Annotated in this window: 54 protein-coding genes and 1 pseudogene (2 of these 55 running past the window's edge); 18 read left to right on the top strand and 37 right to left on the bottom strand. The window is 63.3% G+C overall.

All coding sequences use genetic code 11. The annotated features are described in order from the left end of the window. The 24 genes from JJB74_RS13875 to JJB74_RS13760 form a co-directional block, all read right to left on the bottom strand. Positions 1-302: the 5' portion of a FliM/FliN family flagellar motor switch protein gene (locus JJB74_RS13875; protein ID WP_200592480.1), read on the bottom strand. The gene continues 67 nt to the left of window position 1, outside the view; only the first 302 of its 369 coding nucleotides appear in the window; its start codon is at positions 300-302; the stop codon falls past the left edge of the window. Between the two features lie 26 nt (positions 303-328). Then, the gene (locus JJB74_RS13870) at positions 329-1,117 is read right to left on the bottom strand and encodes a FliM/FliN family flagellar motor switch protein (RefSeq protein WP_200592479.1); all 789 of its coding nucleotides are present in this window, start codon (positions 1,115-1,117) and stop codon (positions 329-331) included. Further along, complete coding sequence (locus tag JJB74_RS13865; protein WP_200592478.1) at positions 1,114-2,319, bottom strand: flagellar hook-basal body complex protein; 1,206 nt, start codon at positions 2,317-2,319, stop codon at positions 1,114-1,116. The genes JJB74_RS13870 and JJB74_RS13865 overlap by 4 nt, the downstream gene beginning before the upstream one ends. A 12-nt stretch (positions 2,320-2,331) precedes the next feature. After that, on the bottom strand, positions 2,332-2,751 hold the full coding sequence (locus JJB74_RS13860) for a flagellar hook capping FlgD N-terminal domain-containing protein (protein ID WP_200592477.1): 420 nt from the start codon (positions 2,749-2,751) through the stop codon (positions 2,332-2,334). A 72-nt stretch (positions 2,752-2,823) separates the two neighbouring features. Further along, entirely contained in the window at positions 2,824-3,474 is a 651-nt protein-coding gene (locus tag JJB74_RS13855) for a hypothetical protein (protein WP_200592476.1), read from the bottom strand. Continuing rightward, positions 3,471-3,941, bottom strand: a complete 471-nt coding sequence (locus tag JJB74_RS13850) for a hypothetical protein (protein WP_200592475.1) — start codon at positions 3,939-3,941, stop codon at positions 3,471-3,473. The genes JJB74_RS13855 and JJB74_RS13850 overlap by 4 nt, the downstream gene beginning before the upstream one ends. After that, entirely contained in the window at positions 3,938-5,257 is a 1,320-nt protein-coding gene (locus JJB74_RS13845; protein WP_200592474.1) for a FliI/YscN family ATPase, read from the bottom strand. The genes JJB74_RS13850 and JJB74_RS13845 overlap by 4 nt, the downstream gene beginning before the upstream one ends. Continuing rightward, the gene (locus tag JJB74_RS13840) at positions 5,254-6,135 is read right to left on the bottom strand and encodes a FliH/SctL family protein (protein ID WP_200592473.1); all 882 of its coding nucleotides are present in this window, start codon (positions 6,133-6,135) and stop codon (positions 5,254-5,256) included. The genes JJB74_RS13845 and JJB74_RS13840 overlap by 4 nt, the downstream gene beginning before the upstream one ends. Beyond that, a complete protein-coding gene (locus tag JJB74_RS13835; protein ID WP_200592472.1) occupies positions 6,132-6,632 on the bottom strand; it encodes a hypothetical protein in 501 nt (166 codons plus the stop codon). Before JJB74_RS13835 ends, JJB74_RS13840 begins: the two co-directional genes overlap by 4 nt. Continuing rightward, a complete protein-coding gene (gene fliF / locus JJB74_RS13830; RefSeq protein WP_200592471.1) occupies positions 6,629-8,164 on the bottom strand; it encodes a flagellar basal-body MS-ring/collar protein FliF in 1,536 nt (511 codons plus the stop codon). The genes JJB74_RS13835 and fliF overlap by 4 nt, the downstream gene beginning before the upstream one ends. A gap of 26 nt (positions 8,165-8,190) precedes the next feature. After that, positions 8,191-8,496, bottom strand: coding sequence for a flagellar hook-basal body complex protein FliE (locus JJB74_RS13825; RefSeq protein ID WP_200592470.1), 306 nt, complete (start codon positions 8,494-8,496; stop codon positions 8,191-8,193). After that, complete coding sequence (flgC, locus tag JJB74_RS13820; RefSeq protein WP_200592469.1) at positions 8,493-8,930, bottom strand: flagellar basal body rod protein FlgC; 438 nt, start codon at positions 8,928-8,930, stop codon at positions 8,493-8,495. Before flgC ends, JJB74_RS13825 begins: the two co-directional genes overlap by 4 nt. Positions 8,931-8,932: 2 nt before the next feature. Next, the gene (locus JJB74_RS13815; protein WP_200592468.1) at positions 8,933-9,292 is read right to left on the bottom strand and encodes a flagellar basal body protein; all 360 of its coding nucleotides are present in this window, start codon (positions 9,290-9,292) and stop codon (positions 8,933-8,935) included. Between the two features lie 64 nt (positions 9,293-9,356). Then, a complete protein-coding gene (locus JJB74_RS13810; RefSeq protein WP_200592467.1) occupies positions 9,357-10,487 on the bottom strand; it encodes a flagellar basal body P-ring protein FlgI in 1,131 nt (376 codons plus the stop codon). Continuing rightward, on the bottom strand, positions 10,487-11,017 hold the full coding sequence (locus JJB74_RS13805) for a flagellar basal body L-ring protein FlgH (protein ID WP_200592466.1): 531 nt from the start codon (positions 11,015-11,017) through the stop codon (positions 10,487-10,489). The genes JJB74_RS13810 and JJB74_RS13805 overlap by 1 nt, the downstream gene beginning before the upstream one ends. A 173-nt stretch (positions 11,018-11,190) precedes the next feature. Next, entirely contained in the window at positions 11,191-12,165 is a 975-nt protein-coding gene (flgA, locus tag JJB74_RS13800; RefSeq protein ID WP_200592465.1) for a flagellar basal body P-ring formation chaperone FlgA, read from the bottom strand. An 11-nt stretch (positions 12,166-12,176) separates the two neighbouring features. Then, positions 12,177-12,953 (bottom strand): flagellar hook-basal body protein, encoded by a 777-nt coding sequence (locus JJB74_RS13795; RefSeq protein WP_200592464.1) that lies wholly within the window; start codon positions 12,951-12,953, stop codon positions 12,177-12,179. A 67-nt stretch (positions 12,954-13,020) separates the two neighbouring features. Next, on the bottom strand, positions 13,021-13,767 hold the full coding sequence (locus tag JJB74_RS13790; protein WP_200592463.1) for a flagellar hook-basal body protein: 747 nt from the start codon (positions 13,765-13,767) through the stop codon (positions 13,021-13,023). Between the two features lie 221 nt (positions 13,768-13,988). Then, positions 13,989-14,279, bottom strand: a complete 291-nt coding sequence (locus JJB74_RS13785) for a hypothetical protein (RefSeq protein ID WP_200592462.1) — start codon at positions 14,277-14,279, stop codon at positions 13,989-13,991. Between the two features lies 1 nt (position 14,280). Beyond that, entirely contained in the window at positions 14,281-15,492 is a 1,212-nt protein-coding gene (locus tag JJB74_RS13780; RefSeq protein ID WP_200592461.1) for a flagellar hook-length control protein FliK, read from the bottom strand. Next, positions 15,489-17,537, bottom strand: a complete 2,049-nt coding sequence (flhA, locus tag JJB74_RS13775; protein ID WP_234484171.1) for a flagellar biosynthesis protein FlhA — start codon at positions 17,535-17,537, stop codon at positions 15,489-15,491. Before flhA ends, JJB74_RS13780 begins: the two co-directional genes overlap by 4 nt. After that, on the bottom strand, positions 17,534-18,625 hold the full coding sequence (locus JJB74_RS13770; RefSeq protein ID WP_200592460.1) for an EscU/YscU/HrcU family type III secretion system export apparatus switch protein: 1,092 nt from the start codon (positions 18,623-18,625) through the stop codon (positions 17,534-17,536). The genes flhA and JJB74_RS13770 overlap by 4 nt, the downstream gene beginning before the upstream one ends. Position 18,626: 1 nt before the next feature. Then, positions 18,627-19,397: a flagellar biosynthetic protein FliR gene (locus JJB74_RS13765; RefSeq protein ID WP_200592459.1), complete on the bottom strand. Its 771-nt coding sequence runs from the start codon at positions 19,395-19,397 to the stop codon at positions 18,627-18,629. Continuing rightward, the gene (locus JJB74_RS13760) at positions 19,394-19,639 is read right to left on the bottom strand and encodes a flagellar biosynthetic protein FliQ (RefSeq protein ID WP_234484170.1); all 246 of its coding nucleotides are present in this window, start codon (positions 19,637-19,639) and stop codon (positions 19,394-19,396) included. Before JJB74_RS13760 ends, JJB74_RS13765 begins: the two co-directional genes overlap by 4 nt. A gap of 463 nt (positions 19,640-20,102) precedes the next feature. Here JJB74_RS13760 and JJB74_RS13755 point away from each other — a divergent pair, with 463 nt between their 5' ends. The 5 genes from JJB74_RS13755 (at position 20,103) to JJB74_RS13735 (ending at position 23,425) form a co-directional block, all read left to right on the top strand. After that, positions 20,103-21,287 (top strand): tetratricopeptide repeat protein, encoded by a 1,185-nt coding sequence (locus JJB74_RS13755; protein ID WP_200592457.1) that lies wholly within the window; start codon positions 20,103-20,105, stop codon positions 21,285-21,287. Then, on the top strand, positions 21,284-21,826 hold the full coding sequence (locus tag JJB74_RS13750) for a tetratricopeptide repeat protein (RefSeq protein WP_200592456.1): 543 nt from the start codon (positions 21,284-21,286) through the stop codon (positions 21,824-21,826). The genes JJB74_RS13755 and JJB74_RS13750 overlap by 4 nt, the downstream gene beginning before the upstream one ends. A 26-nt stretch (positions 21,827-21,852) precedes the next feature. Beyond that, positions 21,853-22,251: a hypothetical protein gene (locus tag JJB74_RS13745; RefSeq protein WP_200592455.1), complete on the top strand. Its 399-nt coding sequence runs from the start codon at positions 21,853-21,855 to the stop codon at positions 22,249-22,251. A 3-nt stretch (positions 22,252-22,254) separates the two neighbouring features. Continuing rightward, positions 22,255-22,797 (top strand): zinc-binding metallopeptidase, encoded by a 543-nt coding sequence (locus JJB74_RS13740; RefSeq protein WP_200592454.1) that lies wholly within the window; start codon positions 22,255-22,257, stop codon positions 22,795-22,797. Positions 22,798-22,912: 115 nt separating this feature from the next. Next, positions 22,913-23,425 carry a tetratricopeptide repeat protein gene (locus JJB74_RS13735; RefSeq protein WP_200592453.1) on the top strand — a complete coding sequence of 171 codons (513 nt, stop codon included), beginning with the start codon at positions 22,913-22,915 and terminating at the stop codon, positions 23,423-23,425. Positions 23,426-23,507: 82 nt separating this feature from the next. Here the strand turns inward: JJB74_RS13735 and JJB74_RS13730 are convergent, their stop codons facing one another. Then, positions 23,508-25,013: an ABC transporter permease/substrate-binding protein gene (locus JJB74_RS13730; protein ID WP_200592452.1), complete on the bottom strand. Its 1,506-nt coding sequence runs from the start codon at positions 25,011-25,013 to the stop codon at positions 23,508-23,510. Positions 25,014-25,111: 98 nt separating this feature from the next. Between JJB74_RS13730 and JJB74_RS13725 the strand changes: the two genes are divergently transcribed. Together JJB74_RS13725 and JJB74_RS13720 are read left to right on the top strand one after the other, a co-directional pair. Next, positions 25,112-25,837 (top strand): pseudouridine synthase, encoded by a 726-nt coding sequence (locus JJB74_RS13725; protein ID WP_200592451.1) that lies wholly within the window; start codon positions 25,112-25,114, stop codon positions 25,835-25,837. Continuing rightward, the gene (locus JJB74_RS13720) at positions 25,834-26,547 is read left to right on the top strand and encodes an RNA pseudouridine synthase (protein ID WP_200592450.1); all 714 of its coding nucleotides are present in this window, start codon (positions 25,834-25,836) and stop codon (positions 26,545-26,547) included. The genes JJB74_RS13725 and JJB74_RS13720 overlap by 4 nt, the downstream gene beginning before the upstream one ends. Positions 26,548-26,565: 18 nt before the next feature. Here the strand turns inward: JJB74_RS13720 and JJB74_RS13715 are convergent, their stop codons facing one another. Together JJB74_RS13715 and JJB74_RS13710 are read right to left on the bottom strand one after the other, a co-directional pair. Then, the gene (locus JJB74_RS13715) at positions 26,566-26,880 is read right to left on the bottom strand and encodes a hypothetical protein (RefSeq protein WP_200592449.1); all 315 of its coding nucleotides are present in this window, start codon (positions 26,878-26,880) and stop codon (positions 26,566-26,568) included. Positions 26,881-26,985: 105 nt separating this feature from the next. Further along, on the bottom strand, positions 26,986-28,698 hold the full coding sequence (locus JJB74_RS13710; RefSeq protein ID WP_200592448.1) for an AMP-binding protein: 1,713 nt from the start codon (positions 28,696-28,698) through the stop codon (positions 26,986-26,988). A 159-nt stretch (positions 28,699-28,857) separates the two neighbouring features. On the opposite strand from JJB74_RS13710, the gene JJB74_RS13705 reads away from it, so the two are divergent. Then, on the top strand, positions 28,858-29,577 hold the full coding sequence (locus JJB74_RS13705; RefSeq protein WP_200592447.1) for a glutathione S-transferase: 720 nt from the start codon (positions 28,858-28,860) through the stop codon (positions 29,575-29,577). Here the strand turns inward: JJB74_RS13705 and ppnN are convergent. Continuing rightward, positions 29,570-30,940 (bottom strand): nucleotide 5'-monophosphate nucleosidase PpnN, encoded by a 1,371-nt coding sequence (gene ppnN / locus JJB74_RS13700; protein ID WP_200592446.1) that lies wholly within the window; start codon positions 30,938-30,940, stop codon positions 29,570-29,572. The two genes, JJB74_RS13705 and ppnN, sit on opposite strands and share 8 nt — an antisense overlap. A 218-nt stretch (positions 30,941-31,158) precedes the next feature. On the opposite strand from ppnN, the gene JJB74_RS13695 reads away from it, so the two are divergent. The 3 genes from JJB74_RS13695 to JJB74_RS13685 all read left to right on the top strand — a co-directional run bounded on the left by JJB74_RS13695 (position 31,159) and on the right by JJB74_RS13685 (position 34,940). Then, positions 31,159-32,025 (top strand): acyl-CoA thioesterase, encoded by an 867-nt coding sequence (locus tag JJB74_RS13695; protein WP_200592445.1) that lies wholly within the window; start codon positions 31,159-31,161, stop codon positions 32,023-32,025. Between the two features lie 50 nt (positions 32,026-32,075). Beyond that, positions 32,076-32,972, top strand: coding sequence for a pirin family protein (locus tag JJB74_RS13690; RefSeq protein WP_234484169.1), 897 nt, complete (start codon positions 32,076-32,078; stop codon positions 32,970-32,972). 189 nt (positions 32,973-33,161) lie between these two features. Then, entirely contained in the window at positions 33,162-34,940 is a 1,779-nt protein-coding gene (locus tag JJB74_RS13685; protein WP_200592444.1) for a hybrid sensor histidine kinase/response regulator, read from the top strand. Between the two features lie 16 nt (positions 34,941-34,956). On the opposite strand, the gene JJB74_RS13680 is transcribed toward JJB74_RS13685, so the two are convergent. Genes JJB74_RS13680 through JJB74_RS13670 form a run of 3 tightly spaced genes read right to left on the bottom strand, consistent with a single transcriptional unit; the run spans position 34,957 to position 40,068 of the window. Then, positions 34,957-36,096 carry a hybrid sensor histidine kinase/response regulator gene (locus JJB74_RS13680; RefSeq protein WP_234484168.1) on the bottom strand — a complete coding sequence of 380 codons (1,140 nt, stop codon included), beginning with the start codon at positions 36,094-36,096 and terminating at the stop codon, positions 34,957-34,959. Continuing rightward, positions 36,093-36,914 carry a CheR family methyltransferase gene (locus JJB74_RS13675; protein ID WP_200592443.1) on the bottom strand — a complete coding sequence of 274 codons (822 nt, stop codon included), beginning with the start codon at positions 36,912-36,914 and terminating at the stop codon, positions 36,093-36,095. The genes JJB74_RS13680 and JJB74_RS13675 overlap by 4 nt, the downstream gene beginning before the upstream one ends. A gap of 13 nt (positions 36,915-36,927) precedes the next feature. Then, positions 36,928-40,068, bottom strand: a complete 3,141-nt coding sequence (locus JJB74_RS13670; protein ID WP_200592442.1) for a response regulator — start codon at positions 40,066-40,068, stop codon at positions 36,928-36,930. A 262-nt stretch (positions 40,069-40,330) separates the two neighbouring features. On the opposite strand from JJB74_RS13670, the gene JJB74_RS13665 reads away from it, so the two are divergent. The 3 genes from JJB74_RS13665 (at position 40,331) to JJB74_RS13655 (ending at position 44,364) form a co-directional block, all read left to right on the top strand. Beyond that, a complete protein-coding gene (locus JJB74_RS13665; protein WP_200592441.1) occupies positions 40,331-40,942 on the top strand; it encodes a YfiR family protein in 612 nt (203 codons plus the stop codon). Further along, entirely contained in the window at positions 40,939-42,807 is a 1,869-nt protein-coding gene (locus JJB74_RS13660) for an ATP-binding protein (protein WP_200592440.1), read from the top strand. The genes JJB74_RS13665 and JJB74_RS13660 overlap by 4 nt, the downstream gene beginning before the upstream one ends. 255 nt (positions 42,808-43,062) lie before the next feature. Then, positions 43,063-44,364, top strand: a complete 1,302-nt coding sequence (locus tag JJB74_RS13655) for an NCS2 family permease (protein ID WP_200592439.1) — start codon at positions 43,063-43,065, stop codon at positions 44,362-44,364. A gap of 71 nt (positions 44,365-44,435) precedes the next feature. Here JJB74_RS13655 and JJB74_RS13650 read toward each other — a convergent pair whose 3' ends face one another. Then, entirely contained in the window at positions 44,436-44,978 is a 543-nt protein-coding gene (locus tag JJB74_RS13650) for an acyloxyacyl hydrolase (protein ID WP_200592438.1), read from the bottom strand. A gap of 258 nt (positions 44,979-45,236) precedes the next feature. Between JJB74_RS13650 and JJB74_RS13645 the strand changes: the two genes are divergently transcribed. From JJB74_RS13645 to JJB74_RS13635, 3 genes and pseudogenes are all read left to right on the top strand, one after another. Next, positions 45,237-46,133, top strand: coding sequence for an endonuclease (locus JJB74_RS13645; protein ID WP_200592437.1), 897 nt, complete (start codon positions 45,237-45,239; stop codon positions 46,131-46,133). 111 nt (positions 46,134-46,244) lie between these two features. Continuing rightward, entirely contained in the window at positions 46,245-46,922 is a 678-nt protein-coding gene (locus tag JJB74_RS13640) for a hypothetical protein (RefSeq protein ID WP_200592436.1), read from the top strand. A gap of 120 nt (positions 46,923-47,042) precedes the next feature. After that, a pseudogene (locus JJB74_RS13635) lies at positions 47,043-47,522 on the top strand (RES family NAD+ phosphorylase); the annotation flags it as partial. A 73-nt stretch (positions 47,523-47,595) separates the two neighbouring features. Here JJB74_RS13635 and JJB74_RS13630 read toward each other — a convergent pair. From JJB74_RS13630 to JJB74_RS13620, 3 genes are all read right to left on the bottom strand, one after another. Next, a complete protein-coding gene (locus tag JJB74_RS13630; RefSeq protein WP_200592435.1) occupies positions 47,596-51,387 on the bottom strand; it encodes an AAA family ATPase in 3,792 nt (1,263 codons plus the stop codon). Next, positions 51,384-52,610, bottom strand: coding sequence for an exonuclease SbcCD subunit D C-terminal domain-containing protein (locus tag JJB74_RS13625; RefSeq protein WP_200592434.1), 1,227 nt, complete (start codon positions 52,608-52,610; stop codon positions 51,384-51,386). Before JJB74_RS13625 ends, JJB74_RS13630 begins: the two co-directional genes overlap by 4 nt. A gap of 147 nt (positions 52,611-52,757) precedes the next feature. Further along, positions 52,758-52,970: a hypothetical protein gene (locus tag JJB74_RS13620; protein ID WP_200592433.1), complete on the bottom strand. Its 213-nt coding sequence runs from the start codon at positions 52,968-52,970 to the stop codon at positions 52,758-52,760. Between the two features lie 110 nt (positions 52,971-53,080). On the opposite strand from JJB74_RS13620, the gene trxC reads away from it, so the two are divergent. Further along, positions 53,081-53,518 (top strand): thioredoxin TrxC, encoded by a 438-nt coding sequence (gene trxC / locus JJB74_RS13615; RefSeq protein ID WP_200592432.1) that lies wholly within the window; start codon positions 53,081-53,083, stop codon positions 53,516-53,518. A 172-nt stretch (positions 53,519-53,690) separates the two neighbouring features. On the opposite strand, the gene JJB74_RS13610 is transcribed toward trxC, so the two are convergent. Both JJB74_RS13610 and JJB74_RS13605 read right to left on the bottom strand, forming a co-directional pair. Continuing rightward, positions 53,691-54,158: a cyanophycin metabolism-associated DUF1854 family protein gene (locus JJB74_RS13610; protein WP_200592431.1), complete on the bottom strand. Its 468-nt coding sequence runs from the start codon at positions 54,156-54,158 to the stop codon at positions 53,691-53,693. A 2-nt stretch (positions 54,159-54,160) separates the two neighbouring features. Then, positions 54,161-56,101: the 3' portion of a cyanophycin metabolism-associated ABC transporter gene (locus JJB74_RS13605; RefSeq protein ID WP_200592430.1), read on the bottom strand. 327 nt of this gene lie beyond the right edge of the window; only the last 1,941 of its 2,268 coding nucleotides appear in the window; its start codon lies off the right edge, out of view — the gene reads right to left on this strand; it ends in the stop codon at positions 54,161-54,163.

Raw genomic sequence — 56,101 nt, 5'->3', positions numbered from 1 at the left:
CCACGCGCGACAACGCGCTCGTCAAGTTGCAGTTCGATGACTGGCGATGTATCGGCTTCGAGAGGCACGATCGAGCCGTCCTTGAGCCTGAACAATTCCGCGACCGAGACCTCGCCCTCGCCAACGATGGCGCGCAACCTGACTTTCAGGTCGCCAATCAGGTCGAGGCGCTTGGCCAGCAGGGCTCCATCGCTCGTGGGCAATTCCGTTACCGGTTGCAATTCGATGGGCGCGGCATGGGCGGTTTGCCCCGATGCGGGAATATCGGCGTCCTGGGCAGGATGGGAAGCGATAGGAGTCATGGTTTTCCAATTCCAATGTTGAAAATTCAGGAAGCGGCGTCGAGCTGCAGCACCGGCTTGTCTCCGCTCAGGCCGAGATAGCCACCTGCTAGCGCGGTCCCAGCAGCGTTTTCCAAGCGCATCGCGGCATCGATACGATGATCGAGCAGCACGACATCGCCATGGCCAAGGCGCATCAGTTCGGACAGCGGCAGGCTGGCTTCACCAGCCACCACGCGCAGCCGGATCCGACGTGACTGCAGCGCTTCAAGACGGGGCGCCAGCGGCTCGGGTCGCACCTCGCTGCGCTCGGTGACACTCTTCGCGTTCGGCGGTTGCGCCATCCAGATCAGCCACGGTTCCTGTCCCAGCCACAGCGTCAGCCATAGTGAAGCAGCGCCGCGCGCCCGGACTGGCCCAGCAAGGGCAGTTTCGCGGAACAATGCCGGCTTGCGCTCGGACCCGGGCGGCAGGCCCATCAGCCGTGCAAGCAGATCACGCAAGGCCAGGCTGGCCATGGTGTTGCGTAATTCGGCATGCAGCGCAGCCGATGCGCTGGTTGGCGCGCCGAGTGCCGACGCAGCGGCGTTCAGCACGGGCGCGGGTATGGCTCTGGCGTGAAACGCGAGGGTTGCGGATTCACTCTCTTCATCAAGCATTGCAAGCAGCGATGGCGGCACCGGAGGGCTTTCCCGCACAAGGCTGTCGTCGACGGCGAGTCGGATGTCTACCCCGGGCAGCCATGCCGCCCCCCACGCCTGGACCCGCGGCGCAAGGCTGGCTGCGATCGCATCCAGCTCGTGGGATGCATACAGCTTCCATGGCAGCGCTCTCAACCTCGCCTCCGCGTGTCCATCAATTGCTGCGCCATTTCGTTGGCGGTGCTCTGCACCTGCGAGCAGGCCTGGTAGGCGCGCTGCACCACGATCAATTCGGAAAATTGCTGGGTCAGGTCCACATTCGAGGCTTCGATTTCGCCGCCGGCGATCTTGCCGAAGACAGCGCTTTGCGCGGCGCCAGCGACGGCGGCGGCATCTGCCGGCGCGCGCCACAATCCGCCGCCCTGTGCCACGAGACCGGATTCATCCTGGAACCAGGACAGCGCCAGGCGGCCGACATTGCGCTTCTCGCCATTGCTGTAGGCCAGCATCACCGAGCCGTCGGTGTCGTAGCTGCTCGCGGTGAACGTGCCGCTGGCTTTGCCGTCCGCCGATTGCAGTTTCGCAGTCGACGTGGCGCCGGCGCTGAAGCTGGTGAGACCAGCGAACGAGCCTGGGTCGCCGAAATCGAGCATGATGTCCTGCGGGCTGGCTCCGGTCGGATTCCAGGTGAAGCGGAACTTGTCATAGCCCGCTTCCGGAGAGCCATCGACGCCGAATGCCAGCGTGCCTTTCGCAACCGTGGCGCTCTTGGCATCCCGGATCTCGAAGCCCCAGGTATGGTCGGCACCGCTGGTCGAAGGCGCGGTCTGGTCGGTGAATACGATCGATAGCGTCGACACGACACCGGCGTTGCTCACCACGCTGACATCGGTGACCGAGTGACTTTTGTCGCTGTCGCCGGTGGAGAGAATGCCATCCAGCTTGATCGTCGCCGTCGGCGTGCCCGCGATGGCGCGCAGGGAACTGATGTCGAGCTCGCCGAGTGTGCCAGTCGCATCGAGCACCATGACCGGCGTTTTCGACTGTTTCGCGACCAGCTTGCCCTTGGCATCGAATTCGAATTGGCCATCGCGCGTATACAGGGTCTTGCCGTCGCTGCGCAGCATGAAATAGCCGGCGCCATCGATGGCGGCGTCGGTCGGATTGCCGCTCTGCCGCAGTTCGCCCTGAGCACGGATCGTAGTCGGCTTGCCAGCCTGTACGCCATTGCCGGTTCGGCCGGCAAGCGCGCCTTCGTTATAGAGCAGGTCCTGGAATTGCAGGGCCGAGCGCTTGTAGCCGGCCGTGTTCAGATTGCTGACATTGGAGCTGATGTTCGTCAGCCCCTTGCTGTAAGCCTGCAGACCGGTATTGGCGATGAAGATTGCATCAAGCATTCCTGCCTCCGCTTATTGAACCAGCACGATTTGCGAGAGCGGCAGGTCGGTGGCATAGGAGCCATCGCTGCCACGCACCGTCACCAGCGGCTGGCCGTTGTTGAAACGCAGTGTGGTGACCTGACCGATGAGGCTGCTACCGTCGTTGTTCTGACTCTGCACCTGCACGGTCCTGCCTATCAGGCTCACCGCCTGGTTCGCGGCGAGAATGCTCACTCCCTGCTGCGTGTTGCGGTTCAACTCGGTGGTTTGTTGCAGTGATGTGAACTGCGCCAGCTGGGCAATGAACTCCTGGTTGTCCAGCGGCTTGAGCGGATCCTGATAGGTCAGCTGGGTGAGCAGAATTTTCAGAAAGTCATCCAGACCAAGACTGTTGACCTGGGTCGGCTGGTTCTTGGAAACCGACAAACCTCCTATTGCTTCGACTGCCATATTGCCTCCGTGCGTGCTTGCATGTTTCGGTGAATCCCTTGGTTGGATCAACTCGACGCGGCTCAGCGCGGCTCATATCAGCCTGACGCCATTCAGCGTGAAGCCGGCGAGCCGGTAGCCGGCGCTTTCCAGCGTCCGCCGTAGTGTCACGATGCTGGCTTCGAGCGCGGTGTCGTCGGGTTGTTGCGTGAGATCGCGCAGCCAGACGTGGACACCGTCTTCCTCGAGTTGGCAATGCAGTTTGCGCAATGGCCAGGGAAAGCCGGTATCGACGACATTTGGGCGCAACACGGTTTCAGCAATCTCAATAGCAGCGTTGGTGGCCGGCGCGGTGCGTGCCGCGTCAAGCTGCGGCGTGGCTGGCGTTGCCGCGCCATTGGGAAGCGTAGTCGTCGATCGCAACGACAAGGCAGCGGCAGGCGGCATGCTCGGGCTGTACCGGGATCGGTTGCGTTGCATGCTCGTGATATCGCTTGTCGCATAAGCGACTGATTTCCCCGCTTCCGGCGCCGCATCCGCTGGATAGTTGGCGCGCTTGTCACTTTCCGCATTGCTGGCCTTCGCTGACGCCATGCGTGTATCGACCGGCACTGCACGAAAGCGATTGAGTGCGGCCATTTGCTCACGATCGAGCAGGCGCCGAAAGGCGTCGCCAGCGACAGTGGTGGGTCCGGGCGCGACGGTGGCGACGACAGGCTGCGGCGCATAGGCAAGGGTCTTCATGCCCGGCCTTCCGTTTCACGCTTTCTGCGCATGGCGACCGTCAACCAGCCATCATCCGATGCGCGTTGGTCGCAGCGGGTGTATTCGATGAACGCGCGCGCACTCAATCTCGTCTCGTGTTTTTCCAGGCTGCGCAAGGCGGTCTTGCTGCACTGGACGGCTTCGCTGCAGCCGATACGCTTGTCAATCAGCGCATTCAGTTCTTCACGCAGCGTTTGCGCCTGTGCCCCGGTTCGGTACAGGAAATCGCGCGTTCGGCGATGCCGGTCGAGGTCCAGGATGCCGTCGCGCTGCAACTCGCGGAGAAGCGCCTCGACCTCGCGCATCGTCTCCTCTGCGCTTGCGAGCTGTCGTTGCGTGACATCGACTTCGGCAAGGGCCAGCTGCAGCGCAGCCTGCGCCGTTTCCAGCTCTCGGCTGCGCAAGGTCTTGAGACTCTGCAGTGGATAGCGGTAATGGAAGCTCATGATTTGGATTCCGCGAAAATGGTCGACAGTTCGCGCAGTGCATCGCTGCGCGCTACCGATTCCGTCATGCCTTGACACAGGAAGCGCTCCAGCCGTGGAGCAAGTTGCAATGCGCGGTCGAGCTCGGCGTTGGCGCCGCTCTTGTAAGCGCCTATCTCAATGAGGTCGCGGCTTCTGGTCAGTTGATTCAGCGTGCGGATTGCTCGCTGCGCCAGTTCCTGCTCCCCGGGCGTGCTCAGGAGAGGCATCAGTCGGCTGATGCTCTTCAGAATGTCGATTGCCGGGAAATGGCGTTGATCTGCAAGTTCACGCGAGAGCACGATGTGGCCATCCAGCACCGAGCGCGCTGCATCGACGATCGGATCGCCAGTGAAATCGTCACCCTCGGCCAGTACCGTATAAAACGCGGTAATCGAGCCCGCATCGGTAGTGCCGCAACGCTCGAGCAAGCGCGGCAGGCTGGCGAACACCGAAGGCGTGTAGCCGCGCGCGGTCGGCGGCTCACCGATGGCCAGGCCGATTTCACGCTGGGCCATCGCAAAGCGTGATACCGAGTCCATGATCAGGGCCACGTCGGCGCCCTGCGCGCGGAAGTGTTCGGCCAGCGCGGTTGCGGCAAAAGCGGCATTGCAACGCATTAGCGCCGCTTGCTCCGATGTCGACACCACCAGCACCGAGCGTTTCAGCCCGGCCGGCCCGAGCGATTGCTCGATAAATTCGCGCACCTCGCGTCCGCGCTCGCCGACCAATGCAATGACATTCACATCCGAGCGCACATTGCGGGCCAGCATGCCCAGCAGCGTGCTCTTGCCTACGCCGCTTCCGGAGAAGATCCCGATGCGCTGACCCTTGCCGATGGTGAGCAGCGTATCGATGGCGCGCACGCCGGATTCCAGTACCTGGCGTATCGGCGGCCGATTGAGCGGATTGATGGCATCGCGGTGCAGATTGATCATGGCGCTCGTACGCGGCGCGGGTCGGCCATCGAGCGGCTTGCAAAAGGCGTCGATGACGCGTCCTAGCAGTGCCTCGCCGGCCGGCACGCGCAAGCTTTGTCCGCGCGCAATGACTTCGCTACCGAGGCCGATGCCGCGCAGCTCGCCATAAGGCATCAGCAGCACCGTGCCATCACGCAGGCCGACCACCTCGGCCAACACCGGCGCCGCATGCGAGCGCGAATGCACTTCGCAGACTTCGCCAAGAAACGCATCCGGACCGGAAGCTTCCAGCACCAGGCCGTAAAAGCGCGTCACACGCCCGATGCGACGCACCAGTTCGCAGCCGGATACCGCTTGCGCATAGCGCTGCATGTTCATTCCTGCTCCCCGCTGGCGCGATGCAGCGACAGCAGCAGATCGCGCAGGCCGGCAAGCTGGGTTTCCAGCCTGGCGTCGAGGCTGCCGGCATCGGTTTCGATAATGCAGCCGCCGATCTCGACTCGGTCGTCGGGCACCAGCGCAACGCCGCTCATGATCGGTGCCGTGGTATCGGCGCTCAACACGGCATGATCGGACGGCGACAAGTGGATGGACAAGGCGCGCCGCTCGGTCATTCCTTCCATGACCTTGCGCACAATTGCGACGATGGCGTCGCGGCTTCCCGCGGCTTGGCCAAGAATGCGCAGTACCGCGGCAAAGGCGATCTCGATCGCTCCGGCTTCGAGTTCGCGTTCCCATTTGGCGCTGGCCGTGGCGATCGCATCGGCAAGCAATCCAGCCTGGCGTTCGCGGGCATCGGCGGCATCGACGGCTTCGCGGCGTCCCTGTTCCAGGCCGGCGGCCAGTCCTTCCTCATGGCCTTTGCCGTAAGCGTCGCGCGCGCCTTCTGCGTGTCCATCAGAATAGCCTTCGGCATAGCTGGCCGGGACCGTGGGCGCAAGCCCATCGTTGATTCGCCTGCCATGTCTATCGTCGAACCGATTCGGCGATTCTCCGACCTGTTGGGTCGCGGTTTCCTCGGATGTCGCCTTGGCCGGCCCGATGTGCGCCGTTGTCGATGAACTTGATCTCGGCATGGAGGAGGGCGCGGCCGGCGCCATGGTCGTGGAGCTTTCCTCGGCACAGGCCGATATCGTGTTCGCCGCGGGTGATCTGACGCCGCTCCGTGCCAGCTTCGCATGATCCTGGGGACGCTGATGTCCACGCAGCGGTATCCCGGTCGCCGCAACCCTGGCCGCCTTGATCACGGCGCTCATGGAGTCGGCCTTACGGTATGTGGTGCACGCAGATGCGCTGCGTACGCATGCAGCAGAGCCCCCCGCCATGCTTGCGGCAGATCATGCGCAGGCTGCGCAATGGCTTCGGTGAGGTGTTTCTTCTGCAGCGGCGTCAATGCATCCCAGACTGCCTGGCGCCAGCGCCAGGCTCGGGCCTGCATCAGGACCGCCGTCAGACGTCCCTGCGCATCACTCGTGAATAGCCTGAGGATATCGGCGGGTGAAGCGGCGTCGATGATCGCGGCATCCTCGGTGTGTACCGTAGCGCCTTCGAGCGTATCTGGCACGTCAGGGCAGGGGACGTCGCCTAAGCCGACCTCGGGCGCGATACCCAGGGCCCGCAATTCCTTGAGTAAGGAACGAATTGCGGTGCGCATGCCTGGTAACAGGCGACGCAGCAACCATTCGCGATCGCGCCAGTGCAAGGCATGGAGGGAAAGCGCCGCCTCGCGCATGCGCTTGTCGGCCGGATTCATCGCGGGGCTCCGGGAGGACGGGGAGCGAGCCAGGCATTGAGCTCGCGTAGCATGCGTGCGCGTTCCTGGTCGCTGAGCCTTGCCGGCGCTTGCGCGCGGCGTCCGCGCCGCATGGCCAGGCCGAGCGAAACGAGTAGCAGCGCGGCAGCAACTGTGCCCGTGATCATCCAGGTGGTGCTTGCGGAAAGCGCTGACAGCAAGCCCGCACTCTTGATAGCGACTGGCTTAGCGTCCAAAGGCGCCGCGCTCAGTGTGGCCGCCTTTGTCGCTGTTACTGCAGCAGCATCGGCATGTGGCGGGGTGAGTTGTGCGACCGTGCCGGTCGCGGCGGCCGCCCCAGCCTCCCCGTGGCTGGCCGGTAGCGCTTCCAGGCTGTAGGCGGCGATGGCATCACCACGTGTCGGGTTCAGGCCGACCGCCATAGAGACAACCTCGGTCAGCTTGCGTGATTGCGCCTCGGACATCGCTGCCGGCAGTACCACGCCCACGCTTAAACGCTTGATCGCTCCCGGCGCCGAAACGATCTGCTCCACGCGCCTGCCGTGTTGAAATTCGACTTCGCTGAGCGTTGTCTCCCTTCCGGCGCCGGTCGCGCTTTCGGAAGACTGTGTCGTCGGCGCTCGCGCACGGCTGTCTGCCATTGTCGTTTGCTTGCTGCGCAATACCGCGCCGTCGCCACTGCCGCCTGGGACGACCAGCACCTTTTCCTCGGTGACCTTCAGCATGTCCGGATTCAGAATCGCATCCACCATCACGATTGCCCGCCCGGGGCCGACCGCACGGTCCAGCACTGCCGCGGCCTTGGAAATGAAATAGGCTTCGGTCTGGCGCTTGAGCTCGAGCACTGCATCACCACTGCCGCCACGTTCGGCGCCCGTGTTGTCGCTTGCAGCGCTCAGCGTCACGCCGCGGCTATCGGTCACCGTCACCGCGCCGGGTTCCACCTGCGGTACCGCGGCGGCGACAAGACGCTGTATGCCCAACACTTGCGGAGCATGCAATTGCATTCCGGGCCGAGCGGTAATGGTGACTGAGGCCTTGCCTTGGCCGTCGCCACGCCGCAGTAGTCCGGTTTCCGGCAACGCCAGGTGTACCCGCGCCGATTGCACTTCCTCCAGGCCCATGATGGTTCGGGCCAGTTCACCCTGCATCGCGCGCTGGTAATTGATCTTTTGCGCGAACTCGGTCATGCCGATATCGGACTCATTAAACAGTTCGAACCCGACGGTGCCGCGCAGATTGACGCCCTTGCTCATCAGCTTCAGGCGGGTGCGGTACACCTCATCGCGGTCCACAAGTATGGTGCGACCTTCGTCGCCAAGCCGGTGCGGCACTTTGATGCGGTCAAGTTCCGCGACGATGGCGCCGGCGTCCTGAGGGTCCAGGTCCGAAAACAGCACCTGGTAATCGGGACTCAATAGCTTCCATCCGAAGGCCAGCGCTGCAGCCAGAGACACGGCAGCGGCGAGTAGCAGCAAAAGCCGGGCGCCGTTGCCGAGGGACTTGAGCGTCTGTTTCAGGGGTTCGAGCATGGTGTTCCTCTTCGGTGCGGCGACATTCATAACTGCATGCGCTGCAGTTCCTGCCAACCCTCAATCAGGCGGTTGCGCAGCTGGGTGGCGAACTGGAAGGCGATGCGCGCGTTTTCCTGGTCGAGCACCACCTCTTGCAAGCTTTCTGCCTGGCCGGATGCCAGTCGTATTGATTGCCGTTCGGCGGTCTTCAGTGTCTGATCCAGTTCGGCAATGCCGGCCGCCATCACGGCGCCAAAGGTCGGTGCGCCCGCGTCTGGCGCCATCTGTGGCGCCGACAGGGCGGGCATCGCGGCGACAACGGGCGCAATAGCGGATGTGGCTGCGCTCATCGGCTGCCTCCGATCTCCAGCGTTTTGAGCGCCATGGTCCTGGCGGCGCTGATCGATAGCAGATTGGCCTCGTAGTTGCGCGTGGCAGTCATGATGTTCACCGTCTCGGTGAGCGAGTCGATGCCGGGATAGGCGACGAATCCACGTTCGTCGGCATGGGGATGCCCCGGTTCATGCAGTAGACGTGGTGGCGTATCAATCGTCGTTACACCGACCGCCTGCGGCAACAGCGGCGCCAGCGTGTCGCCTTCCATGAAAGCCGCGAAGCCGGATAGCGGAGCGCTGGTGGTGAGCAGGCGCGCGGCACGATAGAGGCGTCCGTCGGCGGTGCGCGTCGTGCTGGCGTTGGCGAGATTCAGGGATGCGATATCCGCGCGCATCTTCTCGACGGCCATGCCGGCGGCGCCGATGGCAAAGCTTGCCTGATAATCCATGGCTATTTCCTTCCGTCGTTGCTGGCCAGGTTCAGCAAATCGAGCTGCGCATTGACTGACTTGATCAGCGCCTGGTACTGCACCACATTGACCGTTTGCGCCGCGAGATGCTGATCGAGTGCAACTGGCGCAGCTTCGGCCGCTACGATGGGCCGCGCGGCTCTAAGCAGTTCAGCGCCTTCCCGGGCTGAGGCAAGTGCATCCTGCAGCCGTGCTTCGAAGTCGACCCGGCGCGGCAGATAGCCAGTGTTGTTCGCATTGGCGATATTCGCGGCGATGATCACCTGGCGCAGTTGCGCTGCTTCCAGCGCAAGACGACTGGCCTGCAAGGCTGGCGAAGAGAGAAGTTCGAATGCTGGCATTTGGGCCTTAATCCTCCTTGTGAAGCGCCGCCATGGCCGGCGGCATGTGCTTGTGCATGTGCTGTTATTGAATGATCAGTTCTGCGCGCAGCGCGCCGGCTGCCTTGATTCCCTGGAGTATCGCAATCATGTCGCGCGGGCTGGCCTTGATGCGGTTCAGCGCCTGCACCAGATCGGCCACGGTGCTGCCCACTCCCAGCTGCACTGCCTCGACGCCTTGTTCGGCGACATTGACGCGCGTCTGCGGCACGACCTCAGTGCGCACTCCCGGCCCGGCATAGCCATAGCCGAGCAGGCTGGGCTGCGATACCAGGTAATCGGTAACTACCGAAACCCTCAGGTCGCCGTGGCTGACAGTAACGCGGGAAATGGTGACATCGGCGCCGGCGATCACGGTACCGGTGCGCTCGTTGATCACGACGCGCGCACGCTTGTCCGGCTGTACCGGCACGCTTTCGATTCTGGTGACGAATCCGACCAGATTGCGCTGCTCGGATTCGGGCACCTGTATGCTGACCGTGCCTGCGTCGGCCGCCGCCGCGACCGGACGACCGACGGCGCCGTTGATGGCCGTGGCAATCCGGTTTGCCGTGGTGTAGTCCGGCTCGGCGAGCAAAAATTGCATTGCGCCGGCGTGCATGACTTCGCTGCCAACAGCGACTTCAACGGTCGCGCCCCCGGGTATCGTGCCTACCGTTGGATGATTCTTCTGAACCACATTGCCATTGACGTCGTACTTGTATCCGCCGATGGAGAGCGGCCCCTGGGCCAAGGCATAGATGCGTCCGTCCGGACCCTTGAGCGGTGTGAGCAACAGGATGCCGCCGAGGAGGCTGCGGGCATCGCCCAGCGAGGTCACGGTCACGTCGACCTTATCGCCGGTACGGGCAAACGGCGGCAGGGTCGCAGTGATCATCACCGCGGCGACATTGCGGCTCTGCACCTGGTCCGGTCCGACGACAATGTCGAACTGGCTCAACAGATTGGCAATCGACTGGCGCGTAGTGCGGTTGCGCAGCGTATCGCCGGTGCCAGCCAGGCCGGTGGCTACGCCATAACCAACCAGCATGTTGTCGCGCCAGCCGCCAAAGCGGCCGATATCCTTGATGCGAACCGCGTCGGTGGCCGCCTGGCAGGAGAGGGCTGAACACAGCAGGGTGGCCAGGCAGGCAAGCAGGGCATGGAAGGCGCGCATCACAGTATCCCCAGCCAGCTCAGCAAGCGCGTCAGGATGCCCGGATGCTGCTTCTCGCTCAGCACGCCGTCGCCGATGTAGCTGATGCGCGCATCGGCGAGCCGGTTCGAGGGCACCGTGTTGTTGTCCATGATGTCGATCGGGCGCACCTTGCCGACCAGCTTGATTTCCTGCTTTTCGTCATTGACCAGCAATTGCTGATCACCGGCAACCGTCAGCAGGCCCGATACCGGATCCACTTCGCGCACCGTCACTGAAAGCTGTGCAAGCATCTTGCCCGAGCGCTGGATCTGGCCCTTGCCGCCGAAGGCGTCACCGAGCTGCAGACTGCCGTTTTCGGCACGGTTGGTCGAGCGCCATTTGAACAGGAGGCTGCCGTTCTTCTCCGTCGTGGTGTTGGCGTTCGCGCTGGCGCTGGAATTTTCGTAGACGAGGATGGTGAGCATGTCGCCGACGCGGTACGCGCGTTTGTCGCCGGTAAGCGAGCGAAAGCCGGATTCGCCCCGGAACAAGCTATCCGCGTGGGTCATCGCGCTGCAAAGCATTCCCAAGCTGAAAATGCTGGCATATAGCCTGGAACGACTAGGCATGAACGACCTTCTGCCTGGCGGCATCCGCAACGCAGCGCGATGGCCGTCGTATGCTGCCGGAGCGGAGTGGGGCTGGTTGATGTGCTGGTGCATGGATCTCTTGGCAAGGGTTCTCATTTCACCTCGGCCGTACCGTCCGGCCGGACTGTGGCCGCATAAATTTCACGGGTGCGTGGATTGAGCAAACGTATTTCGCCGCCGGCCAAGCCCTCGCCCAGGGCGACCGCCCGGTCTTCGACTGCGACTGCGCCAAGGGCGATGTGCACCGCGACTTGTTCACCGCGCTCTATCGTCCGCTTCGGGGTCAATTCGCTCGCATACAGCACGCTTCCCGCTTCCTTGTTTGTCCGCACGCGAAAATTGCTCACGGTGTCCGGAGCCAGCATGGCAAGCGGCTCGTCGGCAATCGGGATGCGTTCTGCACTCAGCAACTCCGCGTGCAGCTTCGTGCCGGCTGCGGCGGCACTGCGCATGCGCCAGGCAGGGATGCTTCCCGACACGCGGAACCATGCCACGAGCGTTGCCGCCTGCCTGCCATCGACGAGGACGTCGACATGCGCTTGCATGCGCGAAGTGAGCGGCTGAGAAACCGGGCGCAGCGCATAAGACACCGTGCCACGTGGCAGCGCGTCAGGCACCGTCGGTCGCGCCATAGGCACGAGGTGCAGATCAGCTTGCGGTTCACGTGCCCGCAGCGCGTCGGCGAGAGCATTCCCGGACCAGGCAAGCAGGGCATCGGTATCGAATGGCATCGCGTTCCAGGACACGACTACCGTCGGGGCACCACTCAGCGCGTAGGACCCCCGCAGGGCGGGTAAGGCGGTGTCGATTACGTGTCGCACCCTGGCTGGCGTGAGACGCAGCGGTTGGCCAGGCTGATTCAGGCTGGCCACACGTAGCGTCTGCAATGCACGAAGGCGGCCATCGTCCGGGCATGCAATGGACGCGATCGCATCCAGCGTCACGGTTCGAGCGGGGACTTGCGCCTGCGAATGCAACTGCAGCGTGCAGGACGATGCCGCTGCCTCGGCGCGCGCCAGCGGCAGTATCGTCAACAGCAGCAGTAATGAGAAAGCGAGCGAGCGCATGGCAATCCGTATCAGCGGAACAGGCTGTTGACGGTGGATTCCATGTCATCTCCAGCCTGGAACACCTTGGCGCAGAGATTGAAGATGTGCTGGGTTATAGTCATGTTGATCATCTCGTCGTTCAACTGGACGTTGGAACCTTCGCTATATCCCTGCAGCAGTGTGCCGAAGCCTTCATCGCCGGGCTTGCCGCGCAGCGGATCTCCGGCCTTATCACTGGCTCCGTAGAGGTTCTCGCCCAATGGCGTCAGTCCCGATGGATTGATGAAGCGCACCAGTTCGATCTGCCCCAGTTCGGTAGCCGTGGATTCGCCGGCAAGACTGGCGCTGACCCTGCCGGTCGCGTCAATCTGCAGCGCGGACGCCTCGCTCGGCACGGCAATCTGCTGATGCAGCACATAACCGTCGCTGGTAGCGAGCATGCCGTCACGATTGGCCTGGAGCACCGGACTGCGCACATATCCCGAACTGCCATCGGGCAGCACCACCTCGACGAAGCCATCGCCGCTGATGGCCAGGTCGCTGCTGGCATCGGTCTTCTTCAACTGTCCCTGGTCGAACGCCTTGCCTAGCGGAATGGCAACCGTACCCATGCCGGCATAGGCTTGCACATCGCTTTGCGGCGACAGGCCGGCGCGTTCCAGTCCACCGTAATAGACATCCCTGAAGCTCACGCGCGCCTTCTTGTAACCCGGGGTGTTGATGTTGGCGATATTGTTCGCGATGGTGTCGATGCTGAGCTGCTGGGCAACCATTCCCGCCGCACCGATATACAGGGAGTTCGGCATGTTGTGACGTCCTTTAGATGGAAAGTCGATGTAACGAGTTCAGCGTGATGCTCCGACCATAGGGAACTCAGAATTCACCAAGCCTGGTCAGCGCCTTCTCTCCCATTTGGTCGTAGGCGCGAAGCACCTGAGCGCCATTCTGGAAGTGGCGCAGCGAGTCGAGCAGCTTCGTCATCTCATAGGCGCTGTTCACGTTTGAAGCTTCGAGCATTCCCTGGCGCAGTGCTGCGCCGACAGGCTCGGATGAGATTTGCGCGCTTCCCCGCCTGTAGCGGCCATTGCCGACCGCTTGCAGCCTTGATGCGTCGTCGAAACCCACAAGCTTGATTTGCCCAAGCTGGTTGTCCCTGCCGTCGACTATGCGGCCCTGCCTGTCGATGCGCACCGCGCCGGACTCGAGGCGGATGTCGCCGCCGACGCCGCTGACGGTTTCTCCATTGGGGCCAGTCAGCAAGCCAGTCGCATCGATACTGAAATTGCCCTGGCGCGTGTAATAGGTCCCGGATGCATCGCTGAGTTCGAAGAAGCCTGCGCCTTCGATGGCCAGGTCCAGCGAATTTCCGGTATGCCGAGTTGGCGCATCGTGAAAGTCGATCTGGTGCTCGACTATGGGCAGGCGCGACACACTTGCCGGTGCGCCGATCGCCGGATCGAGGAGATTCAAGGCTTCGGCAAAGTGCTGGGGGATGGTGGAAACCGGTAACGCGCGCTTGTAACCCGGGGTCGCCATGTTGGCGAGATTCTGGCTAATGATTCTGATGCGCTCGGAATCGAGAGACATACTTGCGGCGGCGATGGCAGCACCATCAGGCATTCGCATCTCCATGGGACAGGTGGCAATCGTGTCGTTCGTTTGCGCTTTAGCGCCGGGCTCTCTGATGAATCTCAACACGGCACAGCGAGGTGGCATTTAAAACGCTACAGCAACATTTCGTCACGTTTGTTAATTCAGTTGTTCATTGTTAGCCGGCTTTGGCGCTGGCTTTCCACCTGCGATCCGCGCGACCGTTGAGCTGATCGCCAACAGTCGTTTCCTTATGATCGACTTTCATTCCCGATGCGTTCATTCACTGCAATCACATGCGCCAGCAACGCAGCCACCAGCTCGAACAACGATGGATCAATGGCAGCATCGACCGGCAGCCGATACAGCTGTTCGAGCAGCGTTGCATCCCGCACGATGCGTGGCCCATCACGGCGCAAGGTCTGCGCAAGCAGCTCCTCGGTAATCGGGCCGGCGGCCTTGAGCACGATGCTGGGCAAAGCCTCGGCGCTATCGGCGTCGTAGGCCAGACCAACGACGCGGGGCAGCGGTGAAGTATTCATATCAGGCCAGCAGATTGAAGTTGTCGCCGGCGACCAGCCGTTCCATCACGGTACGTATCAGCGCATTGCCGGATGCCGACGGCCGGACCTCATAGCTGACCGCATCCACTGTCCAGCCCAGGTTGGCAAGGGCACGTGCGAGCGCACTATCCTGATCACCGATCGCCGCGGCCGTGCTATCGCTGGCGGCGAGAACATTGAGCACAACACGGCGGTCCACCACGCGCGCGAGAATTTCTATGCGTCCTACCTGATCGAGATCAAGCGCGATGCGCAGGCTGCGCTGTCGCAACTCCGGACGCAATTCCGCGTCGGCGGAAACATCGAATAGCGCCACCTGGAATTCGACAAGTCGACCATTAATGGCCAGCGGCAGACTCATGGTTCGGTGCGCCAGCGATCCTGGCTGCTGCGCATTCAGCAGGCGTTGAGCGATCCAGGCCCAGCGCTCCCTTTCTCCTTCATCCATGCCGTCGCCCGACGAATCGGCTTCGGCTCCTGTTGCGCCGAATTGGGCCTGAGACATTGCATGCAGTTGCGTGTCTATCGCGTCCGTGAGCGTTTGCGCATTCTCCCGTACCGCCGCCTGGGTCATACCGGCCGCGCCGGCAACAAGGCTTGCGTTGAGCAGCTGCTGGCCGCTGGCGACAAGGCTGGCGCCGGAAAGTGCGTGCCCCAGGCTCTGCAGCAGCGCTGCATTCAGCGCGAAGCCGGCACGCTTGAGCGTCAGCGCAGACAGTACCGCGTTGTACGGATCAAGACCGGCAGTTTGTGCGCCGAGGTTTTGCCATTCCATGTCGCCAAGCAGCGCGGCATGCTGTTGGAACAGCATCAGCGCGGCGTCATTGTCGGTACGTTCGAGCCATGGCGGCGGCGTTGCCTGCGCCGGGTCGTGCGCGGATTCACGCCTGCCCGCCACAACATCCGCCAGTTTTTCCAACACCACCTGTTCACCGACCCTGAGTACGCGCGCGCGCAGCATGTCGCCGACGCGCAGCGGCACGGTGCTGTCAACGATGCGCTCCTGACCGCCGATGTCGATCAGGTAGCGGCCGCCCTGAAATGCCTGGGTGACGCGCGCCGCAAGCACCTCGCCGAGATCGAGCGATCGCTGCGTGCGGCCGTCCGCCTGGAAACGCAGCAGCGGCGCGGTACCAAGCAAGGAACTTGGCAACTGCAGCGCTGCGGCAAGGCTGGAGGGGTCGACGCTCATAAGGTCACCATGCCGAAGGCGCGCAGTGCGATATGGGGCGGTACTTCCGACATGGAGACGATCGACAGTTGCGGCAGCACGCGCTCGGTCATTGCACGTAGATGACGACGCAACTCCGGCGCGCACAACAGCACCGGCAACAGATTGCTTTTCACCATGCGCTCGACCTGACCGGCGAGGCGATGCATCATCTGCTCGGCATACTTCGGCTCGAGCACCAGACGGGCGCCGTCGCTTTCGCCACGCAGGCTGGCTGCGACGGTCTGCTCTATCGTCGGGTCGAGCGTGAGCACCTGCAGTTCGCTGCCCTTGCCAAGCAGGCTCTGGCAAATGGCGCCGCCGAGACGCTGCCGCACCAGCTCGGTCAGTTGCGCTGGATCGCGACTGCCGCGCGCGCCGTCAGCCAGGACTTCGAGAATCAGCGCCAGATTGCGTATCGATACCTTTTCCTGCAGCAGATTCTGCAGCACCTTCTGGACTTCGGACAGCGACAGCGTCGCCGGGATCAATTCTTCGACCAGACTGGTATTGGTCTTGCGGATATTGCCGAGCAGGCGCTCGACTTCGGCCCGTGACAGCAGCAGCGCTGCGCCCTTGCGCAGCACTTCGGAGAGGTGCGTCAGGAATACCGTCACCGGATCGACCAGGGTATACCCCGCCTGGCGCGCTTCGGTACGCTGTTCCTCGAGCAGCCATACGGCAGGCAAGCCATAACTGGGATCACGCGTCTCGATGCCGCGCAGCGCATGCCCCTCTCCGCCGGGACGCAGGCCGAGCAGCCGGCCCGGCACCAGCTCGCCTTCGGCCACCCTGTTCCCATAAATCTGTATGTCGTACATCGCTGGCGGCAAGCGTCTTTCATCGCGTATGCGCACGGCGGGGAGCACAAAGCCGGCTTCGAGCGCATAGGCTTTGCGGAATGCGGCGATGCGCTCCATCAGCGCAGCATTGCCGTCGCCAAGCAGCGGCACCAGCTCCTGGCCGATGCGCACCTCGATCGGATCCACCGGCAGCATCTCGTACAAATCTTCGCTTGCAGGAGCGCTTCCCGCGTCGGTGCCAGAGGCGGCGTCGGCAGCTTCGCTGGGCTTCTTCGCGCGGGCGACACGCCAGGCAACGCCGAACAGCAGCATCAGACCGAGCAGCGGCAGCGCCGGCAGGCCGGGCAGGAACATCAGGATCAGGAGCGCCAGCATGATGATGCCCAGGGTGCGCGGAAACAGCGACAGTTGACGATAGACTTCGGCGCTCAGGTTGTCGTCGGAGCTTGAGCGGGTCACGATGATGCCGGTGCCAAGCGCAATCACCAGCGCCGGCACCTGGGTGACAATGCCGTCGCCTATGGTCAGCAGGGTGTAGGTGCGCAGCGCTTCATCCCATTTCATGCCCGCCTGCATGACGCCGATGGCCAGGCCGCCAAGGATGTTGATGATCAATATGACGATGCCAGCGATCGCGTCGCCCTTGACGAATTTGCTGGCGCCGTCCATCGCGCCGTAGAAGTTTGCTTCCTTCTCGATGTTCTTGCGACGGCGCTGTGCTTCAGCCTGGTCGATAAAGCCCATGTTCAGGTCAGCGTCGATACTCATCTGCTGGCCCGGCATGCTGTCGAGGGTGAAGCGGGCGGCGACTTCGGCTACCCGTTGCGCGCCGTTCGTGATGACGACGTACTGGACCACGACCAGGATCAGGAACACGATCAGGCCAATGACGTAATTGCCGCCGACCACATAGCTGCCGACGGTGTTGATCACGCGTCCAGCGTCGGCGCTGGAGAGGATGAGGCGCGTCGCCGCGACATTCAGCGACAGCCGGAACAGTGTGGCGATCAGAAGCAGCGATGGAAACGTGGAAAACTGCACCGGCGACTCGGTGTAGAAGGTCAGCAGCAATAGCAAGAGCGCCAGTGAGAAATTCGTGAGTATGAGGAAGTCGAGCAAACGCGAAGGTATCGGCGTAAACAGCACGATCAGAATGCCGATCGTCAGAAAAACCAGCACCAGATCCGCCTGACGGCCCAGCGTCTGGCGTAGAGATGACATCATGCTTGCGCTCCTGTAGTCCGAGGGGATTCCGATCGTTTCCGCCGCAGCCTCAGCCAGATCAGGATGCGCGCGACATCGGCGTAGCAATCCACTGGTATGTGCTGCTCGATAGACGCGCCGCGAAACAGCGCGGCCGCCAGCTTGCGGTTCTGCACGATCGGAACCTGATGGCGCCACGCCATCTCGCGCATGAGCGCCGCGAGCTGACCGGCGCCTTTGGCCAGCACCTGCGGCGCAGGCATGCCCGGCGCATCGTATTTGAGGGCGATGGCCAAGCGGGTCGGGTTCGTGATCAGCACGTCTGCATCCTTCACCCTGCGTAGGGAGGAGCTGCGCTGCCGCGCTTCGCGCTGCAGCGCGCGCTGACGCTGGCGGATGCGGGGGTCGCCTTCGCGCTGTTTGTGCTCATCCAGAATTTCGCGATGGCTCATCATCATGCGTTTCATGAAGTCACGGCGCGACAGGGCGATATCGAGAAGCACGATGGGCAACAGAGCCAGCAGACAATAGAACAGCAGACGCAGCAACAGGTGTAAGGCCTGCAGCGGGTAGCTGCGCACATCGCTGAGCGACAGGCGCAACAGATCCGGCAATGCGTGACGCAAAAAAACAAAGATGACCGTCGAAAGAAGCGCCGCCTTCAGCACCGCGCGCAGGCTGTCGAACAGCAGTTTCACATTGAAGAAGCGCTTCATGCCCTGGGCCGGGTTGAGACGCGTGAAGTCTGGCTTGATCGGATGAAAGCTCAATACCGGCCCGGTCTGCGCCAGCGAAGCGAGGATGCCGATGACAATCAGTGCGACGAACATTGCCGCCCAGGGGCGCAAGCCCTGGAAAAACAAGGTGACGGCATAAGCGCCTGCTGCACGCGTGAGACCAGTTCCGGCTGCGACTTCGAGCGCGGCGGCAAACAGGCGCGAGCCCGTCTCGAGCAGACGCGGTCCCTTGAAATAGAGGAAAACGGTCAACACGCTCAACGCTGCGAAGGCGTTCAGATCCATGCCCTTCGGCACGCTGCCTTTCTTGCGCGCCTGATCGAGCTTCCAGGGCGTGGCCTTTTCACTGCGCTGTTGATCTTCCTCGGCCATGTCAGATCCCCATCAGCGCGTTCCAGTAGCGCAGCATGCTCGCGAAAACGCGATTCATCGCGGGTGCGAGAAAGGGTAGGGAAATCGCCAGCGTCGCCAGGCCGGCAAACACCTTAACCGGTATCGACAGCAGGAAGATATTCGCCTGCGGCAATACGCGTGACAGCACGCTCATGCCGATATCGGCCAGGAATACGCAAAATACCGCAGGACCAACGACGACAATGCCGAGGCTGAACATCAATCCGAACTGCGCCAGCACGGTTTGCGGCTGCAGGCGAAGTGGCACTGTGCCCAGAGGCACGGCCTGCAGCGATGCCGCCAGCGCACGCAGCAGCAGGTGATGCCCGTCGACTGCCAGAAAGGCGGCGATGGCGCACATCTGCAGCAGCAGGCCGAGCAGCGGCGTCTGCGCGCGCGAGGCGGGATCGAAAAGCGTAGCCACGCCAAAGCCCATCTGCAGGTCGAGCAGTCTGCCGCCGACCAGGAACGTGGCAAAGGCCGTCGATATGCCAAAGCCGAGCAGCGCGCCCCACAGCGCCTCCATGCACATGGCAAACGCCAGATGCGAAGGGTCTGATGCAAGGGGAGGCAGCGGCGGCTGCAATCCGAGGTTGATGCAGAAGGCGAGGCCGAGCAGTGCAAAGACTCTTATCATCGTCGGCACGCCGATCCCGCCGAGCACGGGTGTCATGAACAAGGCGATACCGATGCGCAGCGACAGCAATAGCGTAGCGATCAGCGGGGCGATGTCTATGCGCAGCGAGATCACAGGTAGGAAGGTATGGAGAGAATCAGTGAGCTTGCGAAGGCGACGAGGTGCCGCAGCAGCCAGGGGCCGGATATGACCATCACGCCAGCCACGGCGAGAAGCTTCGGCACGAAGCTCAGCGACATTTCCTGAATCTGCGTGACGACCTGAAAGATGCTGATCAGCAGGCCGACCAGGAGAGCGGTCAGCAGCATCGGCGCGGAGATGAGCACCGCTGCCCACAACGTTCTTGAGGTCAGCATGAGAGCAAGGTCCATCGACATGCGTGTGTTCTTCCTGTAATCGACATCGTGTATCCATTGGGTGCTGCCTGGCTGTCCGACTTGGATGAGCTCGCTGCAGGCACCCGTTGGCGGGCATTGCGCGCTCCTCATGTTTGGCACGGTCGCTTGAGTGGCGCGACGCTGGAATTGGTTCGTGCAAGCTCGCGTCGGCGATTTGAAAGTGTGCGACTGCGCTCGGGCATTCGTTCGATGTGCGGCGCGCAATAACGTGTGCAAGCATGCTGCCCCATGTTGATCGCGCTACAACGTCGCCTCGACGTTCAAAATGCGCCTGTCGTGTTGCGAATCTCTTTGGCCTTTGCTCAGGCTCTGCTATGCTGGCCCGCGCTTCTCGCTGGAGCAGTGCGCGTGACCTCAAGCGTTCGCATCTTCTGCTCCGCATCCACCATCGATGAACATTCTGTGTATCGGGAACGCCGGTATGGAAACCTTGCTCGATCGAAGTCGTTTCGACCGCCTCATTGGGTATCTCGCCCACGATCCGTCCAATCTGCCGTTGTTGCAAGACGCGTCGCATGAGGCAATGCAGCTCGGCCTGTGGCGCGAGGCGCATGAGCTGCTTGACAGAACCCTGGCCTTGTCGCCGACGGATGCTCCCAGCCGTTACCGCATGTCAGTGGCGTTGATGATGGAGCATGACCCGATCGCCAGCCTTGAATACTCGCAGGCTCTGATTGACGAAGGCGTCGATGCGCCTGCGGTTCTGTACCAGCATGCGCGCGCGCTCATCCTCGCCGGCAGGCATGCCGAGGCCGAGCCGCTGTTCGAGCGTCTCGCGCCCCATGCGTCGGAACTTCCCGAATTCGCGCTGCTGCACATCCGCGCGCTGCATGGCGCCGGCAAGCTGGATGAGGCGGCTGCTCTTGCTGCGACCATGGAAGCCGATCCGATCGCACAAGGCATGCTCAGTCTCATCCGTATTGATAACGATGACTTGGAGGCGGGCGCCGCGCTGGCGCGCGAGGTGCTTGCTCATGATCCGGATAATGTCGATGCCTTGCTTGCATCGGCTACGGCCGCGGTGGCGATGGAAGATGCCGAAGCGGCCTTGCCGCAATTCGAGCGCGTCGCTGCACTGCATGCCGACAGTGGCCGCGCCTGGATGGGCATAGCACTCGCCCGTCTGTCGGCTGGAGATATCGCCGGCGGACGCGAGGCATTCGAGAAAACAGTCAGGCTGCTGCCAGGTCATCTCGGTTCATGGAATGCTCTGGCCTGGGTACAGATGATGCAGAACGACCTCGACGCCGCGCAGGAAACCCTCGAAGCGGCGATGCGCCAGGACCGTAATTTCGGTGAAACCCACGGGACGCTTGCGGTGCTGCTTGCTTCGCGTGGGCAATGGGATGAAGCCAGGCATGAGACGGACATCGCGCTGCGGCTGCAACCCGAGTCCTTCGCCGGCCGTTTCGCGCAAACGCTGATCATTGAACATCGCGGCAGGCCGCAGCTCTCGCAGCAAATGCTCAGGCAGATCATGGAAAACTTCCATGCGCCTGCCGGTGGCAACATGATCGATGTCGTAAGACGCTACGCCGCGCGGCGCAAGCCTGCGCTTTCTTCCGCTGTTCCCGCCGCGCATTCATCGCAAAAGGAGACACGATGAGCACCGATCTCGATGCAGAAGAATTGAAATTTCTGGCGATGGGAGCGAGTCGCGCGAATTCGCCCGAGCAGGCGCTGGTGTACCTGAAGCATGCGCTGCAAGCCGCGCCTGAAGATGGTGAGTTGCTATATCTGCTGGCGGCTGAGCATGCGCAGCTCGGCATGTACGATCGCGCCGCCGAAGAGATGACCCGCGCGCTGGCCTTGCGACCTGACATGTACACCGCGCGCCTGCAGCTGGGTTTGCTGCATCTCGGCGCCGCGCGGGTCGATGCGGCGACCGACACGCTGCGGCCCTTGACCAATCTTGATGCCAATAACTGCTTTCATCATTTTGCGCTGGGGCTGGAACATTTGATGCGCGATCGTTTTTCCGCCTGCCGCAGCGCCTTGGAGCAGGGCATTGCGCTGAACAATGTCAATGCGCCGCTCAATGGCGACATGCGCAAGATCATCGACGCGCTGCCGGACGATAGCGTGGCGGAGAACGAGGGCAACGTCTGGCTTTCGGCATATCGCCAGGATGATGCCTCCCATTAATTACGCACGCGAGAGGAAAGCCCGGGATGAGCAGGATCGAAGGCGCTGGCCTTGGAAGGCTGCTACGGCGTTTGCGTACCCAAGCCGGACCACGTGCCCGCGGCGTGGCAGCAGCCGACACCACAACATCGTCCAGGGCCCAAGGCAATTCGAAGACGGGCGGCGCGCATTCCGGTCTGCGGGTGGAATTGGCTGCACGCTTGGCCAGCATCGATCCCCGCCGCGAAGATGCGGATACGCGCGCGGTGGAAGCCTTCATCGAATGCGTGCTGACCAGGGAGTTTGGCGCGCCCTTGATGGCTACCCCCGCAGGGCAGGATCTGTTGGGACAGGTCCGCTCGGCGCTGGTCGATAGTCCGCGGGCGCGTACGGCTTTGCTCGACGTGTTGAAGTCGCTTTCCGCGCCGCTTGGCCGCGACGCCTGAACGATGCGACATATTCAACGCCGGCAGCAATCTACCGCATTCGGCGCCGCTGCCGCGCTGCATCTGAGCATTGCCGGCTTCGCCGGAGCGTGCATCTCGCCTGAAGAGGTGCTCATGGCGCTGGATCCGGTGCCGGACCATCATCTTGCGGGTTTGCGTCGCATCGAGTTCTCCCCGGAAGAGGCGCGGTGTTGTCCGCCATCTGTCGTAGCGGCTTATCTGCAACGGGAGCGCTGCATTTGCTTTTACCGTTTGCCGGCATGGCCTATGTTCCGTCATGTGTTGCACCACGAAATTGGACACCATGTGTTCGCGCTGATCATCAGCAGCAAGGTCAAGACGCAGTGGACGCAGCGCGCTGTCAGGCGAGGCGCTCCAGCCAGCGCATATGGCGCCACTTCGGTCGGCGAAGATTTTGCGGAATGCTATGCCCGCCATCTGCGCGGCGAGCCGGTGGATTCCGCTTCCGCGGCAAAGGAAGCGTTCATGCGCGAACTCGTATTCTCCGGGGCGCCGTGGACCCTGAAGGAGCAGCAACTGTTGTAGACGGCGCTGCCGTGACCACGGGTCGGATTTTTCCGCAGCGGCATGGCCCACGGCATTCGCGCAGCGCTGTAGTGATGGTTTTCAACGACTGAGCTTTTCTTCCTTGGAGATAACCATGCAATTCGAATCCGATGAGATCCTTGCCATTGCGCGTGACCATTTCGAGCATCAGCGTCTGGAGGAGGCCCTGACGCGGGCAAAGACCTTGCTGGAGCTGCCCGAGCCGCCGGCTGGCGCACGTGAGCTGGCGGCGCGTATCTATGCGCGTCTTGGGCTGCATGAGCGGGCAATCGCGCTGCTGAGTCAGTGCATCGAGCGCAGCCCTGATGCGCTGGAGCTGCGCATCGAGTTGGCGATGGTCAGCCAGGACGGCGGCAATCTCGAGCAGGGCTTGCGGCTATGGGATGACTTGCTCGTACAGCATCCGCTCTTGCCGCCAGCGTTGTTTCATGCGGCCGCATTGCGCGCGCAGCGCAAGCAGTTCGCCGACGCCTTGCGTCATGTTGAGGTCTTGCTGCAGACCGCGGAAAAAGACAATCTTTATGTCGGAAAAGCCAGAGAGTTGCAGGACGCATTGAACCGGATGGTGAGCGGGCCGGAGCAGGTGCAGGAAGCTTCGATGGCATGAGCCGCAGGCGTCGCCTCCGTGGTTTACGCCCTCGGCCGCAGCCTGTGAAGCATATGCGCACTGACCGGGCTGGATGCTTCGGTCAGCTCGGATAGGCTCCCGGACGGCGTCTGCGCAGCAGATATTCGACGATGGCGAATGCCGCCTCGGTAAGCAATGCCAGCGCAGCAGCCGGTATCGCGCCGGCCAGCAAGGCTTGCCGATCATTCAGCGCGAGGCCGATGGCGATGCGTTCGCCATACCCGCCGGCGCCTATGAACGCGGCAATGGTGGCGGTGCCGACGCTCATCACGGCGGCGGTCCTGATACCGGCCAGGATCATCGGCGCAGCCAGGGGCAATTCGATTTGCAGCATGCGGTCGCGCACGGACAAGCCCAGGCCAAGGGCGGCCAGCTTCAGTCCCGCGGGCACCTGCAACATGCCGACGCAGGTGTTGCGCACCACAGGCAATAGCGCGTACAGCGACAGTGCCACGACTGCGGGCAGCGTGCCGATCCTGCCGAACAGTGGGATCAGCATCGCGAACAGCGCCAGCGACGGTATCGTTTGCAGGACACCGCTGAGACCCAACACCGGTTGACGAAGCCAGGAATGGTGGGCTGCCGTGATGCCGAGCGGTATGCCAACGACGGTGGCAAAAACGACGGCGCAACACACCAGGAACAGATGCTGCGCCGTAAGGCGTCCGAGTTCCGGGTTGAAAATCGTTGCGAGGAATCCGCGCGCCGGCGCACTGGATGCCGACGTGCCGCCATCGACGAATACACGCGCCGCGGCCTCGAAGCTTGCGCCGTGCAACTCCACTGCGGCATTCAACGCAATCATTCGGCGTTGGTCGATGCGACCGCGCAGCGATTCGAGTGCATGCCAGGCTGCGGGGAGGCGATGCGGCAGGTCGCTGCGATACAGCAGCACCGCGTCGTAATCCGGGAAATAGTGCAGATCGTCATCAAGCACGCGCAGATGCATGCCTTCGATGCGGGCATCCGTGGTGTAGACATCGGTGACGTCGATTTGCCCGCTCTGCAGTGCATCGTAGGCCAGGCCGTGATCCAGCGCGCCGGGCCGGGCAAGCCGCAATTGATAACGTTGCGTCAGGCCGGGCCAGCCATCGGTACGACCAAGAAATTCGTGCGACAGGCCGTAGCGCAATTGCGTATGGGCGGCCAGGTCACTGATGCGCGTAATGCCCAGACGTTGCGCGAGGTCTTCACGCATCGCCAGTCCGTAGCTATCGGAGAAGCCCAGCGGCACACCTGCCGCGAGTCCGAGCGGCGCGAGCTGGGCGTTGATATCGGCCAGCGTGGCTGGCCGATCGCTGTGCAGGATCTCGCGCGTGATGGTGCCGAGGTATTCCGGGTAGAGGTCAATTTCACCGGCGCGCAATGCCTCATACAGGATCGCGGTGTTGCCGAGTCCCATGCGGTGCTCGGCGGGCGCATGCGCAGATGCAGTCATGCGCAGAATTTCGCCAAGGATGTAGGACTCGGTAAAGCGCTTGGAGCCGATGCGCAGGCTTTGCGCGTCAGCCGTGAGGCAACACAAGGCCAGAAAGGCGAGCAGGATGGAAGAAAGCAGCCTGTGCATGGTTATTTGGTTTGCAGACGCTTCTCGTATTGGCAGGAGGCTGCAAGCTTAACCGCAATCGTCCGCGCTCGCGCGTAGCGTTCTGGTACAGTGCCGCCATGAGCAAATTGACCTTGGACCGGATGCTGCAATCGCAGGGATTCGGCAGCCGGAAGTGGTGCCGGCAACTGATTGCTGACGGTGAAGTCAGCATAGGCGGACAGGTGATGGATGACTGGCGCGCCGCCGTCGAGGTGGAAGGCCTGGAATTTACGGTGTTCGATGAGCCATGGCGTTACCGCGAGCATCTTTACGTGGCCTTGAACAAGCCTTCCGGCATCGAATGTTCCCGCAAGCCCAGTCACCACCCCGGCGTGTTGACACTGTTTCCCGAACAATTCGCCTGGCGCGATGTGCAGCCGGTGGGCCGGCTCGATCACGACACCACCGGCTTGCTGCTGCTTTCCGATGACGGCGCTTTCATCCATGCCCAGTCTTCACCGCGGCGTCATGTTCCCAAGCTGTACCTGGCCACGACTGCCGATCCGGTCACACCCGAATTGATTGCGCAATTGCGTGGCGGCGTGAAATTGCATGACGAGCCAGCACCGATTGCCGCTGTGCATTGCGTGCAGCGGGACAGTCATCTGCTGGAAATCGCCATCGAGCAGGGCAAATACCATCAGGTCAAGCGCATGCTTGCCGCCGCGGGTAACCATTGTGCAGCGCTCACGCGTATTGCCATCGGCGGCTTGCAACTGGCGGATCTGGCGCTGGGTCCGGGTGAATGGCGATATCTGGAAGCGGAGCAGCTCGCGCTGCTGAACATGGAGACATCCCAATGAATGCCGAGATTCGGCTGGCCAAGCGCGTCGCGCAGGAGCTGGGATGCTCGCGGCGTCAGGCCGAGCAATACATCGAAGGCGGCTGGATCAGCGTGGATGGCGCAATTGTCGAGGAACCCGCTGCACGCGTTGCACCGGAGCAGCGGCTGCGACTCGATCCGGCCGCTGTCGCCGAAGACGTTCCGCCGGCAAGCCTTCTTCTGCACAAGCCGCAAGGCGCGGATCTTGCGCCCGCCGATGCGATGGCAGCATTCCTCGCGCCGCAAAACCGCGCCGATGCCAGCGGCTCCGGCATGCGCGTGCTGCGCAAGCATCTCCACAATCAGCAGATCGTGGCGCCGCTGCCGTCAGCTGTGGGCGGGCTGGTCGTGGTTAGCCAGGACTGGCGCATCTCTCGCCGCCTGATCGACGATCGACAACGTATCGAACAGGAATTCCACGTGGAAGTCGCTCGCGATGTTTCGCCGGAATTGCTGGCACAGATGCAGCGCATGGCGGCTGCACGGCATGCGCTCATGAAGATCAGTCGGCAGAGCGAAAAAAGATTGCGGTTTGCTATAAAGGGCGTTGAGGCTCTGGCAATTATGGAGATTTGCGCCGCTGCCGGTTTGCCGGCTACGCGCATCACGCGCATGCGCATTGGACGCGTTTCGCTCGCAGGCCTGCAGCCTGGGCAATGGCGCTATTTGCGCAGCGATGAATGGTTCTGAAGGGACTTGGCGGCGTGCTTAATGAGTTTCTTCGCCAGCGCTGTAAATCAGTGACAGAGGTGCGGCATGCTGCGTAGCGGGTGTTCGCATCACGGTCTGTAATCTGGCAGGGCTGGTCATGCTGGATTCAAACATGCAGCGCGGCAGGCATCGCGCCGGCATTTCGCCGTTCGGCATGAGCATCATGAATAACAGTTCTTCGTTTTGATCAAGGCTCTGGTAAGCCGAACGCAGCACGGCCCATACCTGTTCAATGCTCAAGTCATCCAGCCACGCTTTTCCTTCAATTCTGAGCGCATATGAATGCGTGTCGGGATGTTGACGTGTCGCCATGATATGTTGCTCCGAAAATTGACGTGGGCATTTCCAGCGGCATGCAGACCGGCCTTATTGTAATTTTGGCCGGCCGCTTTTGCCCGAGGCGGAAAGTTAAATGTTTTATCCGGCGGATGACATGTTTTCCTGTGTATGCTGCGGCGCGCCGTGCGCGACGGCGAGACGGTTCTCGAGATAATCGCGGCGACATTGATTGCGCCGGACCTTGCCGCTGGACGTCTTGGGCAGTGTTCCAGGCATCAGCAGCACGACATGGTCCACGTGCAATCCATGTACCCGATGTATGGCCGCCCGGACCGAGCTTTCGATCTGCGCCCATTTCTCGCGTCGTCGCAAGAACTCCTTCCGCAGCTCGCAGGCGATCACCAGGCGCGGTCGCTCACGGGCATCAACGGTAAAGGCTGCAGTCGACGATGGTCGGATGGCTGGGTGGCTGCGTTCAGCCTGGAATTCCAGGTCCTGCGGATAATGATCACGGCCGTGGAGCCGCATCCGGTCGGTCAGGCGGCCGATGTGATACAGATGTCCCTCCTTCAGATAAGCGACATCGCCGGTGCGCAGAAAGGGGCCGCGCCCGTCGGCCAGCATGGCGGCAAAAACCGCTTCGCTGAGCAGCGGGTTTTTCCAATAGCCGCTGCCAAGCGCGGCGCCGCGTACCCAGATCTCGCCCACTGCGCCGGCTGGCTGCTCACGGCGTTCGATGGGATCGACGATCAGCAGCTCGCGCCCGGCCTGCGGCTTGCCGCATCCGACCAGCGGATGGACGATGCCTGCGATGCCGGGCGCATCAGTGCGCGCCGGCGCGCCAGTAATGCTTCCGGTTACCAGCCCGCAGGCTTCGGTGAGGCTGTAGGCCGGGACGATAGCTGCCTGACGCAAGCCGAGTGGGCCGAGCAGATCGAACAGCATCGACAAGGTTGCGCTGCGTATCGGCTCGCCGGTACAGAACAGCGCCTGTAAGCAGGATAGGCTCACGTCTGCCAGCTGTTCGGGGCGGATATTTCGGATAACGATGTCGAACATGAAGTTCGGTCCGCCGGCGATCGTGATGCGATGCTGTTGCAGCAGCCTGAGCCAGCGCTGTGGCTTCTGTACGAATTGGGCGGGCGTGGACAGAAAAATCCTGCTTGCGCAGATCAGCGGATGAAGCACGCCCAGCAGCAAGCCGACATCATGGAATAGCGGCAACGTAATCAGAGCGGCGCCGGGGCCCGGATGACGAAAACTGACGGCGGCGGCCAGCGCCGCGGTAATCAGGCTGCCGTGATCGAACAGCACGCCATGCGGTTCGGCGACCGTGCCGGAAGTGTAGAGTATGCAGGCCGGCGCATCCGGCGTCAGTTGCGGTGGTTCCCAGCGATGCGCATCCGGCCAGTTGGCCTCTTGGCATCGGCGCAGATCGATGACCGCCAGACCGCGCAGCGATGGATGGGCAAGAACGGCATCGCTGTCGCTGATCACTCCCGCGATGCACGCTTGCACGCTGATGGCATGAAGTCGCTGTTCGAGCGAAGCGCGACGCGGTGGCGCGGTCGGCACTGCGATCGCTCCAGCCATCAGGCAAGCGTAGAAGGCGCTGATAAACAGGTGGTTGGATTTGCAGGCGAGGAGTACGGGCTTGCCTCGCAACCTCTGTTGCTGGATCAGCGTGGCCAGAGAGGCGGATTCCTTCAAAAGCGTGGCGCAATCCAGTGTGCTCAGGTTTTCCGGTTCATCACCCATGAAGTGATAGGCTATGCGCTGCGGCTGCGCTGCGGCGCTGTGCACCAGGATTTCGACGAGATTGCTTCCTATTGGACTGACTGCTGCGTTCATGCAAAAACTCTCCGTTTCTCTCGTGTCTGGGCGGTTATTCGCCCGGTTTGACCGGTTGAGAACCTTCGAGCAGCGCGGACGTTTCAACAATGAAAATTATGAATTTCTAACATTGCTGGTTAGCATCATCGTGGTACAGCGCTTCAGCAAGGAGTTGCGATGCAATATGAATTGTTCTATTGGCCCGGGATACAGGGGCGCGGCGAGTTCGTTCGGCTCGCGCTGGAAGATGCCGGCGCGGTGTATCGGGATGTGGCAAGAGAAGCCGGCGGCGAATCGGCGCTGATGGCGCTGCTGGATGACAAGTCTCTAGTTCGGCCGCCTTTCGCACCGCCGTTCCTGAAAGCAGGCGAGATGCTCATAGGCCAGACAGCGAACATCCTGCATTTCCTTGGACCTCGCCTTGGCCTGGCGCCGGAGGCGGAAGCCGACCGCCTGTGGCTGCATCAGTTGCAACTGACCGTGGCCGATGTCGTCGCCGAGACGCATGACAGCCACCACCCGGTGTCGGTGAGCGAATACTACGAAGACCAGCGGGAAGAAGCGATGCGACGGTCGGCCGATTTCACTGCATCGCGCATACCGAAATACCTGCGTTATTTTGAAAACGTACTGGCGCGCAATCCATCGGGAATGGAATGGGTGATCGGCAGCACGGCAAGCTATGTGGACCTATCGCTGTTTCAACTACTCGAGGGATTGCACTACGCGTTTCCCAATGCGATGGCGCGTCTGGCGCCGGCCTTGCCGCATCTTGAGTCTTTGCGGCGGCGCGTGGCGAAGCGCCCGCGCATCGCCGCCTATCTGAAGTCGGAGCGCCGTCTGCCGTTCAACGAACAAGGCATCTTCCGGCGCTACCCCGAGCTCGACGCTACTTGATGATGCGGTAGCAGGGCACATACTTCGTGCCGGGCAGCTTCATCCGGTGTTGCTCGACGAAGGCATTCATCAGCGCATCCATTGGCTCCATGATCATCGGGTCGCCATGGATCTCGAAGTGTCCATGCCGCTCGATCGCCCGTATGCCCTGTTCCTTCACATTGCCGGCGACCACGCCCGAGAACGCGCGCCGCAGATCGGCTGCCAGCAGGTGCGCGGGCTGGTTCTTGTGCAGCTTCAGATTGCGCATGTTCTCGTGCGTGGGCGCGAATGGCTTCTGGAATTCGTGGTCGATCTTCAGCGTCCAGTTGAAGTAGTAGGCATCGGCGCGCGCCTTGCGGAATTCGCGGACTTCGCGCATGCCGTCCGCCATCGTCTTGGCGACTTCGACCGGGTCGTCGATGATGATGCGGTAGCGCCGCTGCGCTTCCTTGCCCAGCGTCAGGCCGATGAACGCATCGATCTGTTCGAAATAGTCGGCTGCGCTTTGCGGGCCCGTGAACACCAGCGGGAAAGGCTGCTCGGCATTTTCCGGATGCATCAGGATGCCGAGGATGTAGAGAATCTCTTCAGCCGTTCCCACGCCGCCGGGGAAGACGACGATGCCGTGGCCGGTGCGCACGAAGGCTTCCAGGCGCTTTTCGATATCCGGCAGGATCACCAGATCATTGACGATCGGGTTCGGCGATTCGGCCGCGATGATGCCGGGTTCGGAGATGCCGATATAGCGGCCAGTGGTGATGCGCTGTTTCGCATGACCGATGGTGGCGCCTTTCATCGGCCCCTTCATCGCGCCTGGGCCGCAGCCGGTGCCGATGTCCAGGCCGCGCAGGCCGAGTTCATAACCGACCTTCTTCGAATAGTCGTATTCGACACGCGAAATCGAATGGCCGCCCCAGCAGACCACGAGATTCGGATGAGTGATCGGCTGCAGGATGCCGGCATTGCGCAGGATGTGAAAGACGGCGTCGGTGATTCCGGCCGATGAGTTCAGATCGAGATTGCGATTGCCGTTGATCTCATCGCCGATGAACAGCACGTCGCGCAGCACGGCGAACAAATGTTCATGGATGCCGCGGATGATCCGGTCATCGACAAAGGCGCTGGCGGGTGCGCCCTTGATATCGAGTTTGATGCCGCGCTCGCGTTCGATGATGTCGATATCGAAGGACGCATAGCGTTCGAGCAGTTCCTTGCCGTCATCAAGATAGTTGCCGCAGTTGAGCACGGCCAGCGAACAACTGCGGAACACCTGGTGCAAGCCGCCATGGCTGTTGTCCAGCAGCTTGTGGATCTCGGCCTTGGACAGGACTTCCAGCCGGCCTTCGGGAGAAATCTGAGTATTGACGACTTTGTATTCCATGTATGCCTGCTTTCATAAAGGATCAATATCGGATGGCGCGGGCTGGATGGTCCGCAACCGAGGTTCGGGCAAGCTTATACTGGTGCGCAAACCTTGTCCGGCTGATCATACTCCCGCGAAGGAATCCGGCATCCGACAATCTGACCGTTATTCGACGCCAGTCGTGAAACTGGCTAAGATGCCGCAGACCTCATCCGATCCAATCCGATTTCGAACACATGCTCGATAAAACTCTTTACGACACCGAAGAGGTCGTGCGGCTGCTGCATCTGGAACCGCTCGGTGATAACCGTTTCCGCGGCCAGAGCCATTTCATGGGCAGCCCGAATGTTTTCGGCGGCCAGGTGCTGGGGCAATCGCTGCGCGCGGCGACGCAAACGGTCAATGACCGGCGCCCGCATTCGATGCACGCGATGTTCCTGCTGCCGGGAAATTTCCGCAAGCCGATCGATTATGAAGTCGAGCGGGTGCGCGATGGCGGCAGCTTTTCCACCCGGCGCGTGGTCGCCCTGCAGGAGGGGCGTCGCATCTTCGTGATGTCGGCATCGTTTCAGGCGCCGGAAGAAGGTCTGACGCATCAGAAGACGATACCCGCGGCCATCGATCCCGATGACTTGCCGTCGAGCTTGCCTGACTGGAAGGCACGGGCCGACAGTGGCCGGCGTCCCTTCATGCCGGTGCCGGTCGATTTTCGCGTGCCGCATCGCGGTGACCTGTTCACCAGCCATGCCGCCGAACCGCGCAAGGAGGTATGGGTGCGCGCGCCGATCGCGCTGGAGGACGATCCGCGGCTGCATGAAGCGCTGTTTGCCTATGTCTCCGATTACGGCTTGCTCTCGACCTCGCTGCAGCCGCACGGCATACGCCTTGGCGACGCCGGCTTGCAGATCGCCAGCCTGGATCACACGATCTGGTTTCATCGGCCCTTCCGGATGGATGCATGGCTGCGCTTTGAAATGGAAAGTCCGAACGCGTCCGGCGGGCGCGGGCTATGTATCGGTTACGCGTATGACCGTGAAGGCCAATTGGTAGCGACCCTGGCGCAGGAAGGCCTGATTCGCATGCGCGAACCGCGTAGTATCTGATCCTTTCCATCGCGCTGATCCCGTACCCGATCCCCAACTCAGGAGCCATCATGTCGATGCAGCCATTCATCGCCCTCGAACCGCATGTGAAGGATCTCGGCGGCTTTTCCGTGAAGCGCCTGCTGCCGGCGGCGGCGCGGCGACATATCGGTCCTTTCGTGTTTTTCGATCACATGGGGCCAGCGCACTTCGCGCCCGGGCAAGGAATCGATGTGCGGCCACATCCACATATCGGCCTGGCGACCGTGACCTATTTGTTCGAAGGCCAGATCGAGCATCGGGATTCGCTGGGCACCCTGCAAACCATTGCGCCGGGCGACGTGAACTGGATGACCGCCGGCAGCGGCATCGTGCATTCCGAGCGCACGCCGCATGCCTTGCGCGAGACAGGTGGGGCAATGCACGGCATACAGACCTGGGTGGCTTTGCCGAAGGAACATGAACGCCATGCGCCGGGCTTCGTACATTATCCCGCGCGCGAATTGCCCATGATCTCCCTGCCTGGCGTGTCGATGCGACTGATCGTCGGCAGCGCCTTCGGCCGACGCTCGCCGGTCGCGGTGCTGTCCGACATGTTCTATATCGCGGTGGAAATGGAGGCAGGGGCGAGCTTCGTGCTGCCGGATGGCTACCCTGAGCGCGCCGCTTACGTGGTGTCCGGCAGCCTGGACATCCATGACAACGAGGTGGAAGCAGGGCGCATGGCGGTGATGAAGGAAGGCCAGCCGGTCAGCATTGCAGCGACGAGCGCGTCCCGGCTGATGCTCCTTGGCGGCATGCCGCTCGATGGCGAACGATTTCTGTGGTGGAACTTCGTGGCGAGCAAGCGTGAAGCGATCGAGGAAGCGAAAAACCGCTGGCGCGAAGGGCGCTTCGATCGGGTTCCTGGCGAGACCGAATTCATTCCGCTGCCAGAGGAACCGAAGCCGCCCGAGTCCTTCAGCTGAAGCGCGTTGCCCCTGCGTAAAGGACACGCGGTGCATGCACCGCGCGCAGTATGAACCGCGTTTCAAACCCTGCTATTTTGCTTTAGAACTTGTCACATTGACAGGTGATTTCGTGTTACGCTCCGTCGCAGACTTGCCGGCATAGCCCCGAATTGATGTTGAATTCTGGAACGAATAAGGAAGTGAAAAATGCATAGCGGTTTCCAACCGACGCCGGAGTTCGAACGAGAGATCGAATCACGACTGGGGTTGGTGCCCAATCTGTTCCGGTCCGCTCCCGCCGCGCCCGAAGTCAGGCGCCGGCTGTGGATCGAAACCGTCACCGAGTTCCTGGACAATCCGCTTCCGGCATCGTTCAAGCAGCGCCTGTTCGTCTACCTGTCCCGCCTCTCCATCCCGCGCTATTGTCTCGTGCGGCACGCGGGTTACCTGATCGGGCATGGTCGTGTCGCTGGTGATCCGGCGGCTCCGCCGCAAAGCCGGGACGACCTGATGGCATTGCTGCGCTATCCGCTGCCGGAAGAGGGCGCGCTGGAGGTCGCCATCCGTAGCCTGCAGGCGGCTCCCGGCGCACAGCAAGCGCTACCGGCCATGAACACGCCGCTCGAGCAGGCGATATTCGTTGCCTGTGGCGCGCTGCTTCGAAATACGCAGCAGTCCGGCGTCTTGCGCGACCTTCTCTACCATGTGCTCGGTCGCCAATGGAGCGAGCAGACGTTTCTGCTCGTCGGTCATGCCGCGAAAACCCATTTCTGGGTAAGTCTGCACCCGGAAATTGCCATTGAAGCCGACATGCGCGCCACGCTTGATCTCGATCCCGAATTGGCGCAGTTGCTGCTGGAGCCGCAACCCGCGATGCAGGCTGCGCCGCCGCAGCCTGCATCGCCGCAGCAGCCGCAAGCCGACAGCGCATCGACCGATGCGCCGGCACCGACCATCAACGCCGACCTGATGCGCATGTTCAACCATGAATTGCGCACGCCGATTGCTGCGATCAGCGCAGTCTCGGACATGCTGCAGATGGTCGCCAGCGCCGACGAGCGTCTGCGCAATGCGTGTCAGGTACTGCAGCGCCAGATCGGAGCAATGACGCGCATCATGGACGGCGTGCTCGATCTTTCCGAACTGGTCAGCGGTGCGCTGCCGCTGGAGGCGACGCCAACCGCCGTGGACGCTGCTCTGCGCGCGGCCATGGCTGAGCTGGCTGCGCGCATCGAAGACCGAAAGCTCGGCATCGATATCGACGCCAGTGCCGAGGCGGCTATGGCGTGGGCGGATCCGGCGCGCCTGCGGCAATTGTTCGAATGCCTGCTCGGGCATATCCTCACACGCTGCAAGACCGGCTCGCTGCTGCGCGTGACCGTGTCCGCGCAAGGCGATAAATTGAAGCTGCGCATGCTGTTGGAGCCGCCAGCGGGGATGCGGCTTTCCCAGGCGACGACTGGCCTGGCACTGGCCAGGACCATCGCCGAGAAGGGGGGCGGATCGCTGGAGCCGTTCGCCGAGGGCGATGGCCAGACCGGCTACATGCTCTGCCTGCCGCAGCCGAAAACGCCAGCAGCCGTTGAAGACAGCAGCAGGGATAAGCTGCGTGTGCTGTGCATCGAGGACAATCGTGACTTCGCCCAGCTGTTCCAGCACATGTTGCAGATCCTGGGATGCGAACTGGAAATCAGCGCCGATGCCGAAACGGGCCTGCAAATGGCGCGTACCTTATCGCCGCAACTCATCTTCTGCGACATCGGCCTGCCGGGCGATATGGACGGCTACGATTTTGCGCGCAGCCTGCGCGCTGATGCGCGGCTCGCACACGTTCCGCTGGTCGCGGTATCGGCTTACTGTTCGCCCGCCGATGTGAAACTCGCGCATGAAGCCGGATTCGACCGCGTATGCGGCAAGCCGGTGAAGTTCGCGGACATCAGCGCGGCGCTGAATGCCTTTGCCGCCGGTACGCTGCGCACCGGCTGAAGACCTTGGTACCGCTTCATGCCGCCTTGCGCGGCATGCGTATGCAAAAGACGGTGCCTTCGAGCTCGTCCGAGCGCACCGCGATCACGCCGCCGTGGGCATCGACGAAGTTCTTCACGATATAAAGCCCCAATCCGAGTCCGCCCGGGCTGCCCTTGTCGCCGCCGCTGCGAAACGGCGTGAAGATCTGCGGCAACATCGCCGCGGGAATGACGCCGCGATTCGAAATCGTGATGCGAATTTCTTCGGGATCGCTGCCGTCGATATCCAGCCGCACCGGCGCATCAAGCTCGCCATGCTGCAGCGCATTGGCCAACAGATTGGAAAAGACCTGGCCGATGCGATCGGTATCGAAACGGCCTTCGGCGCTGCCTTCAAGAGTTATCACCACGCGTCCCGGCTGGCCGCCGGCGCGCAATTCCTCGGCGATGCGCTGCGCCACGAGTTCATAGTTGCCATCGCGCGTATCCAGCTCGAGCTTGCCCGAGCGGATGCGCGCCACGTCGAGCAACTGGCTCACCATCTTCTCCATGCGCCGGCTCGACGAGCGGATACGGGTGGCCACCGCGTTCACCTTCGGGTCTTCGCTGATGCGCAGCAGCAGTTCCGAGCCGTTCATCACCGCGGCCAGCGGATTGCGCAGGTCGTGCCCAAGCACGGCGGTGAACATTTCATTGACCTTGAGCGCCTGGCGCAATTCCTCGAGCTGCATCGACAGCTGCTTCTTCTGCGCAAACAATTCAGCGAAGACACCGACCTTGCTGCGCAGCACATCGCCGTCGACCGGTTTCTGCAGGAAATCGACCGCGCCGGCCTGGTAGCCGCGAAAGCTGCGCTGCTGCTCGCCGACGGCGGCCGTCATGAAGATCAGCGGTATGGCGCGGGTATGCGGATTGCCGCGCACCAGTTCGGCGAATTCATAACCGCTCATGCCGGGCATCTGCACATCCACCAGAATGAGCGCGACTTCCTCGACCAGCAGCATCTCCAGCGCTTCGTCGCCGGAGGCGGCTTTCAGAATGCGCATACCGGGGCGGCTCAGCAGCGCCTCCATGGCCAGCAGGTTCTTTTCGATGTCGTCGACCACCAGCACGTTGATGTCGGGTGTCGGATCGCTGCGTCTGATCGGTTGGAGCATGCTTGGGACCGTGTTCATGATTTTTGGTATATCCGTTCTTCGGCACAGAACTCGGAAAAGCGCGTCTCGTATCCCGAAAAGCGCAAGGTTTCCCTGTTGCCCAGGCCGAGAAAGCCGCGCCGGGTCAGCGCATCGAGGAACAGGCCGAGCGCGCGCTGCTGCAACTCGCGGTCGAAATAGATCAGCACATTGCGGCAGGACACGAGATGCACTTCGGAGAACACGCTGTCGGTCGCCAGGCTGTGGTCGGCGAAGACCATGCCCCGGCGCAACGCGCGGTCGAAGATCACGCCGTGCTCGCCCGCGGTGTAGTAGTCCGACAGGCTGCGCTTGCCGCCAGCGTCGCGATAGGACTGGCTGTACTGCGCGACGCGATCCAGCGGATAAATCCCGGTCTCGGCCGCGTGCAGCGCGTCAGGATTGATATCCGTGGCATACAGCACGGCGCGATCGAGCATGTCCTCCTCGGCCAGCAGGATCGCCAGCGACCAGACTTCTTCGCCGCTGCTGCATCCGGCGACCCAGATTTTCACCGACGGATACGTTTTCAGCACCGGCAGCACCTGCTCGCGCAGCGCGCGGAAATACGGCGGATCGCGGAACATCTCGCTGACCTGCACCGTGAAATAGCCGAGCAGCCGCGCGAACACTTCCGGTTCGTGCAGCAGCCGCTCCTGCAGATGCGACAGCGAGCGGCAACCGAAGTCTTCCATCGCCTGGCGCAGCCGGCGCGCCAGCGAGGAGCGGGCATAGTGGCGGAAGTCGTGCTGGTAGCGCTGGTACACCGCTTCGAGCAGCAGGGTGAGTTCGATATCGAAAGTCGGTGAGCTGGGCATCGATCGCTTTTCCTTAGCGCGGCATCCACACGCGGCACAGCGATACCAGCCGGTTCACGTCGATGGGCTTGGCGATGTAATCGTTGGCGCCGGCATCCAGGCAATGCTGGCGGTCGTCACGCATCGCCTTTGCGGTCAAAGCGATGATCGGCAGCCGCGTTGCCTCGGGCAGCTTGCGGATCGCGCGGATCGCGGTCAGGCCATCCATCTCCGGCATCATCAGGTCCATCAGCACCAGATCGATGTCGCGCCGTTCGCGCACCGCGTCCAGCGCTTCACGACCGTTGCGGGTCACCACGAGCTCGGCGCCGAGCGGCTCAAGGATGCTGGTCAGCGCGAAGATGTTGCGCACATCGTCTTCGGCAATCAGTATCCTGCGGCCTTCGAAGGCGGCGTCGCGCTGGCGCGCCTGCTGCAGCAGCTCGCGCTGGTCCGCCGGCAGATCGGCCTCGACGCGGTGCAGGAACAGCGTGACTTCATCGAGCAGACGTTCCGGCGACCTTGCGCCCTTGATGATGATCGAACGCGAATAGCGCCGCAGCCGTTGCTCCTCCTCGGCATCGAGATTGCGGCCGGTGTAGACGATCACCGGCGGGAAGGAATACTTGCCGCCGGACGCCATCTTCTCCAGCAATTGATAGCCCGAGGCGTCGGGCAGCATCAGGTCCATCACCATGCAGTCGAAGGTGGCATTCGACAGGCGCTCCAGCGCTTCGGCGACGGTGCCGGCGGTGGTGATATCCACATCGTCCGCCGCCAGCAGCAGCGCGAGGTTTTCCCGCAGCGGCGCATTGTCTTCCACCACCATGATGCGGCGCGCTGCCTTTTGCAGCTGGTCTTCCAGGCGCCGTATCGCCGCAATCAGGCCTTCGCGCGCCACCGGCTTCAAGGCAAAGCCGACCGCGCCCATTTCCAGCGCCGCATGGGTATGGTCATCGACCGAAATCATGTGGATCGGGATGTGGCGCGTTTCCGGCTCGCGCTTCAAGCGCTCCAGCACGCCGAGGCCGGACTGGTCGGGCAGGCCGACGTCGAGCAGGATCGCGTTCGGCATCTGGCTGGCGGCGAGCGCGAAACCCTCGTCGCCGGTGGCGGCATGAATGCAGTCGAAGCCGAGTTCGTGCGCCAGTTCGTAGAGAATCGCGGCAAAGCGGGTGTCGTCCTCGATGATCAGGATCAGCCGGTCGCGGCGCCGTGCATTGCGGTCGTCGGGTATCGATTGCGGCGCTGCTTCGGCTGCCTCGACTGCCTTGGTCGCCCTGGCTGAAGACGGCGCTGGCGTGCCGGCGGCGCGTGACGTGGATGCCGCGGACCGCTCGCGCGCGGCCGGCGCCGACCCGCTGGCCGTGGCCTGGCGCGGCAACTCGGCTTGCGCCGACTCCAGCCGCGCGGCGACTTCCAGCGTGAAACTGCTGCCCAGCCCCGGCGCGCTCTCGACCCGGATCTCGCCGCCCAGAAGCCGTGCCAGCTCGCGCGAAATCGACAGTCCCAGACCGGTGCCGCCATAGACGCGGCTGGTGCTGCCGTCGGCTTGGCGGAAGGCTTCGAAAATCACGTCCTGCTGTTCTTCGGCGATGCCGATGCCGGTGTCGCGCACGGTGAAGGCGACTTTTTCACCGCGCGGCGCGATCTCCAGCGTCACTTCGCCGCGCTCGGTGAACTTGAAGGCGTTCGACAGCAGATTGCGCAGCACCTGGGTCAGGCGCTGGCCGTCCGTCATCAGCGACAGCGGCAGGCCGTCGGCCATGGCGACACGGAAGGCCAGCGATTTGTTCTTCGCGATCGGCTCGAACATGCGGCGCAGCGGATCGAGCAGGGCGTCCAGGGCAATCGTCTCGGGACGCATTTCCATGTGACCAGCTTCAATCTTCGACAGGTCGAGGATGTCATTGATCAGCGCCAGCAAATCATTGTTCGCCGCATGGATGGTCTGCGCATAGCGCACCTGCTCGGGCGTGAGCGTGCCGCCGCGGTTGTCGGAGAGGATCTGCGACAGGATCAGCGAGCTGTTGAGCGGCGTGCGCAGCTCGTGCGACATGTTGGCCAGGAATTCCGACTTGTAGCGGTTCGCGCGTTCCAGCTCCTCGGCATTGCGTTCCAGTGCGCGCTGCGAGCGCTGCAGATCGGCCTTCTGCATTTCCAGCAGGCGGCTGCGTTCCTCGAGCTGCACATTCACTGCCTCCAGGTCGGCCTGCTGCTGCTCGAGTTCGGCCTGCGAATCGCGCAGCGCGCGGCTCTGCTCCTCGAGCTCTTCATTCGAGCGGCGCAGTTCTTCCTGCTGCGTCTGCAGTTCCTCGCTCTGGCGCCGGGTTTCCTCGAGCAGTTCGCCCAGGTGCTTGCGATAGATCGCCGAGCGCATCGCCACGCCCATGGCTTCGGCGGCAATCGTCATCAGTTCGCGTGCGCGCTCCAGGTCGGCGCGGGCCTGGATGAAGCCGATTTCCACCACGCCGATGACCGCGCCATCGGCGGTTGCCGGTGCGATCAGCAAACGCTTGACCGCGCTGCGGCCAACACCGGAATTGACGACGAGGTAATCGTCGGGCAGATCGGAAACGATGACGGCCGCACCGTCACGCGCCACTTCGCCAGGCAATCCCTGGCCCGGCGCCAGATGCGGCTGTTGCGCCAGCGGCCGCTCCAGCGCGTAAGATGCGGTCGGCACCAGGGCGCCGCCTTCAAAGCGGTACAGCAAAGCCACTTGCGCATCCAGTGTCGACACCAGCGCGGACAGCAGCTTGTCGCCAAGGTGGTCGACATCAAGTTCACCGATAATCGCGTTCGAAATTGCGCTATCGCCTTGCTGCAGCCAGATCAGCCGCTGCGCGCGATTACGCTCGACGATGATCCGGGTTTCAAGAAAGGCCACACCGAGCAATACCAGCGCGCCCATGACCCGGTTGATGATGCCGATCTGTACATCCATGCCTTCCGGCGAATACAGCAGGCCGAAGATCAGCAGCACGATCTGCAGCAGCGCAACGAGAGGCGGCGCAAACGCAGTGGGTTGGAACAGGCAAAGCGCCACCGGAATCAGGTACAACAGCCATTCGGCCATGCCGACCCGGGTCATCAGGTCGATGCCGAAGATCGCGGCGCTGGAGATGGCCACGAGCAGGTACAGGGAAAGCGGGGATTTCAGGCTGGATGGCATATGGTTGAACGAACAAGTGCGGAAAGCCGGCATTGCCAGACGATCCGAAAGGCAACAGAATTATACGGCGCTGCGATAATCGAACGTCCTGTTGAGTCAATGTCGCTGCAGATAGGGAGGAAATGGAATTGCTGAAGGCCGGAATCGGGGGCAAAACGCGCGCTGCGCAACAATCATGCAGGAACGCTGCAAATCCTGCGGCTGGATGCGTGCTCGCGGGTTTCATGCCCGTGATCGGGCAGCAAAGCGCGAGGAACGCAGCGTGACTGGCGATGAGATTTGCGCCATTCCCATTCCGGCCCGCCGGTGCTGCGCCTTGCGTCTCGTGCGCTGGCTCACCGTTTTCCTGTTTCTCTCCCTGGTCCTTGCCGCCGCTTGCCGCGCCGACGAAACCGAAAGCGCACCGGTCGGCGATGCCGCGGGCCGCGCGGCGTTTCTGTTGAGCTTCCTGGGATATATCGAATGGCCGTCGGCGGCCTTCGCGCTCGCCGACGAGCCGTATGTGATCGGCGTGATCAATAACGAGGCGGTGCTGGCCGAGCTGCTGCTGTCGGCTACCGGGCGCACCGTGGCGTCGCGGCCAGTGGAAGTGCGCGCGCTGCACGAGGGTGACAAGCCGGATGGCGTGCACTTGCTATACATCGGCCCGACGCCGAGCGAGAGGCTTGCCGCCATCCTGGCTGGCGTCAGCGAGCGCTGGACTGTGACGGTTACCGACGGCGACAACGGCCTGGCTCTGGGCAGCGCCATCAATTTCCGCGACATCGGCGCAAGGCTGCGCTTCGAAGTATCAATGCCGGCGCTCAAGCGAGCCGACTATCGATTCAGTTCGCGCATGCTCAGCGTGGCGCGCCTGCGCCGGGAGGTGCCGTGATCCGCGCCATCCGCCATTCGATTTCGCGCAAGCTGATGCTGGTGGTGCTGGCCACCACTTTCACCGGCTTGCTGTTGTCGACGCTGGCCATCCTCGGTTACGACATACGCAACTATCAAACAGCCTGGGTCGACGACTTGCGCACCCAGGCCGACCTGATCGCCCGCAATAGTGCTCCTGCCGTGACCTTCAACGATCCCAAGGCGGCGCAGGAGAACCTGGCGCTCCTGCGCAACCGGCCGGCAATCGAAACCGCGGCGATCTATGGTGCCGACGATGCGCTGTTTTCCTCGTATTCCCGCAACGGCGCTGGCGCGCCGCCGCCGACGGCCTTGCCGCAGGGAGTGCATATCGAGGGCGAACATATCGTCGTGTCGCAGGTGCTGGCAACCGATCATGAACGGGTGCTCACCGTGTACCTGCGCGCCCGCTATGAACTGTGGGAGCGCTTGCGCAACTATGCGCTGATCCTCGGCGCGGTCATGCTCGGCAGCCTGCTTCTGGCCGGGCTGATCTCGATCTGGCTGCAGGCCGGTTTCATCCGGCCGGTGCTGGAAGTCACCGCGGTAGCGCGCGAGGTGATGCAGCGGCGCGACTTCAGCCTGCGGGTGAAAAAGACCACCAGCGATGAAATCGGCGTGCTCGTCGATGCCTTCAACGACATGCTGAACGAAGTGGGCCAGCGCGCCGCGGCGCTGGAGGAATCGAACCGCCGGCTGCACCGGGAGATGGCCGAACGCCGCAGCGCCGAGGCGGCGCTGCTGCAGGCCGACAAGCGCAAGGATGAATTTCTGGCGACGCTCGCGCATGAACTGCGCAATCCGCTCGCGCCGCTGATGAATGGCCTGGAGATCATGCAGCTGGATAACAGCGGCAATGCAGCCACGAAGAAGGTGCGCGAAGTCATGCAGCGGCAACTGCGCCAGATGGTGCGGCTCGTGGACGATCTGCTGGATGTGTCGCGTATTACCACCGGCAAGCTGGTGGTACGCAAGAGCCGGGTGGAATTGCAGGCGGTGCTCAAGAGCGCCGTCGAGCTGACCGAAGCCTTCATTGCGCAGCGCGGGCATGCGCTTGAAGTCGAGATGCTTGATGAACCAGCCTGGCTGGACGCGGATGCGACGCGTCTTTCGCAGGTGTTTTCCAATTTGCTCAACAATGCCGCCAAGTACACCGACAGCGGCGGCCGCATCCGGCTTATTGCCCGCATCCAGGACGATCATGCGCGGGTGGAGATCATCGACAACGGCATCGGCATCTCCCCTGACATGCTGCCGCGGGTCTTCGAGATGTTCACCCAGGTCGATTATTCGCTCGAACGCGCCAATGCCGGGCTGGGCGTCGGGCTGTCGCTGGCGCGCAGGCTGGTTGAATTGCATGACGGCCGGCTCGAAGCGATGAGCGCCGGCTCCGGATGCGGCAGCACCTTTGCGGTGACGCTGCCGCTGGCCATGGCGCAGCAGGGGCGAGGGCAGTTCGATGCCGTGGAGGCGAGTCCCGCTTCCCGCCGCATCCTGCTTGCCGAGGGGGGCGACGACGGTGCCGATCTCGAAGGCATGCTGCTCGGCATGGGGCAGCAGGTACGCCTGGCGCATGACGACGAACAGGCGTATGCCGCTGCCAAGGAATTTTTGCCGGATTTCGCATTCCTCGATATCGGGCTGCCGAAGCTCAACGCCTACGGGCTGGCGCGGCGCCTGCGCAGCCACGTCGCGACGCGGCATTGCGTGCTGATTGCGGTGACTGAAGCGGACCAGGAGCGTCAGCTGGCGCAGGATGCCGGCTTCGATGAGCACCTGACCAAGCCCATCGACCCGGAACGCCTGAGCGAACTGCTCGCAAGGAACTGGCGCAACGCCGCTTGAGGTGTCATTCGAAGCCTGCCGCTTCACGACGATTGTTGCGGACCGCTTGCCTCACGCGGTTCGATCGCGCACGGGGCGATTTGTCCCTAAGTACCGTGGCTCTCCGTCATACGTGCGGTTATCAACCGCTCGCTATAGTGATTATTCGCGCTCCCGGATAAGGCAAGGTCTCCGTTGAAGTATCGTCAAGGCCCCGTAACGATAAAGCGGGCGCCGCGCATCCAGAGCCCGCACCAAACAGATCAGGAGACCATCGTGTCATTTCTCGAAAACACCTTCAGGCTGAAGGAAAACGGCACCGACGTGCGCACCGAATTGCTCGCCGGCCTGACGACCTTCCTCACCATGGCTTACATCGTGTTCGTCAATCCGGCCATTCTTGGCGATGCCGGCATGCCGAAGGACGCGGTCTTCGTCGCTACCTGTCTGGCCGCGGCGATCGGCACCCTGATCATGGGCCTGTATGCGAACTATCCGATGGCGCTGGCGCCGGGCATGGGACTGAATGCCTATTTCGCCTATACCGTGGTACTCGGCATGAAGCTGCCGTGGCAGGCGGCGCTGGGCGCGGTGTTCATCTCGGGCTGCCTGTTTCTGGTGGTGAGCCTGTTTCGCGTGCGGGAAATGATCGTCAACGGCATTCCGGCCTCGATGCGCACGGCCATCACGGTGGGCATCGGGCTGTTCCTCGGACTGATTTCCCTGAAGAGCGCCGGCATCGTCACCGGCAATCCGGCCACGCTGGTCACCATCGGCGACCTGCACAAGCCGCAGGTCGTACTGGCCGTGATCGGTTTTTTCGCCATCGTGGCGCTGGACCATCTGCGGGTACGCGGCGCGATCCTGATCGGCATACTGCTGGTGACCGGCCTCTCGTTTTTCTTTGGCGGCAATACCTTCGGCGGCCTGGTGTCGATGCCGCCATCGATCACGCCGACGCTGTTCAAGCTCGACATCATGGGCATGCTGTCCTTCGGCATCCTGAACGTGGTGCTGGTGTTCTTCCTGGTTGAACTGTTCGATGCCACCGGCACGCTCATGGGCGTGGCCAACCGCGCTGGCCTGCTCAAGAACGGCAAGATGGAACGACTGAACAAGGCGCTGCTTGCCGACAGCGCGGCCATCGTCGCCGGCTCGTTTCTCGGCACCTCCAGCACCACTGCCTACATCGAAAGCGCTGCTGGCGTGCAGGCAGGCGGGCGCACCGGGCTGACCGCCATCGCCGTGGCTGCGCTGTTTCTTGCCTGTTTGTTCTTCGCGCCGCTTGCCGGCGTGGTGCCGGCCTATGCCACCGCGCCGGCGCTGCTTTATGTCGCCTGCCTGATGCTGCAGGACCTGGTGCACGTCGATTGGGGCGACACCACCGAATCGGTGCCGGCGGCGATCACAGCGATCACGATGCCGTTCACGTTTTCGATCGCGCAGGGCGTGGCTTTCGGCTTCATCAGCTACGCGGTGCTCAAGCTGTTGTCGGGACGCGCGCGCGAAGTGAAGCTGATTGTCTGGATCATCGCGGCGATCTTTCTGTTCAAGCTCGCCTATCTCGGCGCAGGTTGAAGGGAAAGGGCAGGGAAAGAGCAGGGAAAGATGGGTGGGGAAGGGAAGCGGAATCCCGCTTCCCGGAAGGCTTACTTGAAGCGGTGGATCAGTTTCAGTGAAGCGAAATTCACACCGTTGTTCGGTTCCTTGATCGCGCCATTGGAATAGTGCGAAACCATCAGCGCCACATCGGTGGCCGGCGTGATGTTGTAGCCCAGGCCGATCTTGGTGCCGAATTCCAGGGCGGTGGACAGGCGCCGTCCATTGTTGTTGTACAGGTGCGAGAGCAAGTGCGCGCCGATGCCGGCATCCAGGAAAATCTTGCTGCCCGGCATTTGCAGTCGGAACATCGGCGTGAAGCCGACTTCGGTCAGGTTCTGGGTTTGGCCTGGGATGTTCATGTACTGGTTGCTGCGCCATTCGGCCAGGTCCAGGTCCCAGTAGCCGCCTAGCCGCAGGTTGGCCGATTCATACAGCGGCCGGGAAAAATTCCATTGCAAGCCGCCGCGCAGGAATTGCGAGGCGTTGCCGGTGCCAACTTCCACCGAGGCGCCATCGATGGCATGTGCCGGCAAGGCGGCGCATGCGGCCAGCAGCCCGGCTCCCAGGCTGCGTAGGACAAATCGCTTCATTCTTTCTCCAGAAAATGGCTAAAAGGGCGATCATCGACTTATGAGCGCCTATTATTGCCTGAAATCATTCTGTTGTGATAATCGCATTTCCGCTCGGCAGCGAGTTGATCGATTCGATGCGGCATGCATCTCGGCTGTCGTTTGCCGGGAAAGGCGAGCAATGTTAATTCTTTGGTCATTGCTGGTGTTGCGATCAACGGGATATAGTGCGCATCGGTCCGCGAACCCTTTTCCTCCGCGACCGCTTCCGAATCCGTCATGCGTCCCCGAGTCACTTCCGTCGGCTATATCCACCGTTCGCGCGCCGCGCTGCCATTCCTGTATCCGGACCATATCGACCGCGACAGCCTCGATGCGCTGCCGCGTCTGCCGGGCGTGTACCTGTTCCTCGATGCCAATGGCACGCCGCTGTACATCGGCAAGAGCGTGTCCATCCGCGCCCGGGTGTTGGCGCATCTGCGCACACCGGAGGAAGCGGCGATGCTGATGGCGACTGCGCGCGTGGACCATGTGCGCACCGCTGGCGAAGTCGGTGCGTTGTTGCTGGAGTCGCAACTGATCAAGGAGTGGCAGCCGCCGTTCAATGCCATGCTGCGCACGCTGCGGGAGACCCATGCGCTGGCGCTGGAAGACGGCAATCCGCATCCGCTGGTGTGCGGCTCGACCGATGCAGCGCCGGGACGGGAAATCTATGGCCTGTTCGGCTCACGCGCGGCGGCCGAAGAGGGTTTGCGCGCGCTGGTGCGCCGTCACGGCTTGTGCCCGGCGCTGCTCGGCCTGGAAAGCCGCATCCACGGACGCTCGTGTTTCTCGCATCAGCTCGGCCGCTGCCACGGCGCCTGCGTAGGCACCGAAACCGGTCAGGCGCATGCCGAGCGCCTGCGTGCGGCGCTGGCGCAGATGCAGACCACCGTGTGGCCCTTTGATGGCCCGATTGGCATCGTCGAGCATGGTGAAGACATGCGCCAGGTGCATGTGGTGGACCGCTGGGCCTACCTAGGCTCGCTCGAGGGCAAGAAGCGCCGGCTGCGCACGCTGGCGCGGCGCTTTATCGATATCGACACTTACCGCATCCTGGCTGCGCCGATTCTCGGTGGCCAACTGGAGCTGGTAGCTTGCCGCATCGAGCGCGGCGTGGTGCATTTCACGGAGTGACGCCGCGCGCAAGCGAGTCAGGCGCGCGAATATGTGTTTGTCTTGTTTGTCATGCTTGACATGCTTGGCTTCGTTGCCTACATTGGGCACTTCCCCGCCAGGAGCCGCTACATGTCCCCCTTGCATGCTTCCCGATCCACTTCGACGCCATCTGGCGCGACTTCCACCGACAGCCGTGACGCGGCCGCACTGATGGCCGATGCCATTTCCAACTTCCTCAATACCGAAGCCGAAAATGCCGAATCCGGTGCCGATTCCTTTTTGCGCGCCTATTCGACGCTGGCGCGGGCGGTGCCCAAGCCGCGGCGGCGCGCGTTGTACCGGATGATGGGAGCGGCGTTGGCAGCCGCGGCCGAGCGTGAAGGGCTGGCGGGCGCCGCCGCTGGCGATGGCGATGGCGAGACTTTCCTCGCTGCGTTGCGCGATGAAGAAAGCGGACTGCGGCAGCGCGATCTGGCCGAGGGACGGCTGCTTGGCGCGGCGGCAATGCGCGAAAGACTGGGCATTTCGCGCCAGGCGCTGTCCGCGGCGCTGCGCGCGCAACGCATCTTCGCGCTGTTGGGACCGTCGGGCGATTACCTGTATCCCGCGTTCTTTGCCGATCCGGGCCTGGATCGTGCGGTGCTGGAAAAGGTGTGTCGCGCGCTCGGCGGCTTGCCCGGTGGCGCGAAGTGGGAATTCTTTACCACGCCGAAGGGCTCGCTGGGCCGCAAGACGCCTCTGCAGGCGCTCGCCAAAGGCCGCATCGATGCGGTGCTGGCGGCAGCGGCCGCCTTCGCCGAAAGCTGAGCGGTGCGACAACACACGGCGCGGCTTTCCGCGCCGCGCCTGCCGCCCGACGGGCTTCCCGTCATTCATCTCGAACCGCGCACCCTGATTCGCATTTCCCGTCATGCCAGCGGCGAACCGTATTTCGGCCGCAGCGGCGGCAATCGTTTCGATGATCCGGAGCGCGTGTACGGCACCTGCTATTTCGGTGAGAGCCTGCTGGTCGCGCTGGCCGAAACCCTGCTGCACGATGCGGTGGCGGTGCGCGGCGCGTTCCGGGTGCATCCGGACAGCCTCGCCAGTCGCCATGTGCTGCGCTTCGACGGCGCGCCGCTGCGCCTGGCCAACCTCACCGGCGCCAGCCTGAAGCGCCTCGGCGGTCATGCGGGATTGTCCGGCACCGCTTCGTATCGATTGCCGCAACGCTGGTCGCAGGCAGTACATGCACATCCGGACCGAGTCGATGGCTTTGTCTACATGTCGCGCCATCTGAATACCGAGCGCGCCATCGTGCTGTTCGATCGCGCCGGCGAAAAGCTGCGCATGACGCAAGCCACGCCGCTGATTGCTTATCCGGGCTTTGTCAGCGCAGCGCGGGAATTGGGCATACGCAGCGCCTAGAGCGTATTCGACGGCAACCACGTGAATTTGCCGTGTTCCAGCGAACCCGCAGCCGAAGCAGGGCCGGCCGGTATCAATACGCTTGCGCTACGCTCACGTGGCTGCTGCCGCCGGATACCCGGCGCACGACGATGCGCGTGGTGATGCGTTCGGTCATTTCCTGCACATGCGAAATCACGCCGACCCGGCGCCCCATCGCCTGCAAGCCATCCAGCGCATCCATCGCCACGCGCAGCGTGTCGGCATCCAGACTGCCAAAGCCTTCATCGATGAACAGCGATTCCACCCGCACGCCGTTCGAAGACAGCGACGCCAGCCCGAGCGCCAGCGCCAGCGACACCAGGAAGCTTTCGCCGCCGGACAGCGAATGTACCGAGCGCATCTCCGCGCCCATGTCGCCATCGACCACCAGCAGCGCCAGCGTGTCGCGCACCCTTTCCAGGCGATAGCGCCGCGCCAGATCCGCCAGGTGCCGGTTCGCATAGGCAAGCAGCACATCGAGCGTGGTCTGCTGCGCATAGTTGCGGAATTTCTTGCCGTCGGCCGAGCCGATCAGCTCGGCAAGCTGCGCCCAGCGGCGCTGTATTGCCTGCTGCTGCTCGAGCTGGGCGCGCATGTCGGCGGATTCCGAGCGGCGCCTGTCGTCCTCGGACTGCGACAGCTGCAACGTGCTCAGGCGGGTACGGACCCCTTCGATCTCCCCGCGCAGCGCCTCCAGGTCCGCTTCAACCTCGGTGTCCGTGCGCTCCGTCCAGTCGGACTGCCATGCCTGGCGATGCGCAAGACAACGCCGTTCCCGCTCGCTGTGCACCGTCTCCGCCTGGGCCAGCGCCGCATCGAGTGCCGCCAGCGATACGCGCTCGGCCCGGATCCAGTCGGCATCGTGTTCGAGCAGTGCGGTCAGGGCCTGCAGGTCGAGCGGCGCAGCGGCTTGCAAGGGCACGGGGTCGCCGGATGCGCAGCGCGCATGGTGCGCGTTGTGCATGTGGAGCCACTCGGCGATGCGTCCATCGCCTTCGCGGGTTTGCGCGGCAAGTTCTTCCAGGCGCTCCTGAGCGCGCTCATGCGCCTCCGTGCAAGCGCGGGCATCCAGGGCCGCGGCCTGCGCGGCGGCAACGGCGGCGTCCAGGGCACCACGGGCTGCGTTCAGCGTCGCCGCCATCTCCGCCTCCACCTCGGCCGCCGGCCTGCCGTCGAACAGTGACTGTCGTTCGCGCCGCGTCGCCTGCAATGCCGCGTCGCGCGCCGCATGCGCCTCGACGGCGCGATCGCGCTCGGCAGCCGTGCTCGCACTGCGCTCGGACAGGGCCTGCAACTCCGCGTCCAGCGCGGCGCAGCGCGAAAGCGCCTCGGCGCGTTGGCGGCTGTGGGCATCGAAGGCAGTGACCGCATCGCGGCAGCGCGCATGGAAAGCTGCGGGCGCGGCATGCCAGGCGGTGCGCCAGTCGCGCGGCAACGGCATGGTGTCGAGCGCGTCGAGACTGGCGTCGGCGCGGGCATGCGCATCGCGCTCGCGTTCCCGGACCGCGATCAGGAGGCGCGCCGCCTCCGCAGTCGCCTGCCTGGCGCGATCGAGCGCCACGCGGCAGAACTCGGCCTGCGCGGCGGCGGTGTCGACCGCGGTTTGCGCGCCGTCGCGTTCAACCGCGGCTGCCGCATAGGCCGCTTCGGCGGCATCGATTTCACGGATGCGCTGGGCGATGTCGCCTTGCCGCTGCGTGAGCCAGGAGGCGCATGCATGCGCCGGTGCAGAGAGCGCAGGATCGGTGCCGAACAGCGCATGGGCGCGCCAGGCGCGCTCGGTGTCCGTCAGCGCGGCATCCTGTTCGGCGATGCGCGCCTCGGCCTGCGTCTGTGCCAGCAGCGCGGCGTCGGCAAGCGCGCGCTGGGTCGCCCGTGCCTCGGTGTTGCGGCGCATGGCCTCACGGCAGGTGGCGACTTCATCGGCCAGCCCGGCCAGCATCGCTTTCGCCTGTGGATCGGTATGCCGGTATGGATGTTCGGCCGCGCCGCACACCGGACAGGCTTCGCCATCGGACAGTCCGGCACGCAGCTGCAGCACGCTGGCGCTGCTGGCGAGCTCGGCGCGCCGCTGCATGCGTTCGGCCTGCGCTAGCGCCGCCGCGACGCCCGCCTGCTCGGCCTGCGCGGTCTGCCATGCGCGTTGCGCCGCAGCCAGCGTCTCGGCATGCCGCATCATGTCGGCCAGCGCTTCAGTGCGCCGCACCTGGGTGTCGTGCAGCGTGCGGCACAGGCGCTCGGCTTCGATCAGTTGCTGCTGATCCTGCGCCAGGCGCGCGCGCTCACCAGCAAGCCTCGCGGCGTCGAGCACACGCAAACGCTGGGTGCAGGCATCGCGTTCCGTGCGGCGCTGCTCAAGGGTTTGCACTGCCGCGGCATGGGTTGCGGCATGCCGCTCTTCAATGGCGAGCTCGTCTTCCTGCCGCCGCACCGCGTTCGAAGCCTCGGTCGCCGCGTGCGCGGCCTTCTGCGCCGCTTCCTGCGCCTGCGACAGCAGGATGTCGCAGCGCTGCCATTGCGCGGCCAGCGCGGCATCGTCGGCATGCGCGGCGAGCCAGGCATCGAGTTGCTGCATCTGCGCACCAAGGGCTGTGCGCTCGGACCCTTTCTGCTCCAGCGCGCCGCGCGCGGCCATGGCGGCGGCGGTGGCATCGTCGGCGTGGCGGCGGCTTTGCGCATGTTCGGGCAGCAGCGCGTCGATGCGTGCATCGAGCGAGCGTGCCGCATTGAGCAGCAACAGGCGCTGCGCATGCTCGGCCTGTGCCGCTTGCAATGCCGTCGTTGCGCGATCGCGGGTCTGCTGCGCAACCAGTTCCGCGGCGCGCGCCGTTTCCAGGCGCATACGCGCCGTGGCGATGGCAGTGCTGCAGCGCGCGTTCTCGTTCGCAAGGCGGCGGATCTGCTCCAGGAGCGGCCGCGCCGATTGCACCGCTTCGACCTCCGCCAGATGCGCACGCCGCCCCTGCGCCTTGCGGCACTCTTCCTGCCTGCTCTCGCGCAGTTCGCGCGCTTCGTTCAGCGCGGCATCGAGCGCATGCGCTTCGCGCAGCCAACCCAGATGGCGCTGCAGCGTCGCATGGCGCGCTTCGTGCCGCGTCAATTGCGCGCGAACGTCGCTGACCTCGTTCTCCAGCGCGCGCCGCTCCTCCTCGGAAAGCGGCGCCGCATCGGCCAGGCGTGCGCCGTGGCGCTCGAGCAGGGCGGTTTCCTCCTTGGCGCGCTCGAAGGCCAGGCGCGAGATTTCCGCGTAGATGCCGCTGCCGGTCAGGGTTTCCAGCAATTCGCCGCGCTCGTTGTCATTGGCTTTCAGGAAGGCGGAAAACTCGTTCTGCGCCAGCAGCACGGCCCGGGTGAACTGGTCGAAGTTCAGCCCGATCCGGCGCACGATTTCCGCCTTCACTTCGACATTCTTGCCGCCAATCTGCTGTTCTTCCGGCAAACGCCACAGCCGCATTTCGCTTTCCTGCAGCCGGCCGTCGGGCCGGTTGCGCGCGCGGCGCACGCTCCAGCGGGCCCGGTAGGCCACGCCATCGTTGCCGATGAATTCGACCTCCGCATGGCCTTCGGCCGCGCCGCGGCGCAACAGGTTGCGCACATCCTGCGGCGTCACCGTCTCATCCTTCACGTCCGGCAACGCGATGCCGCGCGCCCCGGCGCGCGACAGTCGTGGTGTGGCTTCATACAGCGCCAGGCACAGCGCATCGAGCAGCGTGCTCTTGCCGGCGCCGGTCGGACCGCAGATCGCAAACAGCCCGGTGGAGGAGAGCGGCTCGGTGCGGAAGTCGATCGCGAAGCTGCCGGCCAGCGATGCCAGGTTGCCGCCGCGTATGGCCAGTATCCTCATCGCGCCGCTCCCGTGGCAGCAAGCATCAGCTCAGCAAAGGCCGCCATCTGGTCCGGCGGCGCGTCGGCATCGTATTTCTGGCGGTACAGCCGCTGGAAGATATCGTCCGGCTGCAATTGCGCCAATTGCTCGGGCATCGCTGCGGATTCGGTTTCGCGCCGGCGCGGCAATACGGTATCGATGCGCGCCAGGCGCGCGTGGCGGCCGGTCAGGGCCGCCTCGATGCGCGCGCGCAAGCCGGGCTCGGGCTGTTCCAGCGCGATGCGCACTTCGAGATACGGCGCCGGCGCCTCGCATGCCTCGGGCAATTCGGCCAGCAGCGCCAGCGCTTCCGGCAGCGGCGCATGCCGCGGCGGAATGCGCAGCATGTCCACGGTGCGCGGAATGAGGAGCGGCGCGACGTTGAGCGCAGTTTCGCCGTCAAGATCGATGCGCAGCACCTGATGGGGGTAATGCGTCTCGGAAAACGACATCGGCAGCGGACTGCCGCTGTAGCGCACCTGGCCTTCCTTGCCGACGGTCTGCGCCAGGTGCAGATGGCCGAGCGCGGCATAAGCGATTTCCGGCCCGAACAGCGTCGACGGCAAGGCCTCGCTGCCGCCGATGACGATGCGTCGCTCCGAGTCGGCCGATGGCGCGGCGCCCACCATGTGGCAATGGCCGAGCGCGACGATCGCCTGTCCGGGAGCGCGGCGCGCGAGCGCCCGATCCAGCGCGCGCCGGTACAGTTCGGCCACGCCGGCCGCATACGGGTTCTCGCTGTCCTCGACGCGCGGCACATCGCCCGGGCGCAGGAAGGGCACGGCCAGGCACCAGGCGGCGATGCTGCCATCGCGCCGCAGCAGCGGACGCACCAGGCTGTCGACATCGATGTCACCCGAGGCATCGCGGCCGACCTGGCCGATCAGCGTGACCGCATGCTCTTCCAAGAGCGGACCCGGCGCTTCCAGACGTCCCGGTGAATCGTGATTGCCGGCGATGATGACGATATTCAGATGCGGCGCGGCGGCGCGCGCGCGGCGCAGAAAACGGTAAAGCTGCTTTTGCGACGCGGCCGACGGATTGGCATTGTCATAGATGTCGCCGGCGATCAGCAGCGCATCGATGCGCTCGGCGACCAGGGTGTCGAGCAGCCAGTCGAGAAAGGCCTGGTGTTCATCGGAACGGTCAAAACCATGCAGGGTCTGGCCGAGATGCCAGTCCGAAGTGTGCAGCAGCCGCATTGCGTCTATCCGGGAGGATTCTGGAGAAAGGCGCCGGAATGGCGAAGGCCGCCATTGTAACGGGGCGGTGAATGCGGCTGGTTCGAATTGCCGGGCTTTGAAAAACTTTCCGGTAATTCCGGGCCCGAAGGCCCGTTTGCGGACGACTCAGTACGCGCCCATCGGTTGCGGCGTTTCTGGAATGCCCGGGTCCGGCGTGATTTCCGGGCCCTGCGGTCCTTCGGGTGTCGACGGTTCGTCGGGAATTGGCGTCACTTCCGGTTCAGGGCTGCGCACCGGTTCGATCTCCGGCTGCGGTGCCGGGATGTTCGGCACTTCCGGTGGCAGATCGCCCGGATTGGTTTGCAATTGCGCTGGCATGGCATCTCCTTTTCACTGGTTCATTGCGAAAGCCAAGCATTTCCCGGGCCATGCCGAACTGGCGCGGCGGCGCGCGATCATAATGGCAAAGCCTTTTTCTGGAGATTGTCATGTCCGAAGCGCTGCATATCGTCTGTCCCCATTGCCAAACCACCAACCGCGTGCCCGCCGCGAAGCTGCAGATGCATCCCGACTGCGGCAAATGCGGCAAGCCGCTGTTCACCGGCGAGCCGGTGGAATTGAGCGCCGACGCGTTCCAGCGCCAGATCGAGCGCAGCGATATCCCGGTGCTGGTGGATTTCTGGGCGCCATGGTGCGGCCCGTGCCGGATGATGGCGCCAGCCTATGCGCAGGCGGCGCAGCGGCTCGAACCCGGCGTGCGCGTGGCCAAGCTCAACACCGAAGAAGCGCAGGCGATTGCCGCACGCTATAACATCCGCAGCATTCCGACACTGGCACTGTTTCGCGGCGGGCAGGAAGTGGCGCGGCAGGCCGGCGCGATGGATGTGAACGGCATTACGGCCTGGGCGCGCAGCAACGGCGCCTGAGCGCGGCGGGGTCTTAAGAGGCGGATTCGCAGCCAGCGAGCGCGTTCAGTGCGCGGCAATGAAAACGGCGCCCTACGGAGCGCCGTTTTTTGTGTAGGGTGGGCGCAGCCCACGCGGTCGTTCGATCAACGCGTGGGCTGCGCCCACCCTACGGGTTCCTGCATTCGTCGCCTTACAGGAACCGATCCAGGATCTTCCTGCTCTGCCTGTCCAGCGCGCTCAGGTCACGGATCAGGAAATGGATGCCATGGCTGTCCGAGATCAGCAGCGTCGTATGCGTAATGCGGCGAATATCCTCTTCGCCGCGCAGCGTCAGGCTGGTGTCGCCGCGGTCTGTTGCGACTTGCCAGGTCGACGGCGTCGCATAGGTCGATACGCTCCGAATCGCCCGGATTTCGGGCATGAATTCCCGGCTCTGCAACTCTTCTTCCACCAGCGCGCGCTGCGGCGCCGGCAAGTCGTCCAGGCGGTCCAGCCACACGACTTCCTTGCCGTCACCCGTGACCAGAGAAATACCCTGGTCGGGCGCGGCGATCGGAAACGCCCGCACCGCGCTCACGCCAACATGGCGCATGCCCGCCGCGTCGGTGAGCACCAGCTTGCCCCAGGCATCGCGCTCGAGTTCGAATCGGCTTTCCATGCTCATTCCTTTTCCATCCGGTCGTCGATGTCGCGGTCGACATTGCGCGCCTGCGCCTGGTACAGCCGGTAATACGCGCCCTGTTTTGCCATCAGCTCATCGTGCGGTCCCTGTTCCACGACCTGGCCGCGATCCATCACCACCAGGCGATCCGCGCGCTGCAGCGTCGACAGCCGGTGCGCGATCGCGATCGTGGTGCGGCCCTGCACGAGATTGTCCAGCGCCTTCTGGATTTCCTTCTCGGTTTCCGAGTCGACCGAAGACGTTGCTTCATCGAGGATCAAGATGCGCGGATCGATCAGCAGCGCCCGGGCGATCGAAATCCGCTGGCGCTCGCCGCCGGACAGGCCCTGGCCGCGTTCGCCGACCACCGAGTCATAGCCGTGCGGCAGGCGCAGGATGAATTCATGCGCATGCGCGGCGCGCGCGGCGGCGACGATTTCTTCGCGGCTCGCGTCCGGCTTGCCGTAGGCGATGTTCTCGGCAATGGTGCCGAAGAACAGGAAAGGCTCCTGCAGCACCAGGCCGATGTTGCGTCGGTAATCGGCGACCGCAAACGAACGGATATCCACGCCATCGAGCCGGATCGAACCTTCGGCCACGTCATAGAAGCGGCAGATCAGATTCACCAGCGTGCTCTTGCCCGAACCGCTGTGGCCAACCAGGCCGATCATTTCGCCTGGCTTGATCGTCAGGTTCACGCCGCGGTTCACCGCCCGGTTGCCGTAGCGGAAACCAACGTCGCGCACCTCGATGCCGCCGCGCACATTCGTCAGCGGCACCGGCTCGGCCGGATCGGGCACGCCGGAAACATGGTCGAGGATGTCGAAGATACGCTTGGCGGCCGACGCCGATTTCTGCGTCACCGAGACGATGCGGCTCATCGAATCCAGGCGCGAATAAAAGCGGCTGATGTAGGCGATGAACGCGGTCAGCGTGCCGACGGTGACTTCGCCGCGCGACACCTGCCAGATGCCGAAAGCCCACACCACCAGCAGGCCAATTTCGGTCAGTAGCGATACCGTCGGCGAAAACAGCGACCAGATGCGGTTGATGCGGTCGTTCACCGCAAGGTTATGCCGGTTCGCTTCGCGAAAGCGTGCCGTTTCGCGCTGTTCCTGGGCGAAGGCTTTCACCACGCGGATCCCGGGAATGGTGTCGGCAAGCACATTGGTGACTTCGCCCCAGACCCGGTCGATCTTTTCGAAGCCAGTGCGCAGGCGGTCGCGGACGACATGAATCAGGTAAGCGATGAGCGGCAAGGGCACCAGCGTGACCAGCGCCAGCCACGGATTGATCGAGAACAGAATGACTGCCGTCATCGTGATCATCAGCACATCGGTAGCGAAATCCAGCAGGTGCAGCGAAAGAAACACGCAAATGCGGTCGCTCTCGCTGCCGATGCGCGACATCAGGTCACCAGTGCGCTTGCCGCCGAAATATTCCAGTGACAGCCGTAACAAATGTTCATAGGTACTGGTGCGCAAATCAGCACCGATGCGCTCGGACACCAGCGCCAAAATATAGGTCTTCGCCCAAGTCAGGCCCCAGGCCAGCAGCGAGGAGCCGAGCAGGCCGGCGAGGTACAGCGCCACCAGGCTGGTGTCGATCGCATGGCCGTTCTGGTAAGGGATGAGGATCTTGTCGACCAGCGGCATGGTCAGATACGGCGGCACCAGGCTGGCCGCCGTGCCGAGCAGCGTCAGGATGAAACCGGACAGCAGCTGCATCCGATACGGCCTGGCGAAGCGCCACAGGCGGAACAGCGTCCATGTCGATGGCGGCGTGTGGATGACCTTGGTGCAGACCGGACAGACATCCTGATCGGGCTCGAGTGGCGCCTTGCAGCTGGGACACAGCTCCTCGTCGTCGACCTCGGGCGTGATGCCTTCGAGATGGCTTTGCATTTGCACCTGGAACTGATCGAGCAGACGCATTGCCAA

The sequence above is a fragment of the Noviherbaspirillum pedocola genome (assembly GCF_016632335.1).
Taxonomy (GTDB): Bacteria; Pseudomonadota; Gammaproteobacteria; order Burkholderiales; family Burkholderiaceae_D; genus Noviherbaspirillum_A; species Noviherbaspirillum_A pedocola.
Note: the sequence above shows the minus strand (reverse complement) of the source record. Positions and strands in the feature narration are given on the sequence as shown.

Bases quoted from the DNA above. Each gene is read 5' to 3' on its own strand.
- JJB74_RS13865 (WP_200592478.1), bottom strand. From the start codon at position 2,319: ATGCTTGATGCAATCTTCATCGCCAATACCGGTCTGCAGGCTTACAGC.
- JJB74_RS13860 (WP_200592477.1), bottom strand. From the start codon at position 2,751: ATGGCAGTCGAAGCAATAGGAGGTTTGTCGGTTTCCAAGAACCAGCCG.
- JJB74_RS13855 (WP_200592476.1), bottom strand. From the start codon at position 3,474: ATGAAGACCCTTGCCTATGCGCCGCAGCCTGTCGTCGCCACCGTCGCG.
- JJB74_RS13850 (WP_200592475.1), bottom strand. From the start codon at position 3,941: ATGAGCTTCCATTACCGCTATCCACTGCAGAGTCTCAAGACCTTGCGC.
- JJB74_RS13845 (WP_200592474.1), bottom strand. From the start codon at position 5,257: ATGAACATGCAGCGCTATGCGCAAGCGGTATCCGGCTGCGAACTGGTG.
- JJB74_RS13840 (WP_200592473.1), bottom strand. From the start codon at position 6,135: ATGAGCGCCGTGATCAAGGCGGCCAGGGTTGCGGCGACCGGGATACCG.
- JJB74_RS13835 (WP_200592472.1), bottom strand. From the start codon at position 6,632: ATGAATCCGGCCGACAAGCGCATGCGCGAGGCGGCGCTTTCCCTCCAT.
- fliF (WP_200592471.1), bottom strand. From the start codon at position 8,164: ATGCTCGAACCCCTGAAACAGACGCTCAAGTCCCTCGGCAACGGCGCC.
- JJB74_RS13825 (WP_200592470.1), bottom strand. From the start codon at position 8,496: ATGAGCGCAGCCACATCCGCTATTGCGCCCGTTGTCGCCGCGATGCCC.
- flgC (WP_200592469.1), bottom strand. From the start codon at position 8,930: ATGGATTATCAGGCAAGCTTTGCCATCGGCGCCGCCGGCATGGCCGTC.
- JJB74_RS13815 (WP_200592468.1), bottom strand. From the start codon at position 9,292: ATGCCAGCATTCGAACTTCTCTCTTCGCCAGCCTTGCAGGCCAGTCGT.
- JJB74_RS13810 (WP_200592467.1), bottom strand. From the start codon at position 10,487: ATGCGCGCCTTCCATGCCCTGCTTGCCTGCCTGGCCACCCTGCTGTGT.
- JJB74_RS13805 (WP_200592466.1), bottom strand. From the start codon at position 11,017: ATGACCCACGCGGATAGCTTGTTCCGGGGCGAATCCGGCTTTCGCTCG.
- flgA (WP_200592465.1), bottom strand. From the start codon at position 12,165: ATGCGCTCGCTCGCTTTCTCATTACTGCTGCTGTTGACGATACTGCCG.
- JJB74_RS13795 (WP_200592464.1), bottom strand. From the start codon at position 12,953: ATGCCGAACTCCCTGTATATCGGTGCGGCGGGAATGGTTGCCCAGCAG.
- JJB74_RS13790 (WP_200592463.1), bottom strand. From the start codon at position 13,767: ATGCCTGATGGTGCTGCCATCGCCGCCGCAAGTATGTCTCTCGATTCC.
- JJB74_RS13785 (WP_200592462.1), bottom strand. From the start codon at position 14,279: ATGAATACTTCACCGCTGCCCCGCGTCGTTGGTCTGGCCTACGACGCC.
- JJB74_RS13780 (WP_200592461.1), bottom strand. From the start codon at position 15,492: ATGAGCGTCGACCCCTCCAGCCTTGCCGCAGCGCTGCAGTTGCCAAGT.
- flhA (WP_234484171.1), bottom strand. From the start codon at position 17,537: ATGATGTCATCTCTACGCCAGACGCTGGGCCGTCAGGCGGATCTGGTG.
- JJB74_RS13770 (WP_200592460.1), bottom strand. From the start codon at position 18,625: ATGGCCGAGGAAGATCAACAGCGCAGTGAAAAGGCCACGCCCTGGAAG.
- JJB74_RS13760 (WP_234484170.1), bottom strand. From the start codon at position 19,639: ATGCTGACCTCAAGAACGTTGTGGGCAGCGGTGCTCATCTCCGCGCCG.
- JJB74_RS13755 (WP_200592457.1), top strand. From the start codon at position 20,103: ATGGAAACCTTGCTCGATCGAAGTCGTTTCGACCGCCTCATTGGGTAT.
- JJB74_RS13750 (WP_200592456.1), top strand. From the start codon at position 21,284: ATGAGCACCGATCTCGATGCAGAAGAATTGAAATTTCTGGCGATGGGA.
- JJB74_RS13745 (WP_200592455.1), top strand. From the start codon at position 21,853: ATGAGCAGGATCGAAGGCGCTGGCCTTGGAAGGCTGCTACGGCGTTTG.
- JJB74_RS13740 (WP_200592454.1), top strand. From the start codon at position 22,255: ATGCGACATATTCAACGCCGGCAGCAATCTACCGCATTCGGCGCCGCT.
- JJB74_RS13735 (WP_200592453.1), top strand. From the start codon at position 22,913: ATGCAATTCGAATCCGATGAGATCCTTGCCATTGCGCGTGACCATTTC.
- JJB74_RS13730 (WP_200592452.1), bottom strand. From the start codon at position 25,013: ATGCACAGGCTGCTTTCTTCCATCCTGCTCGCCTTTCTGGCCTTGTGT.
- JJB74_RS13725 (WP_200592451.1), top strand. From the start codon at position 25,112: ATGAGCAAATTGACCTTGGACCGGATGCTGCAATCGCAGGGATTCGGC.
- JJB74_RS13720 (WP_200592450.1), top strand. From the start codon at position 25,834: ATGAATGCCGAGATTCGGCTGGCCAAGCGCGTCGCGCAGGAGCTGGGA.
- JJB74_RS13715 (WP_200592449.1), bottom strand. From the start codon at position 26,880: ATGGCGACACGTCAACATCCCGACACGCATTCATATGCGCTCAGAATT.
- JJB74_RS13710 (WP_200592448.1), bottom strand. From the start codon at position 28,698: ATGAACGCAGCAGTCAGTCCAATAGGAAGCAATCTCGTCGAAATCCTG.
- JJB74_RS13705 (WP_200592447.1), top strand. From the start codon at position 28,858: ATGCAATATGAATTGTTCTATTGGCCCGGGATACAGGGGCGCGGCGAG.
- ppnN (WP_200592446.1), bottom strand. From the start codon at position 30,940: ATGGAATACAAAGTCGTCAATACTCAGATTTCTCCCGAAGGCCGGCTG.
- JJB74_RS13695 (WP_200592445.1), top strand. From the start codon at position 31,159: ATGCTCGATAAAACTCTTTACGACACCGAAGAGGTCGTGCGGCTGCTG.
- JJB74_RS13690 (WP_234484169.1), top strand. From the start codon at position 32,076: ATGTCGATGCAGCCATTCATCGCCCTCGAACCGCATGTGAAGGATCTC.
- JJB74_RS13685 (WP_200592444.1), top strand. From the start codon at position 33,162: ATGCATAGCGGTTTCCAACCGACGCCGGAGTTCGAACGAGAGATCGAA.
- JJB74_RS13680 (WP_234484168.1), bottom strand. From the start codon at position 36,096: ATGAACACGGTCCCAAGCATGCTCCAACCGATCAGACGCAGCGATCCG.
- JJB74_RS13675 (WP_200592443.1), bottom strand. From the start codon at position 36,914: ATGCCCAGCTCACCGACTTTCGATATCGAACTCACCCTGCTGCTCGAA.
- JJB74_RS13670 (WP_200592442.1), bottom strand. From the start codon at position 40,068: ATGCCATCCAGCCTGAAATCCCCGCTTTCCCTGTACCTGCTCGTGGCC.
- JJB74_RS13650 (WP_200592438.1), bottom strand. From the start codon at position 44,978: ATGAAGCGATTTGTCCTACGCAGCCTGGGAGCCGGGCTGCTGGCCGCA.
- JJB74_RS13645 (WP_200592437.1), top strand. From the start codon at position 45,237: ATGCGTCCCCGAGTCACTTCCGTCGGCTATATCCACCGTTCGCGCGCC.
- JJB74_RS13640 (WP_200592436.1), top strand. From the start codon at position 46,245: ATGTCCCCCTTGCATGCTTCCCGATCCACTTCGACGCCATCTGGCGCG.
- JJB74_RS13630 (WP_200592435.1), bottom strand. From the start codon at position 51,387: ATGAGGATACTGGCCATACGCGGCGGCAACCTGGCATCGCTGGCCGGC.
- JJB74_RS13625 (WP_200592434.1), bottom strand. From the start codon at position 52,610: ATGCGGCTGCTGCACACTTCGGACTGGCATCTCGGCCAGACCCTGCAT.
- JJB74_RS13620 (WP_200592433.1), bottom strand. From the start codon at position 52,970: ATGCCAGCGCAATTGCAAACCAATCCGGGCGATCTGCCACCGGAAGTG.
- trxC (WP_200592432.1), top strand. From the start codon at position 53,081: ATGTCCGAAGCGCTGCATATCGTCTGTCCCCATTGCCAAACCACCAAC.
- JJB74_RS13610 (WP_200592431.1), bottom strand. From the start codon at position 54,158: ATGGAAAGCCGATTCGAACTCGAGCGCGATGCCTGGGGCAAGCTGGTG.